The sequence below is a fragment of the Tatumella ptyseos ATCC 33301 genome (assembly GCF_000735525.1).
GTDB classification, from domain to species: domain Bacteria; phylum Pseudomonadota; class Gammaproteobacteria; order Enterobacterales; family Enterobacteriaceae; genus Tatumella; species Tatumella ptyseos.
In genome coordinates, this window is record NZ_JMPR01000033.1 from 57672 (window position 1) to 110741 (window position 53070).

The following is a 53070-nucleotide window of genomic DNA, read 5'->3' on the forward strand; positions in this document are numbered from 1 at the left end:
CAGCCAACCCCGGTTTCAAAGAGCGTACCCTTACACTGAACGGTGTTTCGAAAGGTTATGCCATGACAGGCTGGCGTCTCGGTTATGCCGGCGGACCGGAATGGCTGATTCAGGCCATGGAAAAAATTCAGGCACAAAGTACTTCAAATGCAAGTTCTATCAGTCAGGCCGCAGCCACTGTCGCCCTGACGGGAAATCATTCCTTCCTGACCGTCTGGCGGGATATATTAAAGACCCGCCGCGATCATGCACTCGATATCCTGAATGCGTCACCTTACCTTAAGGCTGAAAAACCCCAGGGCGCTTTTTATTTATTTGTCGACTGCCGGTCAATATTCGGAAAAAGCCCTGAGGGCGGATCTCCTTTATTCAGCGATCAGGATATTGCCGGTTTTCTGATTGAGTTTGCCGGAGTGGCTGTCGTTCCCGGCAGTGCGTTTGGTATGCCGGGTCATTTCAGACTGGCATTCAGTATTAACAGTGAAGATCTGATGACAGCTTGCCGGGCCATTGTCGCCTCTGTGGAGAGATTAAAATGACGACAGAATTACTTCCAGTGCCAGATATGACTCTGGCGGCTGAATTATTTACACAACTTCAGGGCATGAGTTTTGATGGCAAAGGAATTACCCGGGATGCGTATGGGCCCGGAGAGCAGCGTGCTCACGAACTGGTCAAACATCTGGCAGAAGTTGCCGGTTTTGAAGTCCTCACCGATGCCGCTCTCAATCTCTATATTATTCTTCCGGGGCAAGACCGACAGGCCAGTAAGATTGTCGTTGGTTCACACCTGGACTCCGTGCCTGCAGGAGGAAATTATGATGGGGCCGCAGGCGTTCTGGCAGGACTCGCGATAATTTTTGGCTGGAAGAACGCCGGGCGGGTTCCTCCCTGTGATTTAATGGTCATTGCTATTCGGGCAGAGGAAAGTGCCTGGTTCCCGATTTCCTATCTTGGCAGTAAGGCTGTACTGGGCGAGCTTAATCCTACAGATCTTACGATACCCCGTAAGGATACCGGTATCGCTCTCCGGCAGCATATGATTGACTGCGGTGGTCAGCCGGATAAATTAATAAACGATCCTCCTTTATTTCATCGTACCGATTTTCGTGCATTTTTAGAAATACATATTGAACAAGGGCCAATACTTGAAAGTGCCGGTATTCCTGTGGGGATTGTCACCGGTATTTGTGGCAGCCTGCGTTATCGTTTTGCCAGAACGTACGGACAATATGCGCATTCAGGGGCTTGTCCTTCCTATTGCCGACAAGATGCTGTTATTGCAACGGCTGAATTGGTGAGCGAAATGCATCGTTACTGGCATGCAATGGAAAAAGAAGGTCACGAACTGACGGTAACTTTCGGTCGATTTTTTACTGATGCTGTTGATGCCGATATGAGTAAAGTGAGCGGGCTTGTCGATTTTTCCATTGATTTCCGCTCCCGTGATCCTGAAACACTGGAAGTTATTCATACCCACCTGCAACAGACTGCTGATATTTTGGCTGAGAAACACGGGGTTCGTTTTGATTTCGGCGCGCAGACGCGCAGTAAGCCCGCCAGGATGGATCCTGTCCTGGTGACGGCATTACAGGATGCTGCCCGGGAACTAAAAACTGAGGCACAATTGCTGAATAGTGGTGCCGGTCATGATTGTGCTCAGTTTGTTAGCTGTGGTGTGCCTGGCGTGATGTTGTTTATCCGAAATCAGAACGGCAGCCACAATCCTGATGAGGCGATGGAATTCACTGATTTTTGTTGTGCGGTGAGTGTGCTTAACCAGGCGATTTATAATCTCCTTTACACGGATCAAAACTGATTCAGACGGCTGATGATACCATCGCGAATATGATCTATATGGGCAGCAACCAGACGTTGTGCTACTTCTGGTTGATTGTCCCTCAGCGCTTGTATAATTTGCAGATGCTCACGGTGCCCTTCCTCAAAACGTTCCGGAGTGGCTGAAAGATTAAACATATGGGTCTTTAGCCGCAGGGTTTTAATATAATCGGCCATCATTTTGTTTCCGCAGTGGGAAGTAATAAGATCGTGAATTCTGGCATCCGCGGCCCAGTCATCGTCTGTCAAAGGAACTTTTTTAATCAATAAGCCCTCAATCAGAACCTGCAGGGTATCCAGTTCCCGGAGAGGGATTTTTCCTGTTGCCAGTCGGGTAGCCTCTGCTTCCAATACACGTCGTATATGCAGTGTCTCAATCAGTTCCTGAATGGAGAATTCTTTAACAACGGAGGTGCGTCCCCCGTGTCTGGCAATAAACCCCTCATTTTCAAGGCGGCTTAGCGCGTTTCGTACAGGTGTCCTCGAAATATGCAGCATTTCAGCCAGCCGTCGTTCCTGAAGTACGGTGTTGACAGCAAATTGACGATTAATAATGTTGTTTAAAATAATTTCGTAGGCTTTCTGGCTGAGGTTCTGTTCGCCATTATCTGCCTCCGGGATTAACTGGTCAGCAAGCGCCATGATCGATTACTCATATTAAGATGAATGAATACACAGCGGCGGTCGTATGAGGACCGCCAGAAGTGACAATAAGTGCTTTCAGAATGTTTGTGAAGTCTGCAACTGTAACCGGGTGCTCAGCGTCCGGAGAGGATCACTGTGGTAGTGTACGCACCGGGTCCTTAGGCGCAGGGTCGAAACCAATGATTGCAGACGTCACTTTGGCATAAGTACCGTCTTTTTTCATATCAGCAAGCGCCTTATTCACAGCCGCGACCAGGTGAGGTTTACCTTTAGCAAATGTAAAACCTTTCTGAACCTGACTCAGGTAGCCGGGAACCTGAACAAATGGCAGGTGATTATGGTTAATCAGATAAGCATTACTTATTGAATCATTAATCACCCCATCGATATTATGATTTATCATATCCTGTACAGCTGAGGTGATATCACTGTAGTTTTTCAGATTGGCACCGTGGGCGATTGCCAGTTTGGCATAAGTGGATGACACCTGAGCACCGATAGTTTTTCCTTTCAGGTCATCCGGGCTTTTAATATCGGTATTTGCAGGCGCCATAATTCTTCCTCCTGATTCAATCCAGGCATCTGCATAGACCACAGATTTCTGACGTTCCGGAGTAATATCAATTGCAGCCATACTCATATCGAACTTATTCGCTCTCAATCCGATGAGAATGGAGTCCCATTTTGTGACGACAGGAACAAGTTTGAGGTGTAAACGTTTGGCCACTTCAGACATAACAGCGATTTCCAGACCGCCAATCTTTCCGTCCGGCCCGCGCATGCTGTAAGGAGGGTCAGTACCTTCAGTGGCAACAATAAGTTCACCGGGTTTCAGTAATTCGAGTTTATCGTTCTGATCTGCATAGACTGCAGAGGACCCCAAAAGACTGCTCAGGACAAAACCATAAATAAGCGATTTCATTTTCATGCGATAACTCCTGTGATGACAATAGAATAATGTGTATTTAAAAAGCTATTGATACCTTTCCTGGCGGCGTTCAATCCAGCTACTAAACTGCGTCAGCAGGGAGGTCATCAGCAGATAGATCACCGATGCTGCGATATAAAATTCAAAAGGACGGAATGTGCTGGAAATAATCGTTTGTGCATACAGGGTGACATCCATCACCGTAATTGTTGAAAGCAGGGAGGTATTTTTCAGAGCGGCAATTGCTTCGTTGGTGAGTGACGGAAGTACAATCCGGAATACCTGTGGCAGGATAATTCTGCGCATAACATCACTACGTGACATACCGAGTGCATAAGACGTTTCGATCTGACTTTTGGGAATAGCATTGAGGCCGGAACGAAGAATTTCAGCCACATAAGCACCGCTATTCATTGCCAGTGCAATAACACCTGCGACAAAGGGAGAAAAACTCAGACCGAATTCCGGGACTCCGAAATAGATAATAAATACCTGTATTAAGGCCGGGGTTCCCCGAATAAACCAAATATAAAATTCAGCAATCTTTCTGAAAAAGACAATTTCAGAACGTTTTGCCAGTGCGGCCAATAACCCAAAGACCCAACTAAGGATTATTGTCAGCAGAGTGATCGCGAGCACGGTTATCGCTGCCGTCAGAAACCCACGACCATAATCCTGTAGATCCTGATAAAATTGAATCATGCTGCATTTCCTTTAATCGCTTTGATGTCGTCGTGTAAAATGCGGCTGAGAAATTGACGCAGACGCGGGCTTTCAGGCCGTGACAGAACTTCATCCGGCGTACCATCGACCGCCATGACTCCCTGATCAAAAAACAACACCCGGGAGGATACCTCGCGGGCAAAAGCGATTTCATGGGTCACCAGCAGCATGGTCATTCCTTCTTCAGCCAGAGACGCAATAAGGCCCAGCACCTCACCGACCAGTTCGGGGTCAAGGGCTGAAGTAGCCTCATCAAACAGCATCATCTTAGGTTTCATTGCCAGCGCACGAGCGATAGCAACACGTTGCTGTTGTCCGCCGGATAAACGCGCCGGATATTGATCTCGTTTGTCGAACATTCCAACACGCTCAAGTAGTTCATTTGCGATACTGATAGCTTCCGGACGTGATAATTTTTTGACCCTCATGGGCGCTTCAATAACATTTTCCAGAACCGTTTTATGTGGCCAGAGGTGGTAGTTCTGAAAAACCATCCCTATCTGCTGACGTAACATCTGAAGTTGTTGTTTATCCGGTTGATCACGAGCGCCATCACGAAAATCAAAGGAAAATTCTCCAAAGTTCATAAATCCGCTCTGTGGCATTTCCATGACATTGAGGCAGCGTAAAAATGTACTTTTACCTGAGCCACTTGCTCCGATAATGGAGACCACTTCACCCGGATAAACCTCCAGGGCCACGTTCTTTAATACATGAAGCTCACCATAACTTTTATTAAGTTCACGTATTTTTAGTAAAGGTTGTCGGGCTTCGTACATTCGGCTGTTCCTCTGCATCTGAATACGGAAATTTTATCGTCAATAATCCGCGAGCTATCGTTCATCGGGGGGGAATAACAAGGACAATAATTTCTCTGGTAAAAACCCCTGATTTAGCCAAGAATGTTTTTTATTGGCATACCAAAGAAATGCAAAGAGAATGCCAATAATTTATTACCTGACGAGGATTAACTTATGACGCAAATATGCTGGGTGCCTCACCCTATTAATCACATTGGTATCAGCAGGTTAGAAGATTCAGGGTTTACGGTTATCCGTGGTGAATGTCCGGATGATCCTGCATTGCATTCCCTTATTACTGCCGCTATTTTCCGTAGTGGGAAATTTACAAGCACAATGATGGGGCAATTTCCGGCGCTAAAAGTCATCGCGGTGCATGGTACCGGAACGGACGGTATTGATCTCCGGGCCGCGACAGAGAAGGGGATTGTGGTACTCAACACTCCGGGAATGAATAGCCGGTCAGTGGCCGAGCATGCAATGGCGTTATTATTCGCTCTGGCAAAACGGATCACTATCGCCGACCAGGCTGTGCGTAATAATGAATATACCTCAGTGAAATATCTCGGAGGATTTCAGGAGATTATGGGGATGTCTCTGGGGGTTATTGGATATGGTGCCACCGGACAAATCCTGGCCCGACTGGCCACGGGTTTAGGTATGACGGTTCGGGTATTCTCATCCCAGCCAGCCGAAACGATAAACCTTGCCGGGTGTATCAAGGCTGCCAGCCTTGAATCGTTACTCCGTGAAAGTGACTACGTTTCCTTACACGCACCCTCAACCCCGAAAACGAAACATTTGATTAATGCGGACCGGCTGGCTCTTATGAAGCCAGGTGCCTGTCTTATCAATACCAGCCGGGGCGCATTGGTCGATGAAAATGCACTGGCAGAAGCATTACGTCACGGGAAACTGGCAGGGGCCGGATTGGATGTCTTTGAACAGGAGCCTTTGCCTGTGGATTCCCCGCTGATGTCAGCACCCAATATAATTCTGACGCCACATACCGCAGCTTCGACGGAAAGTGCTATGCGTAATATGGCGTTGGCCGCGGTACAGGGCATTCTGGATGTGGTTAATCACCAGCGACCATCATTTCTCGTCAATCCCGCCGTTTGGCCGGAACGCTGAGGTTTACGCAGGCGACTCAATTTTTACTTCGGATAACTTCGGACATCGGGGCAAAAGTGATGCCCTGATTTTCAAGAAGAAATCGGGCCTCCTTCGCCATCGCGCCCGCACCGTGGGAATCACCATGTACGCAAACCGAATCTATTTTCACCGGGATCCGTTGGCCGTTGACGGTGGTAATTTCTGAGGATCCTATCATTTGCAGGAGACGCTCACTGGCAACCCGCGGATCATGAAGCACCGCGCCAGGTAATCTGCGGGAGAGGAGATTACCATTGTCAGCATAGGCCCGGTCGAGATAAACCTCTCTGATCACCCGGAGTCCCTGACGAAGCGCTGCTTTCTCAGTACACATTCCGGGCATAACCACCATCAATAACTCTTTATCAACCTGATAAATTGCCTCGGCGACTGCGCTGGCCATATCTTCATCCTCAGCGGCCATATTACCGAGTGCACCATGGGTTTTGACATGCTGTAACCGGAGGCCCTGACTCTCAGCCATAGCCTTGAGTGCACCAATCTGATAAATCATCATATTGCGAATTTCACGGGATGAGAATCCTTTAATCACTCGCCTTCCGAAACCAGTAATATCGGGAAATCCGGGATGTGCGCCCACAGCGACATTTTTCTGACGTGCATTTTGCAGGGTGGTGAACATGACTTCCGGATCACCCGCATGAAAGCCGCAAGCGATATTTGCTGAAGTCACGATGTTAAGCATCTCTTCGTCGTCACCCATTTCCCAGACCCCATAGCTCTCACCCATATCGCAATTCAGGTCAATCAGCATTTTATTCCCCTAATCGTCTGATAATTATATGTTTACAGAATTGATAAGTATTTGCTCTGATACCGTTTATTGACAGTAATACCTATGGTATGCCAGAAGTATTCCACGAGCTAAGATCAAATATGTATGTCAGGGGGGTTACAGGTGAACGATAAGACGCTCCCGGGGGATTGGGTAGTTCAGCCCATTGCAGACCAGGCAATAAATATTGATTTTGGTGAAGTGATTAATACCAGGGTCAATGAGCGGGTGACATCGCTGGTTGCTGCCATCAAAAAAAGACAGTTGCCAGGCATCACTGGTTTAGTGCCTGCTTACCGGTCGGTTACGATTTCATATGACGCATTAATTATTCGTCAGTCAGAGTTAATCCATGTCCTTGAAGAATTAATCGTCTGCGGAAATATGCTTAAACACGCCGGTAAATGCTGGCAAATCCCCGCCTGTTATGGGGGAGAGTATGGCATCGATCTGCTGACCTCCGCATCGGCATTAGGCTTAACTACCGATGAGCTGATTTCACTTCATAGTGCTGCTATTTATCGTATTTATATGATTGGTTTTATGCCAGGTTTTGCTTATTTGGGAGGGCTGGATGAACGCTTACATTTGGCCCGGCGGACATCCCCACGGGCGGAAGTTCCTGGCGGAAGTATCAGTATCGGCGGGCAGCAATCAGCGATTGGATCTGTGGCTGCACCCAGTGGCTGGCATTTACTGGCAAGGACACCGGTTAAAAACTTTGATCCAAACAGAGAACAACCTTTCCTTTTTAATGCCGGTGAAAACGTTCGTTTCATTCCTGTGAGTGAACGGGATTACCTTGATTTAATGGCCGAAAGAGACTTTCAGCCTGAGTGGGTCACTGTAGCATGAATTATTTTGAAGTATTATCAGCAGGGCTGATGTCAACGTTACAGGACAGAGGCCGTTTCAGTTACCAGGATTGTGGCGTTCCTCCATCGGGTGTCATGGACGATTTGAGTTATGCTATTGCTAATGCACTGACGGGGAATGATGCCGGTGAGGGAGTTATAGAGTTCACTTTAACAGGCCCCAAACTCAGGCTCTGTGGTGATTCTCCCTGTATATTTGCGGTGACGGGTGATGCCGTGGTCACGTTGAATGATGTGCATTGCGCCATTTATCATTCTCATCAGATGAACCCCGGAGATGTACTCCATGTTCAGAGAGTCCGGTCCGGAGCAAGGGGATATATCGCAGTGGCCGGGGGATTCGATGTACAGCCACAACTTGGAAGTGTCTCTACGTTGAGCCGGGCACGTCTTGGAGGATTTGAAGGAGGGTCGTTACAAAAGGCCGCAAAACTTCCTCTTCGGCCACTCTCTGAGAAGAGGCAATATAATATCACCAGCGACCGGATTTTCCCGCAGAGGGAAAAACGTCCTGTGCGTGTCGTTCCGGGACCGCAGGATAATTATTTTGATGATGTCGCATGGAAACTATTTACCCGTCAACAATACAGACTTTCTACTCAATGTGACCGCATGGGGTATCGTCTCATCGGCGAGCCAGTGACGCATTTGCGGGGGTTTAACATTATTTCAGATGCCATTTCATTGGGGAGTATTCAGATCCCTGGCGATGGCCAGCCTATCATTGCCATGAATGACCGGCAGACAACGGGAGGATATCCGAAAATTGCCACAGTCATAAGAGCTGATCTCGCGCGTCTTGGGCAGCTAAAACCCGGCGATAGTCTCAGCTTTGAGCCGATAACCGTTTCCGGGGCCGAGACGCTTTGGTGTGGCCGGCAAAAGCTTCTGAACGATCTATGCCGTAAATTGCGATCAGCGGCCAAATCCACCGATAAGTAATGCCGGTTTATAGGTCATCAGTGTTAATACCGCCCCTTATGAGCGTCTCCGCGACGGCAGGGGGCATGACCGCCATTGGCGGTCAGCCTCAGGAACATCCGTAAAGATATCTAGACATCCAGACGCTCATTTTGTAGAGTGTTGATACTTTGCAGATACTTATCTGTATTACCGGCCAACGATAAACAGCGGGCATTTTATGAGTAAAGAAATCATCATTCTCGACGGGGGAATGGGCCGTGAACTGGCCCGCAGGGGAGCACCTTTTCGCCAGCCGGAGTGGTCAGCTCTGGCATTGATGGAAGCGCCTCATTTCGTCCGACAGGCACATGATGCATTCATTGCAGCCGGTTCTCAGGTGATCACCACCAACAGCTATGCGGTCGTCCCTTTTCATATTGGCGAACAACGTTTTGCAGAACATGGCCCCCGGCTGATCCGTCTGGCTGCGTCTCTGGCCCGTGACGCTGCGAATGCCGCCGGACATCCGGTGAGCGTTGCGGCCTCACTGCCGCCGGTTCTGGGCTCTTACCGTCCTGATTTATTCAATCCGGAACAGGCCCGGAAGCTGATGCAGGTAATGATTGAAAATCAGCGCGACGCTGCGGACTTGTGGCTGGCAGAAACATTGAGTTCGCTGGCGGAAGCACACTTCGTTGCTGAGATGCTTAACGGTGATGACCGTCCGCTGTGGCTCGCGTTTACACTCAATGATGAACTCACCCCCTCCGGCCGGGCGGTGTTACGCTCGGGTGAAGCCGTCAGCGCCGCAGTATCCATGGCGGTCGGCTGTGGCGCTGAGGCCATTCTGTTTAACTGCAGCCGTATTGAGGTGATGACCAGTGCGGTTTGTGAAGCGCAGGAAACATTACAATCTCTGACCCGACCGGTTGCTATCGGTGTTTACGCCAATGCATTCGACCCCTCGGATGCGAAGCATGGTGCTAATGAAGGACTCAGTGAAATGCGTAAGGATACCGGCCCGCAGAGCTACCTTACGTTTGCCAGAGAGTGGGTAACCTCAGGTGCTTCCATTATCGGAGGTTGCTGTGGGATCGGGCCGGAACATATTGCGGTACTGAGTAAAACACTTAATAACTAAAACAGTGCTGCCCCTGCCTGTTAACGGACGGGACAGCGACGAGGGGAAACCCTCTTTGACAGGAATACAGATTATGATCGATCGTCGTTCATTTATTAAAGCGGCCGGGGCTATGTCGGTGGCTGCATCAGCGTCTTCACTCTGGCCACTGGCAGATGCCTTTGCCGCTACCCCACAGGTCCCTAAAAAAGGCGGGCACCTGGTGGTGGGTATTGATAACGCGTCGAGCACTGACAGACTGGACCCGGCTTTCTGGTTTGAGACCTACATGTATTTTGTCGGTTCGCAGATTTTCAACAGCCTGGTTGAGATCAATGAACAGGGTGAACTGGCTCCGTCTCTGGCCGAGTCCTGGTCATCCACCGACGGCAGTAAGACCTGGATCCTGAAAATCCGTCAGGGAGTTCAGTTTCATGATGGCCGTAGCCTCAGCGCTAAAGATGTGGTGTATTCACTGAATCACCACCGTGGTGAAAAATCGACTTCACCGGTAAAAGGGTATCTTGACCCGGTTGAATCGATTGCAGCGACCGGGAACTATGAAGTTACCCTTCGTCTGAACTCCCCGGATGTAGAGTTCATTTGGTTACTGAGTGATGTTCACTTTGTCGTGACTGCTGAAAACGAAGATTTTGACAAAGGGATCGGCACCGGTGCCTTTATCCTCGAAAAATTCCAGCCAGGTGTGACCACACTGACCCGGCGTAACCCGAATCACTGGAATAGTGCCCGTGGTCATGTTGACTCGGTTGAAACGCAGGCAATGAATGATTCTACGGCCAGGGTTGCCGCACTGGTCAGTGGATCAGCCCAGCTGATCAACCGGGTCAATCCACGTATTGTCAGCCGCATCCAGCATATGCCGAATATCCGGCTGGTCCGTGCGAAGGATAGCGCTATCTATACCTTCCCGGGACTGATGAACCTGCCACCGTTCAATACGGTGGATGGTCGACTGGCATTGAAATATGCCATAGACCGTCAGCAGATGATCGATACCGTTCTTGGCGGTTATGCAAGTGTCGCGAATGATAATCCGATCTTCCCTTCGAACCGGTATTTTGCCAGCGATATTCCGCAGCGACCTTATGACCCGGACAAAGCCCGTTATCATTGGAAAAAATCCGGCTTCAGCGGCCCGCTGACTCTGTCAGTGGCAGATGCCGGCTTCCCGGGTTCGGTTGATGCAGCTCAGTTGTATCAGCAGTCAGCGGCTAAAGCCGGTATTCAGCTGAATGTTGACCATGTCCCGGATGATGCTTTCTGGAATGATATCTGGAAGAAAAAAGCCTTTGTGTCATCCAATTGGTCAAACCGTCCGACAGCAGATGCGATGTTATCACTGGTTTTCACCAGCCAGGCCCCGTGGAATGAGTCAAACTGGCATGTGCCAGCCTTCGATGCCATGGTGAAGGCTGCCCGCGGTGAAAGTGATGAAGCGAAACGTAAGCAGATTTATCATGATATTCAGGTGATGCTGGTGGATCAGGACAGTGAAGTTATCCCGTTGTATGCTGATGCACTGGACGGTTGTACCCGTAAAATACAGGGGTTTACCTCGGTTCCCGGTATGCCTCTCAGTGGCAACCGTGCGGCCGAAAAAGTCTGGATCGCCTGAGAAGGTATTACTGATGTCTGAAATTTCCTCGCAACGGCCTTCGGGCCGTTCATCTTTACTACGCCTGATTGGCTGGCGTCTGGTCTGGGGTGTACTGACCATGCTGGCCGTTTCGCTGCTTATTTTTGTCGGTGTTCAGTTACTGCCGGGTAATGCGGCGACGGCTATTCTGGGGCAGACAGCCACCCCGGATGCCATTCGTGAACTGAACCTGCAACTGGGGCTGGATAAACCCGCCGTCAGTCGTTATCTGGGCTGGTTACTGGGACTATTGCATGGCGATTTTGGTCTCAGTTATACCAGCCGTACCGCGATTGCCGGTCCTCTTTTTAGCCGTCTTGGGAATACATTGTTCCTTGCCGGGTGTACTGCTGTGATTGCAGTGCCGCTGGCATTGCTGATTGGGTTCCTGGCGGTCCGTTTTCAGGGAGGGGTCATTGACAACCTGCTTAACGGTCTGTCCCGCACCGCTGTTTCGTTACCGGAATTTTTTTCAGGCTACCTGCTGATTTTTATTTTTTCTATCACGTTAGGATGGGCACCGAGTAACAGTGCCCTGACGCCGGGAATGGGACTGGCCGATAAGCTCGCAGCGATTTCTTTGCCCTGCATCACACTGGTACTGGCTATCGTCGGACATATGAGCAATATGACCCGTGCGGCGTTGATTGCTACGCAAAACGCTGCCTGGGTGGATACCGCTTTACTGAAGGGGCTGTCTCCCGGCCGTATTCTGTGGCGTCATGTGTTACCGAATGCGTTAGGGCCAGTGATTAACGTGGTCGCCATTAACCTGGCATACCTGATGGTCGGAGTCGTGATTGTTGAGAACGTTTTTGTCTATCCGGGACTTGGCCAGTATATGGTCGACAGTATCAGTAAACGTGACCTGCCGGTGATGCAGGATTGTGCGCTGTTACTGGCCGGTGTGTATGTATTGCTCAATCTGCTGGCGGATGTCTTGTCTCTGTTAGCCAATCCGCGGTTGCGTCATCAGAAGTAACCGCAGATGTCGTTTAAGGAATCTGAAAAAATGCCCGCATTAAAACCTGTCGCCGTACTGGGACTGACAGGGCTGACCCTGTTTATCCTGATTGCGATTTTTGCCCCCTGGCTGGCCCCGTTTGACCCGGATAAGATTGTCGGCGGTGCCTGGCAAGCACCCGATGCCCGACTGCTGCTGGGGACAGATAACCTGGGACGTGATTTGTTGTCGCGAATGATTTGGGGCACCCGGGTCTCCCTTGGGATCACGCTGATTGCCACACTACTGGCATTTGCGGTAGGCTGTTCTCTCGGCTTTATCGCCGGCCTGACAGGCGGTTGGCTGGACCAGCTGATCTCACGAGTCAATGATATGATAATGGCTGTGCCGACACTTATCTTTGCATTAATTGTACTGGCTGTTTTGCCGAAAACGATGATAACACTGACACTGGTGCTGGGGTTGCTGGAATCCACCCGGGTGTTACGCGTAGCAAGGTCGCTGGCAGAAGAGGTCGGGGTGATGGAGTTTGTCGATGTGGCACGGTTACGTGGAGAGTCGATGGCCTGGATCCTCTGGCGGGTCGTTCTGCCGAATGTACGGCAGACACTGGTCGCAGAGTTCGGCTTACGTTTCATTTTTATTCTGCTCTTTCTGTCCGCTCTTTCCTTTCTGGGCCTGGGGGTTCAGCCACCGACGGCAGACTGGGGCGGCCTGGCGCGAGATAATAAGGATGGCATTTTATTTGGTGTCTGGGCCGCGCTGGTACCCGGGGTAGCCATTGCACTGCTCTCCCTTTCCATTAATTCCGTCGCTGACTGGCTGATGAGTGCACAGACCCGTCGCTGGGGAGGTGCTCATGGCTGAGCCTTTGTTGCAGATTGATAATCTGGTGGTGACTACGACGGGGAAAAGCCCCCGCCGGCTGGTTGATTCGGTTTCACTTTCTCTGAAACAGGGCGAAGTCCTGGGGTTAATTGGTGAGTCCGGGGCCGGGAAGTCCACCATTGGACTGGCGATCCCCGGGCATTGTCGTGCCGGGATGCGGATTGAGTCCGGACGTATTATGTTTAACGGCACTGAACTGACCGGATTATCCACCCGCCGGTTACGTGCGGTCCGTGGACGGCATATTGCCTATGTGGCTCAGTCTGCCGGTGCGTCATTTAATCCGGCCATCTGTATCGGTGATCAGGTCATTGAAGCCACAATTAAACACCGTATTCTGACACGAGAGCAAGCCAGACTTCGGGCCATGGAGTTGTTCACAAGGCTCGGGTTGCCGGATCCCTCAGGTTTTTATCAGCGATACCCGCATCAGGTTTCCGGCGGACAGTTACAACGGGCAATGATTGCTATGGCGTTATGCCCGGGACCGGAACTGGTCATTTTTGATGAACCTACCACTGCGTTGGACGTGACCACTCAACTGGGCGTATTACAGGCGATTTCAGAGGTGATCCGTACCAGCGGTGTTGCGGCCATCTACATCAGTCATGATCTGGCTGTCGTGGCACAAATCAGTGACCGTATCATGGTACTGCAGCACGGCAAAATGGTTGAAGAGGCAGCCACAGAACACTTGCTGGAAAACCCGACAAAGCAGTACACACACCAGTTGCTGAGCGCACAGGGGGAGGGTAAACGCCCTTTACCGGCAGATCAGCCGGAATTGTTAGGTATCAGCAGCGTCTATGCCGGTTATCACCACCAGCCGGTGCTGAAAAACATCAATTTGTCATTACAAAAGGGCCGCACACTGGCCATTATTGGTGAGTCCGGGTCCGGTAAGTCGACACTGGGGAAGGTGATCTGTGGGCTGCATCCCAACGATAAGGGTGATGTACTACTGGAAGGGCAGTTGCTGGGGCGTGGTTTGCGGAGTCGCCCCCTTCGTCAATTGCAGGATATTCAGCTCATCCATCAGATACCGGATACTTCGCTTAATCCGCAACAATCAGTGGGAGAACAGATTGCAAGGCCGCTGGAATGTTTTACTTCTCTGGACCGCTCACAGCGTGAAGCCCGGGTAAAAGAGTTACTTTTACAGGTAGGTTTACCGGCAGAGATCGCCGGGCGATTACCCGCAGCCCTTTCAGGCGGCCAGAAACAGCGAGTCTGTATTGCCAGAGCGCTGGCTGCAGAGCCCAGGCTGATTATCTGTGATGAACCCACTTCAGCACTGGATCCGCTCGTTGCCCGCGATGTTCTGGCATTATTACGGGATATTCAGCAACAGACTGCCGTAGCCTATTTATTTATTACCCATGACCTGCAGGTAGTACGGGAAATTGCAGATGAAGTCGCCGTGCTGTTTCAGGGGGAAGTGATCCGTCAGGGACCGGTGAGAGAGGCTTTGCAGGAGCCTTTGGATAACTATACCCGGCAGTTACTGCGCTCAGTCCCTGAAATGCGCAGGGGCTGGCTGGAGGAACAACGTCAGTTGACCGGAAGTGATAAACCGGCGTAACCCTCCCGTTAAGCAGAAAATGCCTGCCGGACCCGGCAGGCAGGCCCCTTTGTCTGAGAGAGCCTGAAAAAATAGCCTGCATAGAAGGCTGATGCCGGGGCTGAAATTCATGAAAGTTACATAAAGTTACTGACTCTCTGCTTCACAGCGTTTTCATTATGCTTTATTTTCTATTAACGCGCTGACGACGGGGGGCTTATGCCATTTTCCGGTGTTTGTATCAAAATAACCCCGGCATTCCGGGCGGCCTCAAAACACGGGTGTAATGCCTGCAGCTAAGAAGTCTTCGCTTTCATCGGGTTACCGGCATACTGATCATAGCCACAACAGCGACGGACTCAGATGACCCGCCACAACCTGTTTACCGGTAATATCGCTCCCCGGGGAGGAAGATTTCATGCATGCCCGTCTCCGGGGCGGGAGTTCAGCTACCTTCAGGATAGCCGGGATAACCGGCTATCAGGAAACACCGGCGGCTTCTCAGTGTCGTCTCTGCCGGATGTCGCAGCCAGAGTCAATGAGGCGGGGCCCGCAGTGCTATCGGCACTGGCAAAGAGCAACAGTCAATGGAGTCTATCGCTATGAGTGTTATCACTACAACTGCACTGCAACGTCGACGCGGAGCCGATGTTTTGCTGGAGACACTGGCCAGCGAAGGGGTGGAATATATTTTTGGTAATCCGGGTACCACGGAATTGCCGCTGATTGATGCACTGTTACGTAATCCGGCACTGAAATATATCCTTGCGCTGCAGGAATCGAGTGCGGTCGCTATGGCCGATGGATATGCACAAGCCTCGGGGAAACCGGGGTTCCTGAATCTGCATACCGCCGGGGGCCTTGGCCACGGGATGGGAAATCTGCTTAATGCGAAGGTATCACGCACGCCACTGGTGGTAACTGCCGGGCAGCAGGATACACGCCATTCTTTCAGTGATCCTCTGTTGTATGACGACCTGGTGAGTATCGCAGCGCCTGCCGTAAAATGGGCAGAGAACGTGGTCAGTGCGGCTCAGATACCGGTGCTCATCCGGCGGGCATTTCACGATGCGAATGCGGCACCCGGCGGGCCGGTATTTCTTGCGTTGCCGATGGATATTATGGATGAAGTCAGCGATGTTCCCATCGGTGAGTCGTCCCGGATTGATCAGCGGGCGACGGCAGGCTCACTGCCGCATCTTGCGAATTTGCTTGCAGATTATCCGCCAGGAAAAGTCGCGCTGATTGCCGGTGACGAGATTTACAGCAGTGATGCCTCGGCTGAAGCGCAGCAGGTCGCAGAGTTGTTAGGGGCGCATGTGTATGGTTCATCATGGCCTTCCCGGATCCCGTTTCCGACCTCTCACCCTTTGTGGCGGGGCAATATGCCGACCACAGCACAGGGTATTGCGGATATTCTGCATAATTATCAGGCTATTTTCGCATTGGGCGGTAAGTCGTTAATTACTATTCTTTATAGCGAAGGGTCTGCTGTACCGGAAAGTTGTGCGGTTTATCAGCTCTCTGCCGACGTGAAAGATCTCGGGCGCTCTTATGCAACCCGCCTTTCAGTCGCAGGAGACATTAAAGTGTCACTGAGGGCAATGTTACCGATACTGGAAAATGCCACGACAGCGCAACGCGACCTCTATGAGGCACAGATAGCACAAGCCGGAGATGAAAAGCAGCGGGCGCGCGAAGCGCTGGAAAAAGAGGTCGAAGCAAAATTCGGGCTTCCGGTCATCAACCCGCTGGTCGCGGCCCATGAAGCCGTACGCGCCATCGGCCCGGACGTGGCAATCGTGGATGAAGCTTTATGTGTTTCTTCGCTGGTGCGTAAGTTTCTCTCCAGTGATCAGGCCGGACAGTACGGGTTTATGCGTGGCGGGGCGCTGGGCTGGGGAATGCCTGCCGCCGTGGGTTACTGTCTGGGACGGGATCGGCATCCTGTGGTCTGCCTGGTCGGGGATGGCGCGGCCATGTATTCACCGCAGGCAATGTGGACTGCTGCGCACGAAAATCTGCCGGTGACTTTTGTGGTGATGAATAATCAGGAGTACAACATCCTGAAGAATTTTATGCGCGGTCAGCAGCATTATACTTCCGCACAAACCGATACCTATATTGCGATGGATATTACTCAGCCGAAGATAGATTATCAGGCGCTGGCTGTCTCGATGGGACTGCCCACACGATGCATCCGGAAGGCGTCCGATATCGCACCGGCGATTGAGGCGGCAATCGCCAGCGGTAAACCCGGTCTTATTGAAATCATGGTCAGCGCCGGATAATTTTCATCCCTGTGATCCGCTGCCACGGGTCACAGGGCACGTTTTTATTGCAACGGTGATGGCGGTCTGCCAGTGAATGCCCCTCTCTGAGCTTCGCTCAATATCCTGTCCGTTTACACCAGAGAAGCTGGCCTTTTAAGGGGGGCGGGCATCTTCGACGGGCGTCAGAACCCATATACATACCGACGGGTATGCATTATCTGTGGATTTCCCGGGAAAATCATAATTCCGGCGCTTATGTTGAATGATAATTCCCGGTGGTTTGTTATAAACCATATTCTGTTATGACGCGAAGGATCAATATTTTTAACTCCCCGGTTAAAGGAAGATATAAAAATGGCGTTTTATTAGATTCCCTATTGAATGTCAGGAATTAAAATTATTTAAGTAAATAACGCAGAATCAAAATAGCTAAAATGCAGGTTTTCTGATCCTCATTAATATATCAATCCGAAATCAACGGTACGATAGTTATCATAGCATGAACTCAATCCGCTAATAATAGTGGGCAGGATCACTTTTCCATTTTCCGGAATGATGAAATCATTTAATAATGTTAAGGGTTGCTATTGAGAAAGCTTGCCAGGTGAGTTAAAATTAATCATTATTAATGATTTTAACCATGTCTGATTTTTTGAGGTTATTATTCAATGCTCCTGGACATATAATATTCATCCATATAATGATTTTTAATCATAAGCGATTTTTTTCTAATGCCTGAAAAGAAGAATCCTGATGAAAGATAACATGCAATAGCTGATTTGTTTTCGACTGCTACCGTTAACTCAAGTTGGGAAATTTTATTTTCCCTACACCATTTCAAAGCATGAGATATTAATGATTTCCCAACACCTTGATTTCGATGATTCTTTTTTACCCCAAGGACTAAATTAGCAAGATGCTTATTTCTTAAATATAGCCCTCTGGAAACCACTATGAAGCCTGTTATGTCACTTTCGTCAAGGCAAAGTATCATAGTGGAATTTAATCCTATTTTTGAAAGGATATTTTTCTGGTTTTCTAAATCATTACTACGTTCACCTTCACTAAGCAACATAAAATCAGAATCTCTGTCGAGATCCCTAAAAAATTTAATTAAATTTCCTGCGTCATCTACGGTTGCGATTCTATATTTAAGCATTATATTTCCTATAAGGGAAAGGTAATTAGAGATAAAAAATTCACTAAAACTAAATGCTATCATGACACCACTTGCATTAATATTTTTACTATACTTATAAAGGTATAGGCAAGCAAAAAAAGGAATTATTTTAACGAAAGCCGTTATACTTCTCTTGTTTTTATTCATGGTGCCCCTGAGGTCGTCAGAGTGGCTACAAACAATAACGATAGTTATTTAAACCAATGGGTCAATCAGCTAAAAGAGCGGCGTGGATTTAATAAAACGATTGTTGCCGTCGCCAACAAGAATGCCCGAATTATCTGGTCAATTCTTCATAGCGGAACAGAATATCGACCCGCAGTAATATGATACTTACCTTCAAAGTTGCAGAGTATTGAAAATGGTGACAGGTTACACCTGCACAATCGGAATCTGACTATTGTATTGGCCTCTGAGGCCGTCCGGTTATTAAGGCGATTGTGTGAGGATTATTCATTAGGGCACAGGTACTTCTGATGCCGGATAGATGTAAGCAACAACCTAAAACCTGATTCAGTGTTTGCAAAATGCAGGTAGTCCATAGATGTAGCTCGCTTCCGAAATTGCAGCCTTACGGCAGACATCTTTCACCGTTCTACCGGCTTCAACGGACTTCATAACAGCGATAATCCTGTGTCCGGTAAATCTGGCTTTACGCATAGCGATCTCCTTCGGGGAACATATGCAGTATGTCGGAAGACCTCTAAAAAAGAATGGTTCTTTTTGCAGGGGGGCTTACAGGTAAACGAGAAAGAAGGGGATAACGCATTGATAAAAAGCAAAAAACCCGCATAAGTTTCCTTATGCGGGTTTCTCTAATATGGCTCCTCTGACTGGACTCGAACCAGTGACATACGGATTAACAGTCCGCCGTTCTACCGACTGAACTACAGAGGAATTGTCGTGAAGACGGGGCGAATATTAATGGCATGGAGGCAGCTTGTCAACCAGGATAAAAACATTATTATTCAACTGGCTATCTTTAAAACACTCTGCTGAATTATCCGGCACTCCGGCACTCCGGCACTCCGGCACGGGGCCGGGGCCGTCCGTCCCGGACAACCCGTCTGGCGACCTGAACCCAGAGTCACCCAGAATGACTGAGTTAGCCTATCTCAGAAGAAACAGCCCGGACAAGCCGCACTCAGTTGCCGGGGGGAGCCCTGCGGGGCGTAATATTGTTCACCTTATGAATACCGGCTCTGCAGAACAGCCAGCGATCCCTTTATCTCCGGCGCTTCACTTCACGTTGACGACCTTACGGTCAGTCCCCCGGTTGAAGGTATTTTCTGCAAACTTCGTGAGGGATATCGACACTGACAGTGTCTGATCCGGTTTTGTCAGTTAATCCCGGAAGATATAACAAGATATTGCCGCCACGGTACGTTCGATGACGTGCAGAGCTGGCAGGCTACGACGGGCTGTATTATTTCCGGCTGACGGGTATGACCGAACGACAAGGGGTTACTTTACCTCTGAGAGGGGCTGCGAGTCGTACGGGCGGTTACTGTCAGCCTCCGGACGGGGCTGGTACGGGGCTCTGGAGCGGCTTTGGCCGGGACGTGCGTTTCAGGGGGGCATTCCTGACGTATTTTGCAAAACAAACAGCGAAAAATTTATCTGAATCATCGATATACTTCACGCTTACCCATGTTTACCCGCTCCCGTTTCAGGATCCTGATAAACACAATGAAGAAGAAGTGTACTCTGGCACGACGCCATTTTTTACTTTCCGGGCTGGCCTTTTGCCTTCCGGCGCTGGCGAAAGAGGAATTTGCGAATCTCACGTTTATTCCCTTACAGCCACGTAATGCTGCACCGACTCCGGCGGCTACGGCACCGTTAGTCGCACCTGCGGTGGTGCGTACGCGCAAGCTGGTGATGATCGACCCCGGTCACGGCGGGAAAGATCCCGGAGCGATAGGTGAAAGGGGAGAAGAAGAGAAGCATGTTGTGCTGGATATCGCCCATAATCTGCAGGCACTGTTTAAACATAATAAACATATCGAAATCCGGCTGACCCGGGAAGACGATCATTTCATCCCGCTCTACCAGCGGGTGAATATTGCACATGAACACAATGCAGATATGTTTTTATCCATCCATGCTGACGGTTTTACCAGTCCGCAAGCTCATGGAGCCTCTGTGTATGCGTTATCGACCCGCGGCGCCAGCAGCACTATGGCCCGGTATCTGTCGCAGCGTGAAAATGCGGCTGATGATTATGCGGATATTAATGTTCAGACCAAAGATGAGCAGTTACAGCGGGTGTTTTTTGATCTGGTTCAGAACCAGACGATTAAAAGCAGTCTCGATCTGTGCCGGCATATGATAGGCCATATCCGCACAGTACATACCATGCATAGCTATCATCCGGAGCAGGCCGCGTTTGTGGTACTGAAGTCACCTTCCATCCCATCGGCATTGATTGAAACGTCCTTTATTACCAATCCTCAGGAAGAGCATTTGCTGGGGACTCCGCAATTCAGAATGAAGATTGCCAAAGCTATCGCCGGGGGAATACAAAGCTATTTTGCGGTTTGATCCTGCCTGAAGATGCTGTGCCCGGCCCGGGGGAGCCCCCCGGGTTACCCTGCCGCTCTCTGTTACGTCGAGGCCAGGCCACTATAGCCTCAGAATTACCATGACAGCCGGTGGTGATGTGATTTATCTTATTGATGAATAAGATAACCCGGTCATATCCCCTGATGATCGGTTGCGATGAACGGAGCGGATAAAGGTGAGTGAACTTCCTGATAATGACAAATCGCTGGACAGATTTGACATTGCAATTCTGAAAATTTTACAGCAGGACAGCTCTGTTTCTAATGTGGTGCTGGCCGGAAAAATTAACCTCAGCCCGCCAGCCTGCCTGAGACGGGTAGAGCGCCTGAAGCAGAACGGTTTTATTACCCGCCATGTCGCTATTCTCAACCCGCAGGCGCTGAAAGCCGGGCTGGTAGTGATGATAGGCGTGGTACTGGACCGCTCAACCCCGGAAACCTTTAACGATTTCGAAGACGCCGTACGTAATATTCGCGGCTGTATGGAATGCCATATGGTCAGTGGCGAATTTGATTACATTATGCTGATCCGTACCGCGGATAATCAGAGTTTTAATAAATTACATGCGGAGCAGCTGCTGTTTCTGCCCGGTGTCAGGCAAATTCGCTCTTTTATCGGTTTACGGGAAGTTTTCTCCACCACGCAAATACCGCTTTGAACTGTCGTCCTTTTTAAACCCCCGGTTTATTCTGCTGTCCCCCTGCTACGGCTGCCGGCCGTGGCCGGGAGATTCTCATGCTTTTTTCTTATCGCCGGGCTTTCCGTCATCACATTTTACTCTGGTAAAAACAGTCTCCGGATAATGCCTGGTCAGGCGTTATCCGGAGGGGGGCAGGGCCGGTGCAGAGTATTTATATAATGCATTGAAATATAATATATTTATCCCCGAATCCAGCACCAGGCTGATGTCCTTCGCTCAGGGGGTGGTTAATATTATTTTTCATATTGGGTGTTTATTGAAATTTTGATATGCAGATGAATTTAAGTGCTTATTTAAATTTCATTTCGCCGTTATAAAACGAAATTTACAAAAATTCCGGTTGTTGTAAGGTGTTTAACAGGAAATCAGCGATGCTGATCACACTTTTAATGCTTAGGCCAACACCAGGAGATTAATAATGAATCTTGAAAAATTCGCCCGCTATCCGTTAACGTTCGGACCTTCCCCGATCACGCCGATGAAACGTCTGAGTGCTGAGCTGGGGGGTAAAGTAGAGATTTATGCCAAACGTGAAGATTGTAACAGTGGTCTGGCATTCGGCGGCAATAAAACGCGGAAGCTGGAATATTTAATCCCGGAAGCGCTGGAGCAGGGGTGTGATACCCTGGTATCTATCGGCGGCATCCAGTCCAACCAGACCCGCCAGGTGGCTGCTGTGGCGGCCCACCTGGGCATGAAATGCGTACTGGTTCAGGAAAACTGGGTTAACTATTCCGATGCAGTGTATGACCGTGTCGGTAACATCGAGTTATCCCGGATTATGGGAGCAGATGTACGCCTGGATTCGGCAGGGTTTGATATCGGTATCCGTAAAAGCTGGAAACAGGCGATGGAAGAAACCGAAAAGAATGGCGGTAAGCCTTTCCCGATCCCGGCCGGTTGCTCTGAACACCCTTACGGAGGCTTAGGGTTTGTGGCCTTTGCAGAAGAAGTCCGGCAGCAGGAGAAAGCATTGGGCTTTACGTTTGATTATATCGTCGTCTGTGCGGTGACCGGCAGTACTCATGCCGGCATGGTCGTCGGGTTTGCGGAAGATGGCCCCTCCCGCAAAGTCATTGGTATTGATGCTTCTGCAAAACCGGAAAAAACCCGCGCACAGGTACTGCGTATTGCCCAAAATACGGCAAAACTGGTAGAGCTGGATCGCGAAATTACCGAAGAAGATATTATCCTCGATACCCGTTATGGTGGCCCGGAGTACGGATTACCCAACGAAGGGACGCTTGAAGCTATCCGCTTATGTGCCCGCACAGAAGGCGTGCTCACCGACCCGGTCTACGAAGGTAAATCGATGCATGGCATGATAGATATGATCCGAAACGGTGAATTCCCGGAAGGTTCCAAAGTGCTTTATGCCCACCTGGGTGGGGCACCGGCGCTGAGTGCCTATAGCTATATTTTCCGCAACGGCTAATCGCCCCGGCCCCGAAAAGGGGGATACTGTGACGTCCCCCTCAAGGCCAGCCTCGCAGAGGTGCAGCCTCTGTCACCGCACGTCCCCGTGGCAAATTTTCCCCCGGTACCATTGCATACACCCTGTCAGCGTCTTCGCTTACCCGTCCGGTTTGTCTTTTACCGGTCAGGGCAGGGCCGGAACCGTCAGACGTGACCTTCTTCCGGGCCTGGTTGCAGCTCTGCGGCACCCGGCGCTGAATGAAGTATGGCATTGGCGATGGTTTCGCCTATTTCCGCACTGACTGTCAGGCCCTGAATAAACGGCCTGTCATGCATCAGATAAGGTAATGCACCAAAAGCAATATGTCCGCGGGCAGACGCCGGTTCCAGTAACAGGTAATTCCCGGCCACTTGCGGTATTTCACCCCCGCTGTTCAGCATCTGTTTGCGTAAACCGGGAAATGGCAGATCGCGCGTTTTCAGGGGTTTCTGTCCCCGGGCATCAATGAAAATATCGTAGATATGCTGCGTCTCCCCGGCAAAAATCACGGTCTTATTACTGTATTTACGTGCACGGTAATCCTGCCCCAGCGGCAGGATTGTGAGAATACCGGCATCGTGTAATGCCAGTAACCGCCGCAAAGATTGTGGCGGTATGGCTGCATAATTATCGATAAAGACCCGCGCCAGCCCGGATCTGAAACGGACACTGTCTTCGGGGCTAAGATGAGGGACTATTCCGGCGATCGCTTCATGCAGGCGGAGGATCACATATCGCCAGGGCACGGTATATTTGGTCAGGGTATTCAGTCGTGTATCCTGCAGATTTTTTCTGGCGTAGCTAAAGGGATCCTGCCGGCGACGGGCCGCAAACCAGGCATCGCAAAAGTTATCAGCATTCAGGTGTTCAAGCCCGGTCTGACGGCTCCAGAGAGGGTCAGCGAGCGTGATTTCCTGCACCATCAGTCTGAACGCCCGGTCAAGTAATCCGGCGCTTCCCCCGGCAACCAGTGCCGCAATCGCCTCCGGAGTCACCAACTGCAAAGGCTGGTAGGGGATAGGGCAATAAAAATCTGCTTCAGGTAATACACCGGAACGAGACATCAGGACAATCTGTAGCGACCGGCTGCTGTCCCGGAGAATAAACTGCGGGCCTTGCACACCGTTTTCGCAAAAATGTCCGTGCTGTGTCACGACGGCCATTGCAGCATCGATCGCACTGAGCGATGTCCCGAGGATCCCCACCCGGCAGGCTGGCACGCTAGCCTTCATCAGTCCGGACCAGGGGCTGGGGAAGAAAGTATGTCGCCGGGTATTTTCGGCAGGCCAGACATGCCCGGTGGCAATCACGGCAAAATCGACCCATTCCGCCACCGGACGGCCCTGTGCTGTCACCTTTATCCCTTCCGGTAACGCCAGAATATCTGTGACCTGGCAAGAGGTATGAACATGCAGGATAAACCCCTGACTTTCCGCCTGATCCACCAGCTGTAAAAACTGCTGCCGGAAGTAGTCGCCCAGCAGGATCCTCGGTAAAAACTGTCGCTCATGGAGAGCACTGGCCGTGATACCAAAGCCAGCGAGCCTCTCAGGGCACTGCGCCCGTAGCCATGCAATATAGGTCGTCATGACCGGCGGGATCTCAATACTGGCGATATTGGCCAGCATCACCGGTGAACTGGCCTCGCGACGATAGGGCATACCGACTCCGGCTTCGGCGGTCTGTTCAAAAATGGTCACCGAACAGGGCGGGTGGTGTCTGATAAGCGATAACAGAGTGTAAATGCCTGTCGGACCGGTACCGATAATGGCGACTTTTTTCATCCCTTTCCCCTGCTGTTTTTTACCGGAAATGACCGGCATTAACTGACCGTGTCGTCTGCCGCAATCCTGCTGAACCGGGTGGCTTACCCGCTAAGTGTGGCTGAAAAACCGGCATTGGAGGAAATATTTATCAGAGGTACCCTTTTCGGGACTACGGGTGAGGGGAAAGGGACGAATTGCACTGACGAGCGGAAAAACTCACTTGTTATGTTCAGTGTCCCGGCTCCCCCGGGAGGATCAATATGACTACAGGCCAGATCCTCAGGGAGGATAGCAGGATGGCAGGCAGGGAACTACGGCAGCGCCGCAGGGAAGACAGATTTATCCGGAGACCCGGGGCGGGCGGTGTGGCGACCGTGGTGGCGGGTAAAGGAAATGCGTAAATGGCGGTACCGGGGGCACCGCCGCCTGTCTTATCACCCGTCAACGGTGGATATTCACGGTACAGCAATCGCCAATGAGACACTCCTTATTACCTGACGTTCCTCGATCCTTTATTGCAACACTAATCAAAATGATTATACTTCTCATTCTCTTTACATTGCTAATCTGTTCTTCCGGGTTGCAGGTACCTCAGAAATGGCGTTATGTCAGCGCTCTCCGGACAGGGAGAGGATGTCGCCTTCCGGGAACCCGTACGGATCCGGTGTCCGGAGTGGCTGGAATAATAAAATATATTTGAGGATGAGCATGTTTGCTGCCAGTTGTTCCGTAAGGCGTGGCCCCCGCACCGGCCATTTTACCCGTATGCCGGCGTTGTCTCTGCTGAGTGTGGTCATTGCCACGGCGTTACAGGTACCGTGCAGTACGGCGGCTGACAGTGACAGCAGTAAGACTGCGACGCTGGTGGTCACCGGCAGCGAAAACTCTGCAGATTCGCCGAAATCTACCGATTATGCGGTGCCGGTGACCCGGGCTGCGACCGGCCTGGCACTGACCAACCGCGATACGCCTCAGTCGGTCAGTGTGATCACTCAGCAGCGGATGCAGGACCAGCAGCTGGAAACGCTGAACGATGTTCTGAATAATACGACCGGACTGTCAGAGTCTAATTCCGGCGCTAACCGCAGTAATTTCTATTCCCGTGGCTTTTTGGTTGATAACTATCAGGTCGACGGCGTACCGGTACTGGTAGATTCGGCCTGGAATCTGGGCGATACCCTGTCGGATACGGCTATTTATCAGCGCGTGGATGTGGTGCGGGGGGCTACCGGCTTAATGACTGGTGCCGGAAGCCCTGCCGCGTCGGTGGATATGGTCACCAAACAGGCTGACAGTAAAACCTTTACCGGGGATCTGAACACCAGTTACGGCAGTTGGGGAAATCAGCGCTATGTCGCCGATCTTTCCGGGCCACTGAGTGAGTCCGGAAAGGTTCGCGGGCGCGTCGTGGCCGGGTATCAGCACAGCGGCAGCTGGCTTGACGACTATCATACGCAAAAGAAATTTCTTTACGGTGTGGTGGACGCGGATCTGAGCGATGCAACCACCGTGTCGCTGGGATATGACTATGAAGAGACCCATGTTAACGGTGCGACCTGGGGCGGGCTCCCCACCTTTTATCGGGATGGCAGCAAAACGAGTTATGCCCGCAGTACCAATATCGCGCCGGACTGGGCCTACAATGATGTACAGTCGAAACGGGTGTTTGCCGGTCTGGAACACAACTTTGCCAATGGCTGGCAATTCAACCTGAACGGCAGCCATACCGAAGCAACCATGGACAGTAAACTGCTGTATATCGACGGGTATTTCGATAAAAATACCGGGCTGGGTATCGGGCCGTATGCCGGCTATGATCTGTTGGGCGGTACCGGATACAATACGGCTAAACGCAGGGAGAATGCCGCCAGCGCCGTCCTTAACGGGAACTATGAGCTGTTCGGACGTCAGCACGAGCTGATGACCGGGGTGACGTATATCCGGCAAAATAACCGTTATTACAGTGCCTATACCAACCTGACGTCAGCAGATGTCGGCGATTTCAATGACTGGGGTAATTACCCGGAGCCGGACTGGGATCCGCAGGCATTGGCCGGTGATGACACTATCCACCAGAAATCAGCTTACCTTGCCACGCGCATTTCGCTGGCTGACCCGCTGCATATGATCCTCGGTGCCCGTTATACCCGTTATACGGCGGATACGATGACCGAGAATATGGTGAAGAATAATATCACGCCGTATGCCGGACTGGTGTATGACATCAATGACACTTATTCTGCCTATGCCAGTTACACCTCTATTTTCAAACCGCAGACCTACCGCAATGTCGACGGCGCGTATCTGAATCCGGTCACCGGGAAAAGTTATGAAACCGGGCTGAAAGGTGACTGGTTCAATAGCCGCCTGACGGCGACATTGTCTCTGTTCCGCATGGAACAGGATCATTTAGGGGCCACAGATTATGCGCTGGTGAAAGGCAGCAATGATTATGCTTATTATGAGCAGAACGGTACTGTCAGCCGTGGTGTGGAATTTGAAGTCAACGGCGCAGTGACGGATAACCTGCAAATGACCTTCGGGGCCACCCGCTATATCGCTAAAGATGGCAGTGGCGCTGCACTGAATCCGACACAACCACAGACGTCATTTAAACTGTTTACCAGTTACCGTTTACCGATGTGGCAGGATCTGACCGTGGGTGGCGGCATCAACTGGCAGAACCATACCTGGGACAGCGTGGCAGGGCCTGACGGCGCAACAAACCTGTATGCCGACCAGGGGAGCTATGCGCTGGTGGATCTGTTCGGACGCTATCGCGTGACCCGCAATCTGTCGGTACAGGCCAACCTCAATAACCTGTTCGACAAGACCTATAATATCGATGTCGGTCGTAATACTGTCTACGGAGAGCCGCGTAATATCTCTGTGTCAGCCAGCTATCATTTCTGATATCTCTGTTAAATGCCCCGTCAGGGGCATTTTTATCTCAGGACGCGGGCTGGTTGACATTAATCAGCTTGTCGACCGGGAAGCCCAGTTCCTGCGCCAGCGTGATATACCGCTGCCTGACCTCCTGAGGCATATCCGGGGTACGGGATAACAGCCACAGATAGCCGCGGTTCGGCCCGCTGACCAGCGCATAGCGATAGTCATCATCAAGGGCAATGACGTTATAACCACCGTAGAAGGGGCCGAAAAAGGAGACTTTCAGCGCGGCAACGTCACGGGCACCGGTGAAAAATGCTTTTCCTTCACTGGCTTTCCAGCGTTTCGATTGCGGATCGTAACCGCGATTCACCACACTGATCCCGCCATCGCTGCGCTGACCGTAGGTCGCTGTGACCTGCTGCAGACCACGCTCAAAGCGGTTGTTCAGCCTGGCCACTTCGTACCACTTACCCAGATAGCGGCTGGCATCGAAATTACCGATTGGCGTGACCCCTTTCGGCGGGACCGGCGACTGACATGCGACCAGCGTCAGCGATAAGGCAACCCCTGTCAGTACGGGCCATACTTTCATCATCACTCCTGTTTATTCCGGGATTATTGACCGCCATCACTGCGGTGTTTCTCCGTACAGCATAGCATCCGCAGCGCGCCGGGCCAGCGGAACACGTTGAAAATCTGCCGCGTTGCACGGGGCACCCGTCCTGAGGGAGGATCGCTCCGGCCTGTGCCCCGCCACTCCCTGTGATGGCGGACTGCGGACCCTAAAAAAGCGAACATCCACCGTCATCTCCCCCGACCGGAAGGCCGAAAGCGGGTCCGTATCATGCTGCTCCTCAACGGAGTGCCCGACAGAAAACGTAGTACCCTCTGAGAGCCCTGATCTTTACCGGGATCACGGCCAGTCTTAGGACGGTTCCGGACCCTGTGGCAGTTATGTCACGACTTGCGATCTCCCATGACTTCAGCCAGTGGTGTGCCACAAGGAAAATCACCCTCTGTGGTCAGCGGGTAATATCAGGGTTGTGCCACGGGTAAGAGAACAACATCCGGTGGCATGCCCTGCGCTAAACCGCCACACTGAGGGGAGACAGATTCTCAGAGGTTAATGATGACAGACACTATTATTTCTCAGCAACTGACCGTAAATGTCCCCGCAGACTATCCGGATATCCAGTCGGCTCTGGATGCGTTTGAAGGCAAAATGATCACGGGGGGCGTGAATATCCAGGTCGCAGATGGGGAGTACCAGATAACGGCGCCCCTGGTCTCACGTATACGTGATTACGACAAACTCACCCTGCGGGGCAATGAGCAGGATTGTTCGAAATGCGTGTTATATATCGATAACTCGGCCAATAAAGACGGTTTTTTGTTTGAAAACGGTTTCGGCATTTCCTGGCTTAACGGGTTTACTCTGGCCGGGGTGAATGGCTGGACGGCTTCCGGGGTCTGGAATGACCAATGCTACGGGGCGGGGATCCGCGCCACCGGCGGAGGAACGGTGATCCTGGGACCTGCGCTGAGCATTACCAAAATGTACTACGGGCTCCGGGCCATGAACGGTGCATTTATCTCCAACGAAACGGTGCCGGAGTCCGGCCAGCCCGGCGGTGGCATCAAAGTCAGTAATGCGGGGGATGTGGCGTTTCATGCCTATGCCGCGACCCTGAAGGTCAATTGCGCAGAAGCCTGGTATGCCTCGCACAGCAGCGAGTCGCTGGGGTTTGGCTTCTGCGCCGAAGCAGGAGGGTTCCTGCAGTGTGAGTATGCTATTTCCAGTGGTAATGAACGTGCCGGTTTTTATGCCTTAACGAACGGTACTGTCTGGGCTCACGGGACGACGGCACAAAACAACCTTTATGGCGTACTGGCCTGGGGAGGAGTTATTGAGTGTAATTCTCTGGGGGAGTATACCTCTTCATTTTCCCTCAACTCTGAGGCCGGGATCTATGCGACCTATAACGGATTTGTCGGTGCAAATACGGCCTGGTGCTCTCAGAATACCCACGGGGTGATGAGTGACAATGGCGGTCTCGTCGATATCACCTATCTGCGCAGTGAAAATAATACCGGTAACGGGTTTTACGCCCGTCAGCGGGGAACGATGAGCGGGGGATATTCTTCTGCACAGAATAATCAGAATAATGGTTACCATTGTGAGTACGGCAGTTGTATGGCGGTGAGTCATGCTGCAGCGAACGGAAATACTAACCACGGATTTTACGCCCGGAAAAACAGCGGGATCTATTGTGATGGTTTTGGCGGAACCGGCAATGGATATTTCTGTTCACCGGTACAGATGAGTATCAGTGGCAGCACCGGAAACAGTGAGGCTTATATCGACGATACCCTGTGAGCCAGCGGCGGGAGGAGAGTACCAGGCATATCCTGTCTCCGGCACCTGCGCCACACCATGCCGCGACCCTGAGCTCCGGTTTGCCCCCGTACCGGCGGGCAACTCCGGGCGACGCTCAGCCGCTCCTCCGTTACGCCCCGGATGCTACAGGTGCTGGCGGAAGATCCATTCGCGCAATGGTTCAATGGTATAGGCAATACGCCACGTATTACGGTGGCCGGAGGCACCTGCGGTGGACTCCCCGGCCGGGATCACGGTACCTTTGCGGAAGGTGACATAATTTATCGGGGTATGGCGGGTATCCATACGGTTAAAAGCCTGACGAAACTGAGCCGCATCCCAGGTGCCATCCCATTCCGCCCGCGTGATTTTCGCGCCGTATTTCTCAAGCTCAGCAACAATGGCATTTTCACCCGGCCAGGCTTTCGCATCATCTTCAGAAACGACTATCCACAAGTTCTGACTCGCCAGAGGTTTGACTTGTGCCGGATCCCATTGTCCGGCGACCAGCAGCGAGGCGGCGAAGAAACCGGGATAATGAATATCCATAGCGATAGACATCATACAACCGCCGGACTGACCGGTGGTATAGCGACGTTTGCTGTCGATGTTATAGGTTTCGGAAAGGTGCCGGATCAGATTGATGGTGGTTTCCATCATCGATGACGTCTGATTATCGTCATCGGCGATGATTTCATCATACTGCGGAGCCAGCACAAAGCAGGGGCGTTTCGCCTGATCTTCCGGCGAGGCCCAACAGACAGCCCCGAGGCCCTGATACAGGGTTGTCCGGGTGACATCGCTGGTGGCTCCGGCATCATGCATAAAAAGAACCAACGGCCAGGCGCGCTCTGCGGTATAACCGGCAGGAACAAAGAGATTATATTTCAGATGGCGGTCCGTCTTCGGATCATGAAATTCAAGCTGACGGAAATCATCCACGATCAGGTTGTTAACGGCTGTACTGTGCTCAGCGGTCTGCTCCGGGGCGACGGTGTGACCATTCGCCAGTGGCAATGTACCGGTTTGCTGGTAGGTCAGCGTCGGTGCCGGATAAACGGTATCGGTTACCGGGACAGATCCTGCCTTGCCCGGGCCTCCCGGACCGGAACCTGCGTTATTTTTTCCGTTATCCGGCACTTTACGTGCCAAAGGGGCATTTTTGTCTTCCGGGGAAAGCTGCACGATGACATACCGGCCCCGCGATGAACGCCCGGCCGGGTCTGAACTTTCACTGGTGAATATCCCGGTGATCCGGCGACCGGTGACCGTAAAATCATGGATGTTCAGCTGCGCACCGTCGACTGGTTCAGGATAGTAAAGTGCCAGGCCGGTCGCACGAATACCGTCACCAAACACCTGAGTGATCACCGTCGCTTCCGGCGGAACGGCACGCTTCTCCCGTGTTTTACGTTGACTGGCCGCGGCAAATACCGGCGCAGAAAATTGCAGTGCAATACCGGAAGCCACCGCAAGGCTGATGAATTCGCGTCGTGTTTTTACCATCAGAAACGCTCCTGATCTTTGAGTGGATGTAATGTTTTAATAATGGACTGACCGGCCAGTCCGGCCTCCCCAGGCATAAAAGCACTGCGGGCTTCATCGGTCATGCGATGATAACTAAGGGCAACAGGCAGATATTTGCCCCCCCGGCAACATTTATATCGGCAATCACCTGCAGGATCAGCGGGTCGCGCAGGGGAGAGCGGGAAAGGTCGTGGGGTTCACTCATGATATCCACCTTATTAGCAGCGAAATCGTCAGGATGAAAACTTCATTTGAATATGGCCTATAGCCTCGTTTATTTAATGGTACTATTCAAGTACCATTAATCTTTTGTCGTATTTCACTGCTGATCATGACGAATACCTTACACTGCGGACCGGCGAGGCGCGGACGCCCGAAAACACGCGATGCAGCCGGACTGCGGCAGTCGATTATCGACAGTGCCTGTCAGGCGTTCACTGAGCTGGGCTTCGCAAAAACCAGCACTGCGGAAATTGCCCGCAGAGCGAAAATTTCTAAACGGACACTGTACGAAATTTTTCCGGATAAAAAGCAGTTGTTTGCTGCAGTGATCGGTGAACATTACTATCTGCTGCTGGACCTGCCGCGGCCGGAAGGAGAACGATGCACCCCTGAAGCAGCCTTGTTCCGCATCTTCAGGCTGGATATCAGTGAGCAGGAACATCAGACCCGTGAAGCGCTGCTGAATCTGATGATCCGTGAATCCGTGTTATTCCCGGAGCTGGCGGAATATCTTTACCAGACCAAAGCGATACGTTCACGGGAACTGCTCAGACAGTGGTTATATCATCAGCATCTTCAGGGGGGGCTGACGGTAGAAGATATCGACGTATGTACCGGTATGCTGATGGATATTGTGTTTGGTGCCCTGCTACCCCGTCGCCGGGATCAGGATGCCGATGCCAGGCCGTTACGTATTGCGCATATTAAGCAGCGTATCCGCATCACTCTGGCGGGAATGTCAGCCCTGGGAGCCTCCCCGTCTGCGTTATCGCCCGAATGAGGTGTGAAGTTTTATTGGCTGATCGGGAGATGACCGGTGAGAGACTATCAGCCAGACCTGCGTTCTCCGGAAAGCATATTCTCCGGGTGCAGTGAAACTATGGACGTCCGTTGCCGCCCCCGTGAACTCATCAGACGGGGTCACGGGGCGCAGCATCTGCCGGAAGATCCGGTTATGAGTAATACCAGCGGATAGTTTTTTTAATTAATTCTTCAGTGGTATCGATATATTTTTCAGGCTGCTGTCGGCTCAGGTCATGGAGGATGAGCGGTATTTCTGTGCACCCCATAATAAAATGTTTAGCTCCTGATTTTTCCAATTTTTCAAGGCAGGGGAGCAAGGTGTCATAAGCAGATTTACTCTTTCCTGATTTATAAAGTAGGATGCTTTTCATTATATTATCCTGGTCTTTTTCGTCAGGAAGTAAATAAGTTATTCCGGCTTTTGCCAGCTTATTCTGATAAAGGCGCGTCCGGATAGTGGCAGTGGTCGCTAAAAGAGCAACCGGGTGTTTTTCTTCCGCGATAATACGTTCGCAGGTGGATTCTATAATGCTGATGAACGGAAGATCACTTTGTTTTCTCAGTTCGTCATACCAGTAATGTGCCGTATTGCAAGGCATAATAATACAGGAGGCACCTGCATTTTTTAATATATTGAGTGAATTAATCATAGCCGGTAAAGGTGATGCTCCGGAATGTATGATATTTTCTGTTCTGTCAGGAATGTCTGGCAGAGAGGCGACAATCACCGGGATATGTTCCTGATCTTTTCTGGCGGGTGTGCTGGCAACGAGTTTTTCAAAAGCGTCCGCTGTTGCCCCCGGTCCCATGCCACCGAGAATACCGATAATCTTTTTCATCACGACTGCCTCAAATAAAAAGGATCATGTCATAATTTTATCGGGGCGTAATTGCAGACTTTAAAAGCCTCATGCTAAAATTGCATAGTGAATATAATCCATCCGGAGTAAGAAGATGTTAGGCAATATTGAAATTAAATGGATTTACGATATTCTTGCACTTGAGGAACTCCGCAGTTTCACACTGGCCTCGGAGCGCAGAAATATTTCTCAGTCATCTTTCAGTCGCAGAGTACAGGCACTGGAGTCTGCCGTCGGTTTTGAAATATTTAATCGCGGTTCCACTCCACTATTGCTGACGTCCGAGGGAAAGAATTTCATTGTTTATGCCAGGAACCTTATCGATGATATGGATTTCCAAATCAATAATATTAAAGGCGTGAATAATATTAAGCAGAGGATCAATATTGCAGCAGCCCACTCGCTGGCAGTATTTGTCCTGCCTGAGTTTATCTCTGAATTTTCGGGTAAAAAAGACAATATTTTCTTTGTTGAGTCCATCAATGTGGATGAGGCCGTTTACAATCTGAAAGAGGGGCGCTGTGACTTTATCCTCTCTTTTTCCAACGAAGAGCTGATGTCATTTCCTTTTCTTCACCATGAAGTTTTCCAGACCCAATTGCACCTGGTCTCTCCCTGTCATACCAATGGGGAGCCAATCTATGACGTCAGTGATGAAAATATTCCGTTAATGAAATATTCGGATGAAAGTTACATGGGCCGCCAGGTCAATCAGTTACTGACCAGAGAATCAGCACTGTCATTTTCTCTTTCTTTTGTCTCTTCCATGAGTGACGTTCTGAAAATGATGATTATGAAAGGTAATGGTGTTGGCTGGTTACCGGATTATTCTATCGCTCAGGAGCTGGAATCCGGGAGTTTGTCAGTGATGGATCCTTCGTTGTCCATCAGAATGAGCGTCTATGTTTACCGGACCAGCGCACGGTTGAACCTTTCGTCTGAGCGTTTCTGGCAACAAATGAAATCACGGACATCGTTGTTCTGACCACCGGTGGTTAACTCCCCGGGTTATCGGTGGTGTCTTCCCGTCACCTGCCCGTCGGTTATTCCTGATCAAATAACCGACGGGCATAACGTTCTCTGATGTACTATTTCCGGAAGGCCGTTTTTATCTGTACGGATTATCGGAACGTATTATCCTTTTTTCGGTCTTCCAGTTTTGCAATCACGGCCGCTGAAATACTGTTGCCGACGACATTTGTCGCTGTTCTTCCCATGTCGAGGAACTGGTCGATACCCAGGATTAATAAAATACCGGACTCCGGTAAATTAAACATGGGTAGTGTTGCGGCAACCACGACCACTGACGCACGCGCTACTCCTGCCATGCCTTTACTGGTCACCATCAGGGTTAACAGAATAAGGACCTGCTCAGTAAAGCTCAGAGGAATGTTATATGCCTGAGCAATAAATAACACGGCAAATGCCTGATACATCATTGAACCATCGAGATTAAAAGAGTACCCCAACGGCAATACAAAACTGGATACTTTTTTAGGCACGCCGAATTTAGTCAGTGCATCCATTGTCTTCGGATAGGCTGATTCACTACTGGCGGTAGCAAAAGCCAGTGCCGTGGGCTCGTAAATCAGTTTTCCCAGCGTAAATACCGGTTTACCCAGGAATAGATACCCTACGGCAAACAAACATGCCCAGAGTACCACCAGCCCCAGATAGAACAGACCAATTAATTTCCCGTAGTCATAAATCAGTCCCAGGCCTTCAACCGTAATGGCAGCAGCAATGGCTGAGAAAACGGCAAAAGGGGTGAACTTCATCACATATTCGGTAACACGAAACATAATTCGCGTCAGGTCTTCAATAAACACAATCACCGGATGGTTACCGTCTTTGCTGATAAAGGAAAGTGCAGAACCAAAAAAGACAGAAAATACCAGGATCTGAATAATATCATTATTCGCCATCGCCCCGGCGAAGCTGGTTGGAAATATCTGGCTGATAAACGTTTTCAGCGAAAAGGCAGAGGTACTCAGGCCAGTGGCTACATCGGTATGGGGAATAACCATATTCAGGCCGACACCGGGCTTAAAAATATTAACCAGTGACATACCAATAAATAGTGAAATAAGCGCAGCAGAAATAAACCAGGTCATCGCCTTCAGTGCAATACTGCCCACAGAAGAAGACCCCTTCATGGAAACAATACCTGAGACGATTGTTGCAAAGACCAGTGGCGCAATGATCATTTTAATCAGTCTCAGAAAAACATCGGTAATAATGCTGAAATAAGAGGCTATCTCTTTGGCATTGCCCGGCGAAGAAGCATAGTGATGACACCCCCAGCCTGTCACTATTCCGAGCCCGATCGCGAATAGTATCTGTTTCATCAGGTTATTTCTGCTCATCTCAAAAGACCTCTGTATTGTAAGAATGATATCGTTCACCTCCGGTGCGGATTACCGGTTCGGGCAAAAGAGTCTCCTGACAATATTCCCTGTTTCAGAGAGCATGAGAAATGCAAATGGGCGCATCGTTATGCAAAAAATGCATAACGGCATGCTTTTATACGTAATTGTTTTTGCGAATAATTTCACTCATTATCATAGCATTTACTTATAGATACTTTGCCTGCTTATGCATCCGCAGATTGCCGATTGTTCTCTCTGAGGACGAAAAAGAATGATCTTTACAGGTATCAGAGCCGTGGTAAACGATATTGTTCTACAGGAGTCATAATACCCGATAAGTATTTTCAGGCGGAGTATCCCTGTAAAATCAGACATAGCTGGCCAAAAACTGTTCCAGACATAAGAGAAAATGGCGGTGAAATACTTGCTGATGATGGGCGTTAAACGCCGGGTGCCTCCCTCATGCGGCAATTTTCCTGCACGCAGAGGGCTGCACAGCCTTGCAGTCTCTGACTGCGGGGCGGAAAAAGATAAGAATAATGGTATTATCGTCACCGGCGGCTGCAGGCAGTCGCTGATATCCACTCTTACCCCGGGAATAAATTATGAATAATGACGTATCACTTAAATATTATGACATCGTGGATGAGTACGCGACAGAGACTGAAAAAGCTGTTGCCGAAACAGAGCGGGATGCATTGGCACATTATTTTCAGTTGCTGATCAGCCGCCTGAATGACAATCAGGAGATCAGTGAACAAGCCCAGCAAGAGATGGCCGGGGAAGCAGGCATCGCCGCAGAGCGAATCGATGATATTGCTGATTTTCTGAATCGCTGGGGTAATGAGTAATTCCCGCCTCAGTCGGTGTTAAGCCGCGGGGGGTGATCTCCGCATGACCCGGCCTGATCGGAAATAGTTCACCGGGGGCGGACCCCGGGCGTTTATTTCGCCAGTGCCCGAAGGGCTTAGCAGTCTACGGTTTTTGCTGTCTGCCCATGCCTGTTGTGATGCAGGCAGGGCTGACACAACGCTGATTGACGGGATGCTTTACTGAAAATTCACCGTTAACCGCCGATTTTCTTCGTACAGACGCCAAAGACGTGGTCATTAGCGGCATTGTATTTTACACTGCGCGCTACGAAACTGAGTAGACAGAAGATTAAGCAGGTACTGACAGCGATGAACGGAACGATCACAACATGGTTCAAAGATAAAGGTTTTGGATTTATCAAAGATGAGAATGGTGATAACCGCTATTTTCATGTGATTAAAGTCGCCAATCCTGAATTGATCAAAAAGGACGCGTCGGTGACCTTTGAACCGACCACCAATAATAAAGGCCTGTCCGCGTATGCGGTGAAGGTTCTGCCGCCAAGCCAGTATATTTATATTGCCGGTGAGCGGGTGAAACTGGCGTCAATTCGCTCTTTTGTCGTCTATAACGAAGAAGTGCCTGCCGATGCGCCGCTGGATAAAGAAAAGAATGTCCTTTCTGTGGGGGCACTGCTGAGTAACATCCGGCCAAAAACGGATATCAAGCCCGGTGAAATGCGTTCACTGAAAAAGCTTGCTATCACCACCTTCCAGGGAAGTACGTTGATCTTCTCGGAAGATGAAATCGATATCGATTACACCGTTAAACTTCTGAAAGTCTGACGGCGTGGCTCCCGGTGTTGACCTCTGACGGCCGCACCGGGGGCGCTGAATCACAACCTGTCACAGGATGCCACGCCTGTCCGCCGCGGCAGGAGCTTTGCGTTTATTCTGCGCTGACAAGGAAAGATCTGCAGGGAAATCTATCTCCTGTCACGTTTGTGCGTGTAGCATCCTATTGATATTTTCCTGACTGCCTGACTGCCTGACTGCCTGACTGCCTGACTGCCTGACTGCCTGACTGCCTGACTGCCTGACTGCCTGACTGCCTGACTGCCTTCGGGCCAGATTAACCGATTGTCTGAACCGGACGGCGGTGTTTCTGTTCTGAAAGGTCGGAGTCAGGTCCGTGAATAACAGCGGCCCGTCAGGCCCTGATGACCGGCACATATCCTCTGCGGGTAGGGTGCAGGCGGGCCTGCGGGAAGCTTTGTTGCCACGATCAGACTTCTGCCATCAAAAGGGAGCGGGGCAGTGGATCTGCAGAGGGGTGCCATTATCCGGGTGAATAATGTTCAGGCCGCTGGCGTGCAGCATCATTCGCGGGACGTTTTCGGTGCCCGGCAGCTGTTTTCCTCCGTACAGATCGCATCCCAGAATAGGATACCCTGCGGACTGGCAATGAATACGTAGCTGATGCGTTCGCCCGGTTTCAGGCAACAGATCGACACGGGTCACCGGCACGCCTTCCTCCGGTGAGAGTGGATAAGTGAACCGTCCGGTCACCCGGTAACGGGAACGGGCAGGTTTGCCACGAACTTCACACAGCGTCATGCGCGGAAACCGTGCCGGATCTTTTGCAATCGCGGCGGTGATCACGCCTTCATCCTCCGGCAGATGGCCACAGAGCAGTGCCGTATACCTTTTACTGACAGTACGTTCACTGAATTGCCGGCAGAGGGCAGCATTAATGCGTTTATTACGTGCCACCACCATAATACCGGACGTCCCGAAATCCAGCCGGTGTACCAGCGTACAGCCGGGAAACTGCTGAACCAGCCGGTAATGCACCGAATCATAGTTTTCGGGGTTTTTACCCGACAGACTCAGCAACCCTGCCGGTTTATTGATCATCACCATCTGCGCATCCTGCCAGAGGATTTCAATCTCATCCGGGCATGGCGGTGCAATAAAAGTATCAGTAATTTCAGTCATCGGATCACCGGAAAAATCATCGGGGGCGGAGTGTAACTAATTTTACAGAGTCAGGCGACTTCTCCTCTTTTTTCGACCGTCGAACGGCAGAGACAGACCAGGCCTCTACGCGGGAAGATCATCGAATTACCGGAAATACTAATGACTTCTATTGATTTGTCTTTGCCCTGCCGAACATCGATATTTTACTGAATATTCTTCCCTCTGACAGGCGATATGGCAGATCAAAAGACGGTATATCTGAACCTCCGACCGCAGAACTGGGTTAAACAGCAACAGCAACGCTGGCTGTGGCGCAGTGAGTTTCCGACCTGGGGACTGATAGTCGCTATCTATGCGGGCTGGTTCTGGGTATTGGCCCTGCACAAGACGCTGGGACTGTTACTTACCACGCTTATTCTGATCTGGTTTACGGCCTGGTATATGTCATTACAACATGAACTGATCCATGGCCATCCCACCCGGTATCGGTGGCTGAACCAGTTGTTCGGACTGATGCCATTGGCAGTCTGGTTTCCCTATGGATTATACCGCGACTCCCATCTGGCCCATCATCGTAATGAATTACTGATCCATCCCGGGGCTGATCCGGAAACCTATTATTTCTCCGCCGGTGCCTGGCAACAGTTTAGTCCTGTGCAGCGGGCGATTATCCGCCAGCGGAATACCTTTCCCGGCCGGTTACTGGTCGGCCCGTTAATCGATATTGCTCGCACACTAAAACAGCTGTTATCCGATATCTGCCGCTTCTGCTTCCGTGTGCCGGGGATGTGGACGGTACATAGCAGCCTGTGACTTACATAGCCGTTTATCCGCATAGAAAATACCGGCATAGGTGTTGGTCACTATCGGCGGGATCGACATCGCGACCAGCGCGATAAATATCGGCACATCGTTAAAACCAATCAGCAGAATAAACAGCAAAATCAGACCCTGTGACGGAATGGCGTGGCCGGTGTTAAACGGGTTGATAAACAGAAAGGTAATTTTAGGGCGGTAGCCCAGAAAAATGCCCACCGGCACGCCGATTGCCGTGGCAATAACGATACTAACCGACACGTACCAGGCGTGTTCGGTGATCCGCTGCAGAAGGCCGGATTCCCCTGACCAGTGGGCGGCGTCGGTCAGCCAGTGAAAGGTAGTAATGAAAATAGTGGTTAATTGTTCCATGGCGTAATCCACGGACCAGCCCGTGCAATCACGAAGTCGAAAATTCTGGCGCTTAACGCGGCGGTTGAGGCGGCGCGCGCAGGTGAACATGGCAGAGGATTTGCCGTAGTGGCTTCAGAGGTCCGTAATCTGGCACAGCGATCTTCATCTGCTGCACGTGAAATAAAAGACCTGATTTCACTTTCTGTGTCTCAGGTTGAACAGGGACTTGAACAGGCCACTCAGGTGGGAGGTAATACAGAAAATGTCAGTAGTGCCATTCAGCAGGTCGCTGACCTGGTCAATGAAATTGCTACGGCAACCGCTGAACAAAGTGCAGGTATTGAGCAGGTGCATCTGGCTATCGGGCAGATGGACGAAGTCACACAGCAGAATGCCTCGCTGGTGGAACAAGCCTGCACGGCATCACGATCGCTGCAGGAACAGGCGGAAAGCTTATCTGGCCTGGTCTCTTCGTTTACTCTCGAAGAAACCGTTAATTATTCTGCGCCAGCGGACGTGCTCCTCCTCTCACCGATGCGATATTGTCGTCAAACAGCGGATCACTTGATAAGCGGGCCGGGCGGCAATAAAGCCGTTGCGGCTGAATAGGCCCATTCACCGGAAACCGGCGCAGTCTTTATCAACGGCAACGGTGCTTCCGATTCGTCGTAGCTATTGGCGGTATGAATAAAAGTGATAGGGTCGCGAGTTGTCCAGCTTTGGTGTTAACGAGGTATGTAATACCCGACGGTAAAGAAAACCGTCGCTAACTCAACCGAGGCGCGCGATACTACGTGCTCCGACTTAGCAACGATGACTTCATATGAATACACCTGGCATCATCATCCTTGCTGCTGGCCTCGGTACGCGATTTATCCGTGCCGGAGGGCTCGGCAATAAACTGCTGGCACCGCAGGAAAACCAACAACCCCTGCTGGCGTTGACTTTGCAACATGCTCAGGCTTCCGGCCTGCCTGTGTTGCTGGTTACCCGTCCTGAATATCACGCGATCCTTGCGCTTGCAGAGCAATACCAGGTACCTGTCATCACTGTTGCCAGTGCAGGCAGTGGCGAGAGTATTGCGGCGGCAGTAAGGGAAACCCGAACCTGGTCAGGCTGGCTGATTCAGCCGGGTGATATGGCATGGGTAACGGCACAGGATCATCAGCGCGTTGCGAGCTTGCTTACCGCCGGGGCGCAACAGGTACGTCTGTGCTGGGATCAACTGCCTGGACATCCGGTAGGCTTTGCGGCACGTTATGGTGATGCGCTGAGTCAGCTAACCGGTGATAATGGCGCTCGCACCTTGCTGCACCCGGCAATCCTGCAAAAAATCAGTGCGCACGCCGGGGTGATTCGTGATGCAGATCTTCCCGCTACTACAAACCGTTCCTGACACGAACAATATCCGCCAGCGTCGCCAGGGCGATTTCTCCCGGCGTTTTGCTACCAATCGGTAAACCGATCGGCGCATGAATCCGTGTCAGCGCCTGCTCAGACAACCCCCCCAGTACTGCCAGACGCTGAAAACGGCGCTGGCTATTCTTCGCCGACCCCATTGCACCAATATAAAACGCTGGCGTATTGACCGCTTCCATCAGCGTCAAATCATCGATGCGTGGATCATGAGTAAGACAAAGGATAGCTGTTCCCGCTGAAACCCCTGATGTTTCCAGATAGCGCGCCGGATGCAGGCGAAAACAATGCAAATTATCAGCAGGTTGTACTGCCGCAGATAATTGAGCGAATTCGGCATCGCGATGTTCACACACCACCACACGAAAACCGAGCATCAGCGCCAGGCGAATACAATCGTACGCCACCGCTGAGTAACCCGCGATAAACACCGTGGTCACTGCGCCTACCGGCAGAACCACGCTGTTATCGTCATAGCGCAGCGATGTTTGCGTTGAACCGGGAGCGAGAACATGCCACTCATGATCGACCCCCAGCGTGATATAGCGTGTCAGCAACGGGCCACCAGTGAGCGCGCTCTGCATAGCACTCAGGAGCGCCAGCGAGCGTTCCTGAGGTGCAATACACTCCACCAGCACATCCAGGATGCCGCCGCAGGGCAGTTGTACCGGAGGTGCCAGCCCTTCGGCACCGTAACGTACCTGTTCACTTGGCAGAGAATAAGCACCCTGTTGCAACCGCGCCAGAAAATCCTCCTCAATGCAGCCTCCTGAAAGAGACCCCAGCCAGTTGCCTTGCGCGTCAGCCACCAGCATGGCGCCGGGTGAGCGGGGAGCAGACCCCCAGCTGTGCAGTACAGTACATAGCCAGAGGGTCTTACCCTGTTGCAGCCACAACAATGCCTGGTCGATAACGCGTTGATCGAGTGACAACATAGGCTTCCTCCGCGTTAGTGGCTGCCGGGATTCGCGCGTACCTGCGCCACTTTTTTCGTCAGGTCAGTCCAGGCTGGCTGGTCCGGGGCATAACGCTGACGCAGATAGGCCGCAATATCTGCCACCTGTTTATCCGATAAACTGGCAGCAAAGCCGGGCATATAACCGAGTTCATCCATCGCGGGTTTATCGATGCCATGCAACACCACCTGCAACAGGTTATCCGGCGTCGCGCTGGTCAGGCTGCTACTGTTGGCCATAGCCGGACTGACGCCAAATAGCTTCGGTCCGCCCTCGCTGGCGCTGTGGCATGCCTGACATGCGCCTTTGAATAATCGCTCTCCGGCAGCGGTATTCCATGCAGGTTTGATCGACGGTTGCGGCACCGGCTCAGGCAGAACGGTCTGGCCATTAATATCCGCCAGATAATCTGCCATCGCCCGCACATCCGCTTCCGGCAGCGTAGCCAGATGGCTCACCACTGGTGCCATTGGCCCGGCTGCAACCCCATGTTTATCGTCATAACCATTCCGCAGATAGTTGTAGAGCGAATCCGCTGTCCAGGGTTGCGGCGCTTTGCTTAACTGATTCAACGCAGGTGCTTCCCAGCCATCAACCCAGCCACCCGCGAGGAACTGATCGCCGGATTTTTCCGCTCCCATCAGGTTACGCGGGGAATGGCAGGCACTACAGTGACCGGCCCCGTTGACCAGATAGGCCCCGCGATTCCATTCGGTGCTTTTGGTCGGATCGTACTGGTACTCGCCACTACGCAGATACAGCGTATTCCAGCCCGACATCAGGAAACGCATATTAAACGGGAACCGCATATTATTGGGGGGCGGCGTCTGTTCAACGGCAGGTTGTGACATCAGATATGCATACAACGCCTGCATATCTTCTTCGCTTAACTGGCGAAACGAGGTGTATGGAAACGCAGGATAGAGGTGATGACCATCACGGCTGATGCCCTGGCGCATGGCGCGATCGAAGGCGGTAAACGACCAGCTACCGATGCCCGTTTGTTTATCCGGTGTGATATTGGTGGAGTAGAGGTCCCCAAACGGCGTATCCATCTTCAGCCCCCCGGCATTCGTCGCTCCACCCTTGGTGGTGTGACATATCGCGCAATCCCCGGCAGCAGCCACCTGCCGACCGCGTTCGAGCATCTCCATTGACCAGCTACCCGCCTGCGGCGGAGTGACCGGCGCGATAGCCGCACGCCATGGCAAGGCATTGGTGGCGATCCCGATAGCTGCACCGAGTAGACCCGCCGCACCGCCAAAGGCCCATCTACGGCGGTGGGTAGATTTTTTGCGTTGAGGTGTAGGCAATGCGGGGTCAGGCTGTGGGTCCTGTCCGTTCAGTGCCTGGCGTAGTTTGTCCGAGGTGATGGGCAATTCACGAAAGCGGATCCCGGTGGCGTCAAACACTGCATTGGCAATGGCGGCCGCGCTGGGAACCGAAGCGGATTCCCCGGCCCCGAGCGGAGGGTCATACGGGCGCGGCATCATCATCACATCGATATCCGGTACTTCCGGGAAAGTGAGGATCGGATAACCCCCCCATTCCTGGCTGGCGATCTTATTGCTTTCAATCGTCAACTGTTCTTTCAGTACGCGGCTGGTAGACTGGATAACGTTGCCGTGGATTTGGTGTTTAACCCTGGCAGGATTAACCATCATGCCAGCATCGTGGCCGACGGTAATACGCGTCACTGCAATTTCGCCGCTCTGCTTATCGATAGCCACATCCGCCACCCAGGCAGCCCAGGCGGCACCAAAACCGGGGAATTTGCTATGGATATAACGTGCATAGGCGAAGCCGCGACCACGTAACACCCCGGGTTCGCTGCTGCTTTGCATGGGTTCGGTACGTGGCGTCCAGCCTGCGCGGTCGGCGGTGGAACGGATCAACTCAGCGGCGCGTTCATCCTTGATATAACGCAGCCGGTATTCGACCGGATCGACGCCTGCAGCGTGCGCCAGTTCGTCCATATAAGATTCATGGGCGAAGGTATTTGGTAATGCCGACACACCACGTATCCATGATGCGCGCACAATCGGGGCCATATCTTCGACGGTGACGCGCATATGGGGAAAGTCGTAAGGTGGGATCGAGGTGCGATCGCCCATCTCGAAAGCCAGCGCAACCGGGTCAACGCGTCCGGTCAACAGAAGTGCCAGGGTTGGTGCACCGTTGGAAGGATAGGAAGTGGTGAAGTCGTAAACATATGGATTACCCTCATCATCAAGGCCGCCATCCACATCCATCAACTGGGCGGTGCCTTTCGGCTCCCAGACGTGTTCCTGCGCGCGCGTCAGTTGCACGCGCACCGGCTTACCGACGGCACGGGAAAGCAGAGCGGCATCCGCTGCCACATCATCTGCGCAGTTGCGGCCATAACAACCGGCCGCCTCCATACGGTTCACCTCGATATCGTTTTCCGGGATTTCGAACAGCCAGGCGAGGTCAGCACGCAACAGATGAGGATTCTGGGTACCGCTCCAGACCTGCAACCCCATCTCGTCATAAGCAGCCACTGCACAAGACGGGCCAATTGAGCCATGCAGCTGGTAAGGCCAGACGTAATTGCGGGTAAAGCGCTGCGTAACGTTTTCCAGCGCTATATCAACCTCTCCGGTATCATGCACCACACGTGAGGTGCGGGGGTTATCGCGAATCGCTTTTTCGACGTCACGCATATCCGGAAGCATATGCTCCCAGGGCTTCCAGCGAATTTTAAGCGTTTCCATTGCGGCGATGGCCTGATCTTCGCGTTCTGCCACCACGCCGACAAAGTCAGCGATTTGCACCACTTTGACGATACCGTCGAGATGCGCAATCGAGCTTTCATCAATGCTAAGTAGTGACGTCCCGACAAACTGACCGGTGTCATACCCGGCATAGGGCGGGCGGATCACCCGACCATGCAACATCCCCGGCAGGCGCATATCATGCACCCAGGTCAGTTCGCCGGTGGCTTTGGCGGGGATATCGACACGTTGCGAGCTGGTGCCGACTAAGCGATATTCACTGACGGGCTTTAGCGGCACATCGTGAGCAATAGGTAACTGGCAGCGTTGTCCGTTGACCAGTTGCGCGAAGTTCAGGGTGGTGCCATCGGCCAGGCAGAACTCACCGGCATCAAGGGTTAATGCATCAGCCGTGACCTGTAAACGCGCTGTTGCCTGTTGGGTCAACCACTGGCGCGCAACGGCGGCGGCTTTGCGCAGCGGCACGGCGGAAATCTGTAAGGTGGCGCTGGCAATGGTCGCTCCCTGGTTCGGAACGCGGAGCGTATCGCCCAGCACCATCTGCACCTGATCCATACGCAGATTTAATTCTTCTGCGACGATTTGCGTCAACGCGGTTTTCACCCCGGTACCGAGGTCAACATGACCGTTAAATGCCCAGACGTTACCCGCGCCATCGATGGCAAGGAACAGCGCCAGTTCTTTCGGTTTAAGGCTCGGCGTTTGTCCCTTTGGCACCAGACCCGGCGGGGGCTGAATCTCATCAACAATCAGCAACACATTATCAGCATCCAGCAGCTGTTGCTGGGTGGGGACAGCGGAAGGACTCATTGCGGTGCCTCCGCCTGCTGTAAACTGAGTTGTACCGCACGTTTCACTGCGCAGAGGATTTCCTGATGGGTGCCGCAGCGGCACAAGTTACCACTCAGTGCGGAACGGATTTGCAGGTCGCTGGGGCAGGGGAGATCGCGCAGCAGCGCGGCGGTGGTCATGATCATACCATTCAGGCAGTAACCGCATTGTGCGGCCTGTTCTTCAATAAACGCCTGCTGCACCGGATGCAGCGCGTAACGACTGCCCAGCCCTTCGAGGGTAGTCACTGCGCGCTGCCGCACACCAAATGCAGGAATGACACAGGAACGCGCCGCAACGCCATCGATTAACACTGTGCAGGCACCGCATTCGCCGAGGCCGCAGCCATACTTGGGACTGTTGAGCGACAATTCATTCCGCAATACCAGCAATAACGAAGTATCGCGGTAGCTGGTAACTTCTCTTTCTTCGCCATTAACCTTCAATGAATAACAGCGTAAACCTGCAGGTGAAACCTGTGTGACAGACTGTTGTGCCTTCATTTCCATAATTGACCGCCTTACCGAGGAGGCTCACTCGCCCCGGGTTATGGCTGGCTCGTGTCGTCCAGCATTTTCCTGAGCAGATAAACCAGCGCGACTCGTTCGGCCGGATTTAACTGCCCATACGTCATCTCAGTGATGCGAACCGCGTTTTCGGTGGTGTGTCGAATCAGCGTCTGTCCGGACCCGGTCAGCATCACAATTACCTTACGCTTGTCAGTCGGATCGGGGCCGAGGCTGACAAGATCGCGTGCTTTCAGGCGTTCGACCACGCCGCGAATGGTGGCCTGATCGACAGCGGTGTAACGTACCAGGTCATTTTGCGCACTGGGACCATGGTCCCGCAGCGCACAGAGGGTGATAAATTGCACCGCCGTAATCTGTGAATCACCCACATGTTGCTGAAAGATTGCCAAATGACGCTGGTAAACTTTACGCAGCAGATGGCCAACCTGTTGGGTGTAGTCGTAATTGTCTTCCGCTGAGGAAGGGAGATTGTGTGACATAAAAAGGTCCTTTTTCCGGATATTTCCAGGCAGTGTAATGCATTATCACTGCGCTGACAGCCGCTCCCTGCTCAAGATTAACGTGCCCGTGAGGCTTCCGGTGCCACCACTTCGCCTTCGGCAACCACCAGCAGATCGTCAACTTTGATATCGCAGCGACGCAGGGCGATATCCATATGGCAAGGCGTTTTACGTTTGCCGCCGACTTCGGTGTTGGGCCCGGTAGAGAACAGGAAATTGCCGTAAAACGCGCGGGCATCCATACACATGCCATCGTTTTTGTCGTGCAGTCCCATCGCTGTCCACTGCGCACGCGGCTGCAATCCCCAGCCAATATGCGAAATCCCGTACACTTCCGGATCATTGAAGTAGTTCATGTAATCGCGAAGATATTCTGCTTCAAAGCCACCGTGGATCTTCGTCACAAAGCCTTTTTCGATTTCCAGCGTAATACGTTCACGGGCATAGGATTTAAACGGCAGCAGGATGTCGCCCACTTCCAGTACCAGTACCCCCTCCGCCTGATCTTCATTCGGCCAGGTAAACAGGAAACCGCTCGGCCAGTGGTCCCAGCGGCCCGGCTCATCGGCATAACCGTATTCCGTCACCGTCGGATATTGCCCCAGCGGTGCACGGAAATCGCTGCCTGCCTGCGATTTCACCGTCATCATGCGCGCTTTCTCAAGCACCGCCGCAGCGGCCAGCACACGCGTTTTGTCTTCTTCGGTAGGCAACATTCGTGCCAACACTTCCGGTGCTTCCACAGCCAGCAGGATACGCGTACCGGTTTTCAGAATTTGCTCCTGCTCCGGCGAATGCAGCAGCATCATGGTATCGACAATCAGGTCCGCAGCCTCCAGCGCACGTTGGGCCGCAATGTTGCCGGTCAGCGCAGTATCGCCGCAGTAGGCGGTCATATCGTTGCCCATAGCCATGGGATGGTTAAACGCTGGCAGTTCAACGCAATACACTTTTGCGCCCAACCGTAGTGCAGCATCGGTTGCTGCCTGCACCGTGCGTGCATCGGAATAGTGACTTTTCAGAATAGCGACGCTCTGGGTGGCATCGACTTTCGACAGACGTAATACCTGTTCAAACATCTGTCCTAACTGACTCTGATTTACAGCCATTTTGGGTTCCTCTCTGGTTAGATGCCAGACGATATCTGGTGGTCAAATATCAATCTTTTTGAAGTGAATACGCTATATATGATTGTTATAGACGTGTTGCAGAGAAGAGTGCAAGTATTTCTTTTTGTCATAAGTAAATACTATTTAACGTAGTATTGATGCTGTGTTTAACATCATGAGATGCAATTTTCACCACAGCAGTCATTGCAGTTCACAAGAAAATAACTCCATTTTTTATAGTGTATACACTTAATTATTCAGGCGGAGTCGAAGCGGGTACCGCAGGTGTACCTTCAAATCAGATTGAGTTTTGAGAGGGAAATATGAGCAATATGAAACGCATCGCCATCGTCGGCGCAGGTCTTGGTGGCCTCGCAGCGGGTTCGTTGTTACAAAAAGCGGGCTTTAATGTGCAGGTTTATGAACAGAGCCCGGCGTTTTCTCGTCTCGGCGCCGGTATCCACATGGGACCGAACGTCCTTAAGGTGTTCCGCCGTATGGGAATCGAGCAGCAACTGGAAGATCTGGCGTCGCACCCGGATTTCTGGTTCAGCCGCGACGGCGAAACCGGAGAATACCTGTCTCGCATTCCGCTGGGGGAGTTTGCCCGCAAAGAGTACGGCGCGGCGTATGTTACGGTACATCGCGGTGATTTACAGTCGATGCAGATGACCAGTCTGGAGCCGGGTACGGTCCACTTCGGCAAGTGTCTCAGCAGCGTTAAAGACAGCGGCAGCGATGTGGTGTTGTGTTTCCAGGATGGCAGCGAAGAACGTGCCGATATCGTGATCGGTGCTGACGGCATCAACTCAAAACTGCGTGAACACCTGTTGGGCGCAGAAGCGCCGACCTACAGTGGCTGGGTGGCACATCGCGCGCTGATCCGTGGTGAACAGCTGCGTAAATATAACCTCAATTTCGAAGATTGCGTTAAGTGGTGGTCTGAAGATCGCCACCTGATGGTTTACTACACCACCAAATCACGCGACGAGTATTACTACGTTTCCGGGGTGCCGCATCCGGCGTGGGATTTCAAAGGCAGCTTTGTCGACAGTAGCCAGCAGGAGATGCTGGACACTTTCGGCCATTACCATCCGGTGGTGCAGGCGCTGATCGAGTGCAGTGAAAACGTCACTAAATGGCCGTTACTGAATCGCCAGCCGTTGCCAGTGTGGAGTGAAGGACGCATCGTCTTGCTGGGCGATGCCTGCCACCCGATGAAACCGCATATGGCGCAGGGTGCCGCCATGGCAATTGAGGATGCGGCGATGCTGGCGCGCTGCCTGACTGAAACCGGTCTGGAGGACTATAGCACCGCATTCCGTCTGTATGAAGTCAACCGCAAAGAACGTGCTTCACGAGTGCAATCCGTTTCCAACGCCAATACCTTCCTGCGTACTCAGGAGGACCCGGCCTGGGTTTACGGCTATGACGTTTTTGCCGCGCCGCTGAAAAGTGAGGGGGCGTGATGAGCACGTTTATTAGTGGTGGACAGGTACAGGCGAACAATATTCGACAGCACTACCTGCGCTACGGTGGCAAAGGTCCGACCTTGATTCTGGTGCCGGGTATCACCAGCCCGGCCATTACCTGGAGTTTTGTTGCAGAAGTATTTGGCCAGCATTTTGATACCTGGGTGATTGATGTGCGTGGACGTGGTTTATCCAGCAGCGGCGAGGGGCTGGATTATGGTACCGAAAGTTGTGCTGATGACATCAACGCGTTTGCCAGCGCACTGGGTCTGATGCAGTACCATCTGGTGGGTCATTCGATGGGGGCGCGTTTTATTATGCGCGCGGCCGTCAGGAAGCCGGAGGGTGTACTGTCGCTGTCGCTGATTGATCCGCCGGTATCAGGACCGGGGCGTCGTCTCTATCCAGGGCAGTGGCCGTGGTATCAGGATTCGATCCGTGAGGCAGTGCAGGGTATGGACGCAGAAGCGATGAAGAAATATTGCCCAAGCTGGACCGAAGAACAGCGTCAGCTGCGTGCGGAATGGCTGCATACCTGCTACGAACCGGCGATTCGTCGCGCCTTTGACGATTTCCATCAACTGGATATCCATCAATATTTCCACGCGTTGCCAGCCAAAACACTGCTGATGGTGGCAGGTAAAGGTGGGGTGATTCTGCCGGAAGATGAGGCAGAGATCCGCGAACTGCTACCCTCCATTACCGTCGCGCATGTGGAGCAGGCCGGACATATGATCCCCTGGGATGATTTTCATGGCTTCTTCGCCGCTTTTGGTTCTTTCCTTGGCACAACCCTGCAACCGGAGGCTCAGCAATGACCCGTCAATACCGTATCGGCCAGATTGTGCCGAGTTCTAACATCACTATGGAAACGGAAATCCCGGCCATGTTACAGGCGCGTCAGTTGATTCGCCCGGAGTGTTTTACTTTCCACTCCAGCCGTATGCGCATGAAGCACGTCAATAAAGATGAGCTGGCGGCGATGGATCAAGAATCGGACCGTTGTGCGCTGGAATTGTCGGACGCGCAGGTTGATGTGCTCGGTTATGCCTGCCTTGTGGCAATTATGGCGATGGGGCCGGGTTATCACCGCCAGTCACAGCAGCGTCTGGCGGCGGTCACCCGGGAAAACGGTGCACAGGCCCCGGTGATTAGCAGTGCCGGGGCGCTGGTGGACGCATTGCATATCATGGGTGCGAAAAAAATCGCGCTGGTGGCCCCTTATATGAAGCCGTTGACTGAGTTGGTGGTGGATTACATTCAGCGCGAAGGTATTGAGGTAACCGTCTGGCGAGCGCTGGAAATTGCCGATAATCTCGCGGTCGCCCGTCACGATCCCGGCAATCTGCCGGGCATTGTTGCTGATATGCCGCTTGATGATGTGGATGTTGTGGTGCTGTCGGCTTGCGTGCAAATGCCTTCCCTGCCAGCCGTGTCCAAAGTGGAAGCACAGACCGGTAAGCCGGTGATCACCGCCGCGATTGCCACCACCTACGCGATACTCAAGGCGCTTGAACTGGAGCCGGTGGTTCCCGGAGCCGGTGCGTTGCTGTCCGGAGCCTGGTAAGGAGAAACATGATGACACAAAGCGCCAGTGACAATTATGCCGGTGTCTGGGGCAACCGTATTGGTTTTGGTCAACGTCCCGCTCTGCTGATGATCGATTTTCTGCAAGGCTACACCACCGAGGGGGCACCTTTATTTGCCCCGGGCGTTGTGGAGGCGGTGCGGGAATCAGAAGAACTGCTTGCGACGGCGCGCCGCTGCGGTATTCCGGTGATCCATACACAGATTCGTTATCACCCGCAACACCAGCGTGACGGCGGTATCTGGGTGAAGAAAGCGCCGGTGATGCGCGACATGGTGGAGGGCAATCCGCTGTCGGCTTTCTGCCCGGAAGTGTTACCGTTTCCGGAAGAAGTGGTGATCACCAAGCAATATGCCAGCGCATTTTTTGGCACCGCCCTGGCATCGCTGCTGGTGACGGAAGGCATCGATACTCTGATCATCGCGGGTTGTTCCACCAGCGGCTGCGTGCGCGCCAGCGCCGTGGACGCTCTGCAGTACGGTTATCGTGCCATGGTGGTACGTGAATGCGTCGGCGACCGACACGCTGCCCCGCATGAAGCCAACTTGTTTGATATCGACAGTAAGTATGGCGATGTGGTGTCCAAAGCCACAACGCTGGAATATCTGGGACAGTTCAGCGCCCGCTAAGGGCGCTTATTCACCTGCACAGAGCACGCACAAAGAACAGGTTTCGCTGCACAGCGAAGCCTATAACACATGCCCATCAGGGTTTATTGCGCTCGGAGAAAATCATGACTGTTGCTACAACCCGTCCTGCTGTACTGGCAGACAAGGACACTGCCGCGATTTACCGTAAGATCACCTGGAAACTGATTCCTTTTCTCTGTTTATGTTACCTGGCGGCATATCTGGACCGTATCAATATCGGTCTGGCGAAGCTGCAAATGGCAAGCGATCTGTCGCTGAGTGAAACCGCGTTTGGCCTGGGAGCCGGGCTATTTTTTGTCGGTTATATTCTGTTTGAAGTGCCGAGTAATCTGATTCTGCAACGTGTTGGCGCGAAAATCTGGATTGCGCGTATCATGATCACCTGGGGGTTACTCTCCACCGCGACATTGCTGGTGCAGACGCCGATGCAGTTCTACATTGTGCGTTTCTTACTCGGCGCGGCAGAAGCCGGGTTCCTGCCCGGGGTGTTGTTCTATCTGACTAAATGGTTCCCGTCGTGGCGTCGCAGCCGCATCATCGCGCTATTTATGATTGGTCTGCCGCTCTCCAGTTTGATTGGAGGGCCGCTTTCCGGCTGGATCATGGGTAATTTTCATGAGGTTTACGGCCTGCGCGGTTGGCAGTGGTTGTTCCTTCTGGAGGGCATCCCGAGCGTGCTACTGGGCGTGATGACTTTCTGGTTACTGCCGAACAGCGTGGAAAGCGCCAGCTGGCTAAGTGAAGATGAAAAACAGGCGGTAAAACGTGAGCTGGCCACTGATGAAGGCGAAGCGAAAGGGGGGAAACATCGTCTGCGCGATGGCTTGCTGAACATCCGCGTGGTAATGCTGGGGGGGATCGACTTTTCCATTCTGCTGAGCGCCTATGCGATGGGCTTCTGGATGCCGACCTTTATTAAAAATGCCGGAACCACCGATATCACCACCATTGGCTATCTGACGGCGATCCCCAGCCTGGCGGCGCTGATCGGGATGCTGGCGATTGGCGGCAGTTCCGACCGGATGCGTGAGCGCCGCTGGCATATCATCGTGCCGTTTATAATTGGCGCAGTGGCGATGGGAGCCAGTACCTTTTTCTCCCATAACGTAATGATGACGGTGCTGCTGTTCTCCGTAGCGCAGGCGATGATTATCGGTGCCGTTCCGGTATTCTTCAGCCTGCCAGCCACCTTCCTGAAAGGTACGGCAGCTGCAGCAGGGTTTGCGCTTGCCTGTTCAATCGCTAATATTGCCGGGCTGGTGAGTAACTCTGTGATGGGCATTGCGCTGGATCTTACCGGCAGCGGCAACGGCGCGCTATGGTTCTTTGCAGTATGTCTGTTGCTGAGCTGCCTCCTGGTTATTGCTTTGCCGGGTAAACTTGTAAATCGATAATATTTATACTCATGAATTAAGTTTTATAGGTAGTGATTATAATTTTTTCACATAGATC

General features: G+C 52.0%; 48 protein-coding genes, 1 tRNA gene and 3 pseudogenes (1 of these 52 cut by a window edge). 31 read left to right on the forward strand and 21 right to left on the reverse strand.

From position 1 onward, the window contains the following. Together GTPT_RS09355 and GTPT_RS09360 are read left to right on the forward strand one after the other, a co-directional pair. A protein-coding gene (locus GTPT_RS09355; protein WP_029990979.1) for a pyridoxal phosphate-dependent aminotransferase crosses the window boundary here: on the forward strand, window positions 1–539 show its final stretch. 679 nt of this gene lie to the left of the window's left edge; the window shows 539 of its 1218 coding nt (coding positions 680–1218); its start codon lies off the left edge, out of view; it ends in the stop codon at window positions 537–539. Next, window positions 536–1819: a Zn-dependent hydrolase gene (locus GTPT_RS09360; protein ID WP_029990977.1), complete on the forward strand. Its 1284-nt coding sequence runs from the start codon at window positions 536–538 to the stop codon at window positions 1817–1819. Before GTPT_RS09355 ends, GTPT_RS09360 begins: the two co-directional genes overlap by 4 nt. Here GTPT_RS09360 and GTPT_RS09365 read toward each other — a convergent pair. The 4 genes from GTPT_RS09365 to GTPT_RS09380 form a co-directional block, all read right to left on the reverse strand. Continuing rightward, on the reverse strand, window positions 1810–2481 hold the full coding sequence (locus tag GTPT_RS09365; protein ID WP_051170859.1) for a GntR family transcriptional regulator: 672 nt from the start codon (window positions 2479–2481) through the stop codon (window positions 1810–1812). The genes GTPT_RS09360 and GTPT_RS09365 overlap by 10 nt on opposite strands. Before the next feature lie 133 nt (window positions 2482–2614). Continuing rightward, window positions 2615–3412 carry a transporter substrate-binding domain-containing protein gene (locus GTPT_RS09370; protein WP_029990975.1) on the reverse strand — a complete coding sequence of 266 codons (798 nt, stop codon included), beginning with the start codon at window positions 3410–3412 and terminating at the stop codon, window positions 2615–2617. 45 nt (window positions 3413–3457) lie between these two features. After that, complete coding sequence (locus GTPT_RS09375) at window positions 3458–4114, reverse strand: amino acid ABC transporter permease (protein ID WP_029990973.1); 657 nt, start codon at window positions 4112–4114, stop codon at window positions 3458–3460. Beyond that, window positions 4111–4914 (reverse strand): amino acid ABC transporter ATP-binding protein, encoded by an 804-nt coding sequence (locus tag GTPT_RS09380; RefSeq protein WP_029990971.1) that lies wholly within the window; start codon window positions 4912–4914, stop codon window positions 4111–4113. The genes GTPT_RS09375 and GTPT_RS09380 overlap by 4 nt, the downstream gene beginning before the upstream one ends. Window positions 4915–5109: 195 nt before the next feature. Here GTPT_RS09380 and GTPT_RS09385 point away from each other — a divergent pair, with 195 nt between their 5' ends. After that, complete coding sequence (locus GTPT_RS09385; RefSeq protein WP_029990970.1) at window positions 5110–6069, forward strand: hydroxyacid dehydrogenase; 960 nt, start codon at window positions 5110–5112, stop codon at window positions 6067–6069. A 16-nt stretch (window positions 6070–6085) separates the two neighbouring features. Here the strand turns inward: GTPT_RS09385 and GTPT_RS09390 are convergent, their stop codons facing one another. Continuing rightward, window positions 6086–6865, reverse strand: coding sequence for a LamB/YcsF family protein (locus GTPT_RS09390; RefSeq protein ID WP_029990968.1), 780 nt, complete (start codon window positions 6863–6865; stop codon window positions 6086–6088). Window positions 6866–7009: 144 nt separating this feature from the next. Here GTPT_RS09390 and pxpB point away from each other — a divergent pair, with 144 nt between their 5' ends. The 9 genes from pxpB to GTPT_RS09430 all read left to right on the forward strand — a co-directional run bounded on the left by pxpB (window position 7010) and on the right by GTPT_RS09430 (window position 17148). After that, the gene (gene pxpB, locus GTPT_RS09395; protein WP_029990967.1) at window positions 7010–7741 is read left to right on the forward strand and encodes a 5-oxoprolinase subunit PxpB; all 732 of its coding nucleotides are present in this window, start codon (window positions 7010–7012) and stop codon (window positions 7739–7741) included. Continuing rightward, on the forward strand, window positions 7738–8703 hold the full coding sequence (locus GTPT_RS09400) for a 5-oxoprolinase subunit C family protein (protein ID WP_038011308.1): 966 nt from the start codon (window positions 7738–7740) through the stop codon (window positions 8701–8703). Before pxpB ends, GTPT_RS09400 begins: the two co-directional genes overlap by 4 nt. A gap of 199 nt (window positions 8704–8902) precedes the next feature. After that, on the forward strand, window positions 8903–9805 hold the full coding sequence (locus GTPT_RS09405; RefSeq protein ID WP_029990964.1) for a homocysteine S-methyltransferase family protein: 903 nt from the start codon (window positions 8903–8905) through the stop codon (window positions 9803–9805). Between the two features lie 76 nt (window positions 9806–9881). Next, window positions 9882–11423 (forward strand): ABC transporter substrate-binding protein, encoded by a 1542-nt coding sequence (locus GTPT_RS09410; protein WP_029990962.1) that lies wholly within the window; start codon window positions 9882–9884, stop codon window positions 11421–11423. A gap of 13 nt (window positions 11424–11436) precedes the next feature. Continuing rightward, a complete protein-coding gene (locus tag GTPT_RS09415) occupies window positions 11437–12426 on the forward strand; it encodes an ABC transporter permease (RefSeq protein ID WP_029990960.1) in 990 nt (329 codons plus the stop codon). Between the two features lie 30 nt (window positions 12427–12456). Further along, window positions 12457–13275, forward strand: coding sequence for an ABC transporter permease (locus GTPT_RS09420; protein ID WP_029990958.1), 819 nt, complete (start codon window positions 12457–12459; stop codon window positions 13273–13275). After that, entirely contained in the window at window positions 13268–14878 is a 1611-nt protein-coding gene (locus GTPT_RS09425) for an ABC transporter ATP-binding protein (protein WP_029990957.1), read from the forward strand. Before GTPT_RS09420 ends, GTPT_RS09425 begins: the two co-directional genes overlap by 8 nt. A 342-nt stretch (window positions 14879–15220) precedes the next feature. Next, entirely contained in the window at window positions 15221–15463 is a 243-nt protein-coding gene (locus tag GTPT_RS17495) for a hypothetical protein (protein ID WP_145959587.1), read from the forward strand. Beyond that, on the forward strand, window positions 15460–17148 hold the full coding sequence (locus GTPT_RS09430) for a thiamine pyrophosphate-binding protein (RefSeq protein WP_029990955.1): 1689 nt from the start codon (window positions 15460–15462) through the stop codon (window positions 17146–17148). The genes GTPT_RS17495 and GTPT_RS09430 overlap by 4 nt, the downstream gene beginning before the upstream one ends. A gap of 643 nt (window positions 17149–17791) precedes the next feature. Here the strand turns inward: GTPT_RS09430 and GTPT_RS17985 are convergent. Next, window positions 17792–18457 carry a GNAT family N-acetyltransferase gene (locus tag GTPT_RS17985; RefSeq protein WP_051170854.1) on the reverse strand — a complete coding sequence of 222 codons (666 nt, stop codon included), beginning with the start codon at window positions 18455–18457 and terminating at the stop codon, window positions 17792–17794. Between GTPT_RS17985 and GTPT_RS17055 the strand changes: the two are divergent. Next, window positions 18446–18640, forward strand: a pseudogene (locus tag GTPT_RS17055) (IS110 family transposase); the annotation flags it as partial. The gene GTPT_RS17985 and the pseudogene GTPT_RS17055 overlap by 12 nt on opposite strands. 216 nt (window positions 18641–18856) lie before the next feature. Here the strand turns inward: GTPT_RS17055 and GTPT_RS17500 are convergent. Both GTPT_RS17500 and GTPT_RS09445 read right to left on the reverse strand, forming a co-directional pair. Next, window positions 18857–18970: pseudogene (locus GTPT_RS17500) on the reverse strand (transposase); the annotation flags it as partial. Window positions 18971–19131: 161 nt separating this feature from the next. Next, a tRNA-Asn gene (locus GTPT_RS09445) sits at window positions 19132–19207 on the reverse strand. A gap of 792 nt (window positions 19208–19999) precedes the next feature. On the opposite strand from GTPT_RS09445, the gene GTPT_RS09450 reads away from it, so the two are divergent. From GTPT_RS09450 to GTPT_RS09460, 3 genes are all read left to right on the forward strand, one after another. Further along, window positions 20000–20854 carry an N-acetylmuramoyl-L-alanine amidase gene (locus GTPT_RS09450; protein ID WP_029990952.1) on the forward strand — a complete coding sequence of 285 codons (855 nt, stop codon included), beginning with the start codon at window positions 20000–20002 and terminating at the stop codon, window positions 20852–20854. Window positions 20855–21050: 196 nt separating this feature from the next. Beyond that, entirely contained in the window at window positions 21051–21533 is a 483-nt protein-coding gene (locus GTPT_RS09455) for an Lrp/AsnC family transcriptional regulator (RefSeq protein ID WP_025903504.1), read from the forward strand. A gap of 460 nt (window positions 21534–21993) precedes the next feature. Continuing rightward, window positions 21994–23010 (forward strand): 1-aminocyclopropane-1-carboxylate deaminase, encoded by a 1017-nt coding sequence (locus GTPT_RS09460; protein ID WP_029990950.1) that lies wholly within the window; start codon window positions 21994–21996, stop codon window positions 23008–23010. Between the two features lie 185 nt (window positions 23011–23195). Here GTPT_RS09460 and GTPT_RS09465 read toward each other — a convergent pair whose 3' ends face one another. After that, entirely contained in the window at window positions 23196–24815 is a 1620-nt protein-coding gene (locus GTPT_RS09465) for an FAD-NAD(P)-binding protein (RefSeq protein ID WP_051845734.1), read from the reverse strand. Window positions 24816–25057: 242 nt separating this feature from the next. On the opposite strand from GTPT_RS09465, the gene GTPT_RS17505 reads away from it, so the two are divergent. Both GTPT_RS17505 and fhuE read left to right on the forward strand, forming a co-directional pair. Next, window positions 25058–25198 (forward strand): hypothetical protein, encoded by a 141-nt coding sequence (locus GTPT_RS17505; protein ID WP_156022683.1) that lies wholly within the window; start codon window positions 25058–25060, stop codon window positions 25196–25198. Window positions 25199–25505: 307 nt separating this feature from the next. Further along, on the forward strand, window positions 25506–27710 hold the full coding sequence (fhuE, locus tag GTPT_RS09475; protein WP_025903500.1) for a ferric-rhodotorulic acid/ferric-coprogen receptor FhuE: 2205 nt from the start codon (window positions 25506–25508) through the stop codon (window positions 27708–27710). 37 nt (window positions 27711–27747) lie between these two features. Here fhuE and blc read toward each other — a convergent pair whose 3' ends face one another. Next, a complete protein-coding gene (gene blc, locus GTPT_RS09480) occupies window positions 27748–28281 on the reverse strand; it encodes an outer membrane lipoprotein Blc (protein ID WP_029990167.1) in 534 nt (177 codons plus the stop codon). 534 nt (window positions 28282–28815) lie between these two features. Between blc and GTPT_RS09485 the strand changes: the two genes are divergently transcribed. Beyond that, window positions 28816–30066, forward strand: coding sequence for a hypothetical protein (locus GTPT_RS09485; protein WP_145959586.1), 1251 nt, complete (start codon window positions 28816–28818; stop codon window positions 30064–30066). Between the two features lie 144 nt (window positions 30067–30210). Here GTPT_RS09485 and GTPT_RS09490 read toward each other — a convergent pair whose 3' ends face one another. Continuing rightward, window positions 30211–31572 carry a carboxylesterase family protein gene (locus tag GTPT_RS09490; protein ID WP_029990170.1) on the reverse strand — a complete coding sequence of 454 codons (1362 nt, stop codon included), beginning with the start codon at window positions 31570–31572 and terminating at the stop codon, window positions 30211–30213. A 100-nt stretch (window positions 31573–31672) separates the two neighbouring features. Further along, window positions 31673–31798: a hypothetical protein gene (locus GTPT_RS17920; protein ID WP_280513347.1), complete on the reverse strand. Its 126-nt coding sequence runs from the start codon at window positions 31796–31798 to the stop codon at window positions 31673–31675. A gap of 126 nt (window positions 31799–31924) precedes the next feature. Here GTPT_RS17920 and GTPT_RS09495 point away from each other — a divergent pair, with 126 nt between their 5' ends. Beyond that, window positions 31925–32596: a TetR/AcrR family transcriptional regulator gene (locus tag GTPT_RS09495; protein WP_029990171.1), complete on the forward strand. Its 672-nt coding sequence runs from the start codon at window positions 31925–31927 to the stop codon at window positions 32594–32596. Window positions 32597–32768: 172 nt separating this feature from the next. Here the strand turns inward: GTPT_RS09495 and cuyB are convergent, their stop codons facing one another. Further along, window positions 32769–33458, reverse strand: coding sequence for a cysteate racemase (gene cuyB, locus GTPT_RS09500; RefSeq protein WP_029990172.1), 690 nt, complete (start codon window positions 33456–33458; stop codon window positions 32769–32771). 115 nt (window positions 33459–33573) lie between these two features. On the opposite strand from cuyB, the gene GTPT_RS09505 reads away from it, so the two are divergent. Then, window positions 33574–34464: a LysR substrate-binding domain-containing protein gene (locus GTPT_RS09505; protein WP_029990173.1), complete on the forward strand. Its 891-nt coding sequence runs from the start codon at window positions 33574–33576 to the stop codon at window positions 34462–34464. A gap of 136 nt (window positions 34465–34600) precedes the next feature. Here the strand turns inward: GTPT_RS09505 and GTPT_RS09510 are convergent, their stop codons facing one another. Beyond that, a complete protein-coding gene (locus tag GTPT_RS09510) occupies window positions 34601–35845 on the reverse strand; it encodes a dicarboxylate/amino acid:cation symporter (RefSeq protein ID WP_029990174.1) in 1245 nt (414 codons plus the stop codon). 608 nt (window positions 35846–36453) lie between these two features. Here GTPT_RS09510 and GTPT_RS09520 point away from each other — a divergent pair. Both GTPT_RS09520 and GTPT_RS09525 read left to right on the forward strand, forming a co-directional pair. Continuing rightward, on the forward strand, window positions 36454–36699 hold the full coding sequence (locus GTPT_RS09520; protein ID WP_029990175.1) for a DUF2543 family protein: 246 nt from the start codon (window positions 36454–36456) through the stop codon (window positions 36697–36699). A 330-nt stretch (window positions 36700–37029) separates the two neighbouring features. Then, a complete protein-coding gene (locus GTPT_RS09525) occupies window positions 37030–37506 on the forward strand; it encodes a cold-shock protein (RefSeq protein ID WP_025903491.1) in 477 nt (158 codons plus the stop codon). A gap of 453 nt (window positions 37507–37959) precedes the next feature. On the opposite strand, the gene GTPT_RS09535 is transcribed toward GTPT_RS09525, so the two are convergent. Further along, the gene (locus GTPT_RS09535) at window positions 37960–38658 is read right to left on the reverse strand and encodes an RluA family pseudouridine synthase (RefSeq protein WP_029990177.1); all 699 of its coding nucleotides are present in this window, start codon (window positions 38656–38658) and stop codon (window positions 37960–37962) included. 216 nt (window positions 38659–38874) lie between these two features. On the opposite strand from GTPT_RS09535, the gene GTPT_RS09540 reads away from it, so the two are divergent. Beyond that, on the forward strand, window positions 38875–39453 hold the full coding sequence (locus GTPT_RS09540) for a fatty acid desaturase (protein WP_051170735.1): 579 nt from the start codon (window positions 38875–38877) through the stop codon (window positions 39451–39453). On the opposite strand, the gene GTPT_RS09545 is transcribed toward GTPT_RS09540, so the two are convergent. Then, complete coding sequence (locus GTPT_RS09545; protein ID WP_051170736.1) at window positions 39388–39828, reverse strand: hypothetical protein; 441 nt, start codon at window positions 39826–39828, stop codon at window positions 39388–39390. The genes GTPT_RS09540 and GTPT_RS09545 overlap by 66 nt on opposite strands. On the opposite strand from GTPT_RS09545, the pseudogene GTPT_RS09550 reads away from it, so the two are divergent. Together GTPT_RS09550 and GTPT_RS09555 are read left to right on the forward strand one after the other, a co-directional pair. Then, a pseudogene (locus tag GTPT_RS09550) lies at window positions 39829–40419 on the forward strand (methyl-accepting chemotaxis protein); the annotation flags it as partial. 214 nt (window positions 40420–40633) lie between these two features. After that, on the forward strand, window positions 40634–41206 hold the full coding sequence (locus GTPT_RS09555; RefSeq protein WP_029990182.1) for a nucleotidyltransferase family protein: 573 nt from the start codon (window positions 40634–40636) through the stop codon (window positions 41204–41206). Here the strand turns inward: GTPT_RS09555 and GTPT_RS09560 are convergent. The 5 genes from GTPT_RS09560 to GTPT_RS09580 form a co-directional block, all read right to left on the reverse strand. Further along, window positions 41190–42161, reverse strand: a complete 972-nt coding sequence (locus tag GTPT_RS09560; protein WP_029990183.1) for an XdhC family protein — start codon at window positions 42159–42161, stop codon at window positions 41190–41192. The genes GTPT_RS09555 and GTPT_RS09560 overlap by 17 nt on opposite strands. 14 nt (window positions 42162–42175) lie before the next feature. Beyond that, window positions 42176–45748 carry a molybdopterin cofactor-binding domain-containing protein gene (locus GTPT_RS09565; protein WP_029990185.1) on the reverse strand — a complete coding sequence of 1191 codons (3573 nt, stop codon included), beginning with the start codon at window positions 45746–45748 and terminating at the stop codon, window positions 42176–42178. Beyond that, complete coding sequence (locus GTPT_RS09570; RefSeq protein WP_422396458.1) at window positions 45745–46272, reverse strand: (2Fe-2S)-binding protein; 528 nt, start codon at window positions 46270–46272, stop codon at window positions 45745–45747. Before GTPT_RS09570 ends, GTPT_RS09565 begins: the two co-directional genes overlap by 4 nt. 44 nt (window positions 46273–46316) lie before the next feature. After that, a complete protein-coding gene (locus GTPT_RS09575; RefSeq protein WP_029990187.1) occupies window positions 46317–46778 on the reverse strand; it encodes a MarR family winged helix-turn-helix transcriptional regulator in 462 nt (153 codons plus the stop codon). A gap of 77 nt (window positions 46779–46855) precedes the next feature. Further along, window positions 46856–47908, reverse strand: a complete 1053-nt coding sequence (locus GTPT_RS09580) for a 2,5-dihydroxypyridine 5,6-dioxygenase (protein ID WP_029990189.1) — start codon at window positions 47906–47908, stop codon at window positions 46856–46858. A 323-nt stretch (window positions 47909–48231) separates the two neighbouring features. On the opposite strand from GTPT_RS09580, the gene GTPT_RS09585 reads away from it, so the two are divergent. The 5 genes from GTPT_RS09585 to GTPT_RS09605 all read left to right on the forward strand — a co-directional run bounded on the left by GTPT_RS09585 (window position 48232) and on the right by GTPT_RS09605 (window position 53012). Next, a complete protein-coding gene (locus tag GTPT_RS09585) occupies window positions 48232–49377 on the forward strand; it encodes an FAD-dependent monooxygenase (RefSeq protein WP_029990190.1) in 1146 nt (381 codons plus the stop codon). Continuing rightward, a complete protein-coding gene (locus tag GTPT_RS09590; protein WP_029990192.1) occupies window positions 49377–50198 on the forward strand; it encodes an alpha/beta hydrolase in 822 nt (273 codons plus the stop codon). Before GTPT_RS09585 ends, GTPT_RS09590 begins: the two co-directional genes overlap by 1 nt. Then, window positions 50195–50947: a maleate cis-trans isomerase family protein gene (locus tag GTPT_RS09595; RefSeq protein WP_029990193.1), complete on the forward strand. Its 753-nt coding sequence runs from the start codon at window positions 50195–50197 to the stop codon at window positions 50945–50947. The genes GTPT_RS09590 and GTPT_RS09595 overlap by 4 nt, the downstream gene beginning before the upstream one ends. Window positions 50948–50958: 11 nt before the next feature. Then, a complete protein-coding gene (locus tag GTPT_RS09600; protein ID WP_029990195.1) occupies window positions 50959–51597 on the forward strand; it encodes an N-carbamoylsarcosine amidohydrolase in 639 nt (212 codons plus the stop codon). A 104-nt stretch (window positions 51598–51701) separates the two neighbouring features. Then, complete coding sequence (locus GTPT_RS09605) at window positions 51702–53012, forward strand: MFS transporter (RefSeq protein ID WP_029990197.1); 1311 nt, start codon at window positions 51702–51704, stop codon at window positions 53010–53012. Window positions 53013–53070 lie beyond the last annotated feature (58 nt).

Excerpts from the sequence above, each read along its gene's own strand:
- GTPT_RS09360 (WP_029990977.1), top strand. The coding sequence starts at position 536 with ATGACGACAGAATTACTTCCAGTGCCAGATATGACTCTGGCGGCTGAA.
- GTPT_RS09365 (WP_051170859.1), bottom strand. The coding sequence starts at position 2,481 with ATGGCGCTTGCTGACCAGTTAATCCCGGAGGCAGATAATGGCGAACAG.
- GTPT_RS09370 (WP_029990975.1), bottom strand. The coding sequence starts at position 3,412 with ATGAAAATGAAATCGCTTATTTATGGTTTTGTCCTGAGCAGTCTTTTG.
- GTPT_RS09375 (WP_029990973.1), bottom strand. The coding sequence starts at position 4,114 with ATGATTCAATTTTATCAGGATCTACAGGATTATGGTCGTGGGTTTCTG.
- GTPT_RS09380 (WP_029990971.1), bottom strand. The coding sequence starts at position 4,914 with ATGTACGAAGCCCGACAACCTTTACTAAAAATACGTGAACTTAATAAA.
- GTPT_RS09385 (WP_029990970.1), top strand. The coding sequence starts at position 5,110 with ATGACGCAAATATGCTGGGTGCCTCACCCTATTAATCACATTGGTATC.
- GTPT_RS09390 (WP_029990968.1), bottom strand. The coding sequence starts at position 6,865 with ATGCTGATTGACCTGAATTGCGATATGGGTGAGAGCTATGGGGTCTGG.
- GTPT_RS09400 (WP_038011308.1), top strand. The coding sequence starts at position 7,738 with ATGAATTATTTTGAAGTATTATCAGCAGGGCTGATGTCAACGTTACAG.
- GTPT_RS09405 (WP_029990964.1), top strand. The coding sequence starts at position 8,903 with ATGAGTAAAGAAATCATCATTCTCGACGGGGGAATGGGCCGTGAACTG.
- GTPT_RS09415 (WP_029990960.1), top strand. The coding sequence starts at position 11,437 with ATGTCTGAAATTTCCTCGCAACGGCCTTCGGGCCGTTCATCTTTACTA.
- GTPT_RS09420 (WP_029990958.1), top strand. The coding sequence starts at position 12,457 with ATGCCCGCATTAAAACCTGTCGCCGTACTGGGACTGACAGGGCTGACC.
- GTPT_RS09425 (WP_029990957.1), top strand. The coding sequence starts at position 13,268 with ATGGCTGAGCCTTTGTTGCAGATTGATAATCTGGTGGTGACTACGACG.
- GTPT_RS17495 (WP_145959587.1), top strand. The coding sequence starts at position 15,221 with ATGACCCGCCACAACCTGTTTACCGGTAATATCGCTCCCCGGGGAGGA.
- GTPT_RS09430 (WP_029990955.1), top strand. The coding sequence starts at position 15,460 with ATGAGTGTTATCACTACAACTGCACTGCAACGTCGACGCGGAGCCGAT.
- GTPT_RS17985 (WP_051170854.1), bottom strand. The coding sequence starts at position 18,457 with ATGAATAAAAACAAGAGAAGTATAACGGCTTTCGTTAAAATAATTCCT.
- GTPT_RS09450 (WP_029990952.1), top strand. The coding sequence starts at position 20,000 with ATGAAGAAGAAGTGTACTCTGGCACGACGCCATTTTTTACTTTCCGGG.
- GTPT_RS09460 (WP_029990950.1), top strand. The coding sequence starts at position 21,994 with ATGAATCTTGAAAAATTCGCCCGCTATCCGTTAACGTTCGGACCTTCC.
- GTPT_RS09465 (WP_051845734.1), bottom strand. The coding sequence starts at position 24,815 with ATGAAAAAAGTCGCCATTATCGGTACCGGTCCGACAGGCATTTACACT.
- GTPT_RS17505 (WP_156022683.1), top strand. The coding sequence starts at position 25,058 with ATGACTACAGGCCAGATCCTCAGGGAGGATAGCAGGATGGCAGGCAGG.
- fhuE (WP_025903500.1), top strand. The coding sequence starts at position 25,506 with ATGTTTGCTGCCAGTTGTTCCGTAAGGCGTGGCCCCCGCACCGGCCAT.
- blc (WP_029990167.1), bottom strand. The coding sequence starts at position 28,281 with ATGAAAGTATGGCCCGTACTGACAGGGGTTGCCTTATCGCTGACGCTG.
- GTPT_RS09485 (WP_145959586.1), top strand. The coding sequence starts at position 28,816 with ATGATGACAGACACTATTATTTCTCAGCAACTGACCGTAAATGTCCCC.
- GTPT_RS09490 (WP_029990170.1), bottom strand. The coding sequence starts at position 31,572 with ATGGTAAAAACACGACGCGAATTCATCAGCCTTGCGGTGGCTTCCGGT.
- GTPT_RS17920 (WP_280513347.1), bottom strand. The coding sequence starts at position 31,798 with ATGAGTGAACCCCACGACCTTTCCCGCTCTCCCCTGCGCGACCCGCTG.
- GTPT_RS09495 (WP_029990171.1), top strand. The coding sequence starts at position 31,925 with ATGACGAATACCTTACACTGCGGACCGGCGAGGCGCGGACGCCCGAAA.
- cuyB (WP_029990172.1), bottom strand. The coding sequence starts at position 33,458 with ATGAAAAAGATTATCGGTATTCTCGGTGGCATGGGACCGGGGGCAACA.
- GTPT_RS09505 (WP_029990173.1), top strand. The coding sequence starts at position 33,574 with ATGTTAGGCAATATTGAAATTAAATGGATTTACGATATTCTTGCACTT.
- GTPT_RS09510 (WP_029990174.1), bottom strand. The coding sequence starts at position 35,845 with ATGAGCAGAAATAACCTGATGAAACAGATACTATTCGCGATCGGGCTC.
- GTPT_RS09520 (WP_029990175.1), top strand. The coding sequence starts at position 36,454 with ATGAATAATGACGTATCACTTAAATATTATGACATCGTGGATGAGTAC.
- GTPT_RS09525 (WP_025903491.1), top strand. The coding sequence starts at position 37,030 with ATGAACGGAACGATCACAACATGGTTCAAAGATAAAGGTTTTGGATTT.
- GTPT_RS09535 (WP_029990177.1), bottom strand. The coding sequence starts at position 38,658 with ATGACTGAAATTACTGATACTTTTATTGCACCGCCATGCCCGGATGAG.
- GTPT_RS09540 (WP_051170735.1), top strand. The coding sequence starts at position 38,875 with ATGGCAGATCAAAAGACGGTATATCTGAACCTCCGACCGCAGAACTGG.
- GTPT_RS09545 (WP_051170736.1), bottom strand. The coding sequence starts at position 39,828 with ATGGAACAATTAACCACTATTTTCATTACTACCTTTCACTGGCTGACC.
- GTPT_RS09555 (WP_029990182.1), top strand. The coding sequence starts at position 40,634 with ATGAATACACCTGGCATCATCATCCTTGCTGCTGGCCTCGGTACGCGA.
- GTPT_RS09560 (WP_029990183.1), bottom strand. The coding sequence starts at position 42,161 with ATGTTGTCACTCGATCAACGCGTTATCGACCAGGCATTGTTGTGGCTG.
- GTPT_RS09565 (WP_029990185.1), bottom strand. The coding sequence starts at position 45,748 with ATGAGTCCTTCCGCTGTCCCCACCCAGCAACAGCTGCTGGATGCTGAT.
- GTPT_RS09570 (WP_422396458.1), bottom strand. The coding sequence starts at position 46,272 with ATGAAGGCACAACAGTCTGTCACACAGGTTTCACCTGCAGGTTTACGC.
- GTPT_RS09575 (WP_029990187.1), bottom strand. The coding sequence starts at position 46,778 with ATGTCACACAATCTCCCTTCCTCAGCGGAAGACAATTACGACTACACC.
- GTPT_RS09580 (WP_029990189.1), bottom strand. The coding sequence starts at position 47,908 with ATGGCTGTAAATCAGAGTCAGTTAGGACAGATGTTTGAACAGGTATTA.
- GTPT_RS09585 (WP_029990190.1), top strand. The coding sequence starts at position 48,232 with ATGAGCAATATGAAACGCATCGCCATCGTCGGCGCAGGTCTTGGTGGC.
- GTPT_RS09590 (WP_029990192.1), top strand. The coding sequence starts at position 49,377 with ATGAGCACGTTTATTAGTGGTGGACAGGTACAGGCGAACAATATTCGA.
- GTPT_RS09595 (WP_029990193.1), top strand. The coding sequence starts at position 50,195 with ATGACCCGTCAATACCGTATCGGCCAGATTGTGCCGAGTTCTAACATC.
- GTPT_RS09600 (WP_029990195.1), top strand. The coding sequence starts at position 50,959 with ATGACACAAAGCGCCAGTGACAATTATGCCGGTGTCTGGGGCAACCGT.
- GTPT_RS09605 (WP_029990197.1), top strand. The coding sequence starts at position 51,702 with ATGACTGTTGCTACAACCCGTCCTGCTGTACTGGCAGACAAGGACACT.